The organism is Parapedobacter composti (assembly GCF_900112315.1).
GTDB classification, from domain to species: domain Bacteria; phylum Bacteroidota; class Bacteroidia; order Sphingobacteriales; family Sphingobacteriaceae; genus Parapedobacter; species Parapedobacter composti.
The window spans coordinates 57,672-115,342 of sequence record NZ_FOLL01000013.1 but is presented as its reverse complement, the minus strand read 5'-3'; the positions used below and the strand labels follow the sequence as shown (position 1 = coordinate 115,342).

The window sequence follows — 57,671 nt, the reverse complement described above, 5'->3', positions numbered from 1 at the left end:
CGTTTCCTGCGGGGGGCCGGCTATATTATCGGATCCATGAAAGGAGACAGGCGTATTGTTCCGGTTACTACCGGAAGCCTCTTCGTTGTTACCCCGCTTGCGGGGGAACATGGCTCACAGGAACGGGTATTGGAAGAGCAAGGTTTTACTAAGCTGGATCATCCGTCGTTTACGCTTTTCAAGGGGCAGCGGGTTAAGGTTGGTATATTCGAAAAGGACATAACCTATAAAAGTTTTCGCTTGGGAGATGTCAGCCATGAAGGCTGGGCAGTGGCGTTCTTTGATGCGCGACCGTTGCCGTCCATTACCCAGCCCGCCAAAATCAGTTGGCTGCCCGGCACGGAATATGCCAAACACACACGGAAATGGCAGGGATGTCCATCTATCACAAAAACAGGAAAGCGGTTGTGGGCTGCATGGTTTTCGGGCGGCGCCAGGGAACCCGACGCTGGCAATTACGGCATCATATCGTATAGTGATGACGGAAAGGAGTGGATCGACCCAGCCTTGGTTATTACTCATCCCAACAGTGAGGTGCGGGTGATGGATCCGCAGCTTTGGAAAGACCCGCAAGGGCGGTTATGGATTTTCTGGGTACAGAATACCGGGCCAAAGGGTTTTGACGGTTTATGGGGAACATGGGGTGTCCGTATCGACAATCCTGAAGCAGACAAACCGGTCTGGACGGCTCCAAGGCGTTTATGTAATGGCCTGACCCGGAACAAGCCCATTGTGCTGGCTTCGGGAGAGTGGCTGCTGCCGTCCTATGATTGGATTAACCATCAAAGCGCTGTCTATATCTCCGAAGACGAAGGAGAGCATTGGACATTGCAGGGCGGGCCGCTGAACAAGCCTGTCAGCAATTTTTATGAACACATGTGCGTTCAATTAACCAATGGACACATCTGGATGCTGCAACGCAATGTACAGGAAAGCTTTTCAGAAGACCGCGGGGCCAACTGGACTTCCCTGCAGGAGGTTGAAGAACTGACCTCAGCTAATTCCCGCCTATATATCGGCCGGTTGCAGTCAGGTAACCTCCTTCTGGTTTATAACAACGATCCTGAGCGCAAGGCAAGGAAAAATATGACGGCGCGCCTTTCCCTGGATGACGGTAAAACATGGCCTTATGAATTATTGCTGGACGATCGTAACAGCGTTTCGTATCCGGATGTGGTTCAGGACGAAGACGGATTGATTTACGTGTGCTACGATCGGTCGCGTGGGGGTGAAAAAGAAATCCTGATGGCCACGTTCACGGAAGAAGATCTGCTGCAGGGGCGGTTTGTAACCAAGCAGGCCAAGCAGCGGCAGATCATCAGTAAAGTGAATGATTGACTTTCTCTCCCGTTGCTGTGGTTGGGTAACGAATTATTCCCACGTGAAGTCCTATAGTCTAAGTGCCCGCTTTCCGGCGGGCACTTTCCATTAACCAGGTAGCTTGCGGGCAATTCGCCGATATGGTAAATGAGTATACAGACTGGCTAAGTAGTTGAACGGCATTCAGCGGCCTTTGAGGGATATTTGTCATGTTAATAAAGGGAAACGCGTTAACCAAATTTTCAAACCTAATCATTTGTAATGATGACGATAAGCAAATTTTTATGGCTATTGAGAAGCCAACGGGTATTTTGCCTTTGTTTGGCCTTGGTCTTGCCAATGGCCACCGCTTTTGCCCAGGGACAGCTAACGGTGTCAGGCGTGGTGAGTGACAATAACGGACCTTTGGAGGGAGTGTCCGTTGAGGTGAAACGTGGTGCTGTGCGTACAGTCACCGACGCAACCGGCCAATACCGCATCCAAGCCAACAGCGGCGACACTTTGGTATTCAGGAATGTGGGTTACACCACACAAGAAGTGGCTGTAGGGCAGAATGAAACAATTAATGTGCTGCTTATGGCCAGCACTTCATCCTTAGACGAAGTGGTGGTCGTGGGCTATGGCACCCAATCGCGCCGCAACGTTACCGGGTCGGTGAGCAAGGTGGATATGGCGGAAACTGAGAACCTGCCTAATACCAACGTGACGCAGGCACTGCGGGGCCGGGTAGCCGGCGTGCAGTTTACAGACAATGGCCGACCGGGGCAGAACGGAACCATCCTAGTACGTGGTCCCAGGTCCTTGAGTGCCGGGAACAATCCATTGATCATCCTTGACGGTATTTTTTTTAATGGAAGTATGATCGATATCAATCCCAATGATATTGAGTCCATGGAAATCCTGAAGGACGCCAGTGCGGCGGCTATCTACGGCTCACGTGCCGCGAACGGCGTTATCCTGATCACATCGAAACGGGGCAAGACGGAAAAGCCCCAGATCAACCTGAATACGTTCTATGGCTTGTCAGACTGGGCCGCAAGGATGCAGTTGCTGACCCCCGAGCGCTATTTGGAAAAGTCCATGGAAATCCGACGACTTAGGGGGATACCGTTCGATCCGGACAACGTTTCCACCTACTTGACGCTTACCGAAGCCGAAAACTATCAGAACGGCCACATCATCGATCCGTTTGATATGATTGCGCAACAGGGCAGAATTTTTTCTACCGACGTGAGTCTTTCCGGAAACACCGCGCGTACCAATTATTATATCTCGGCATCCATGGCACGTGAGCATGGATTGATAAAAGACGATAACCTGCGCAGGATGGCCTTCAGAGTAAACCTTGAAAACAAGATAACGGATTGGTTGACCATCGGTACCAATACAATGTTCTCTGAGAACGACCAGTCCGGTGTACCTGCCTCCATTTCTTTGGCTTCGAGACAAAGCCCGTATGGAACGTGGTTCCGCGAAGACGGTTCACCAACCCAGTTTACGGTGCCAGAAGACCAAGGCGCTTCGGCTAATCCCTTAAGGAACAATTTTCTTTCTGAGAACGCGAATTTCCGGAATAATTTGTTTGCTAACTTTTATACGTTGATTAACGTGCCACAAATTGAGGGCCTTAAATTCCGAGTTAATTACTCTACAAATTATCGTTGGATCCGTGACTACCAGGCTACCCGGAACGATGTACATCTACCACAGGCCAATACCTCATCGGCTTCCAAGCGGAACTGGATGGCACAAGACTGGGTATTGGAAAATATCCTAGACTACCAATTCAAACTGGATAATGACCATGCGTTTGACATTACGTTGATGTACGGCGCTAACCGTGATGGCCATGAAACGACAACGGCAAGTGCGGACCAATTGGAATTCGATGCTTTCGGGTGGGACCGGTTAAATGTTGGCGAATTGCAAACCGTTTCTTCTTATGCTCAGGAAGTGACGGGCATTTCGTCAATGGCCAGATTGAACTACCGCTTTAAAGAGCGGTACCTGTTTACGTTGACGGCAAGAAGAGACGGTAGTTCGGTGTTTGCCGCCAATAATAAGTATGCTACATTTCCTTCTGCCGCGTTTGCTTGGATTGTTTCGGATGAAGGGTTTATGCAGCGGGCAGATTTCGTGAACTTCTTTAAGGTCAGGACATCATACGGGGCTGTCGGTAACCAAGCGATCTCTCCTTACCAGTCGCTAAGCTTATCGAGCATTACCCGTTATGTCTATGGGCCTGAGTCGGCTTTGGGGATCTACCCTTCTAATATTTCCAATGCGGATCTTAAATGGGAAACAACGTATACCGCCAATGTGGCTGCTGATTTCGAGCTCTTCAACAACCGGATAGGCGGTACAGTCGAATGGTATAACATGGATACCCGGGATCTCTTGGTTGAACGGTCGATTCCGATAATGACTGGTTATCCATTTATCTGGACCAATTTGGGGCGTGTAAATAACCGTGGCGTTGAACTGACGTTGAATACTGTCAATATCAAGAAAGAAAAGTTCGAATGGAATACCAATTTTGTGTTTTCGCACAATAAAAATAAAATTGTAAGCTTGTATGGGTCGGACGCCGATGGGGATGGCCGTGAAGACGATGACATCGGTAACCGATGGTTTATCGGCCAGCCCATCAACGTATATTACGACTTTGTGTTCGATGGGATATACCAAGAGGGAGACGAGCTTCCAGCTGGCTCCCAACCAGGATTTGCTAGGTTCCGAGATCTCAATGGCGACGGCAGTATTGACGCTGATAATGACCGGACCATCATCGGGCAAGGTGGTCAACCTAGATACCGTTGGGGGATTACCAACAATTTCCGTTATAACAATTTCGATTTGTCCATCTTTATCAATGCCATGCAAGGTTGGTTGGGAACCTTCAATGATTTAGATTTTTATAGTAACAGCATTGATCCAATCCGGCCCGGCAATATGTTTGACGGCGGATGGTGGACACCAGAAAACCGCTCCAATACTCGGCCGTCACTGGAATACCGACGGAGTACGCTCGGCCATAATTGGTATTTGAGCCGGAACTTCATCCGTGTGCAGGATGTGTCGTTATCTTATCGTTTTCCTTCGGCATTTCTGGCGAAGAACCGTTTGGCTAACTTGAATGTATATGTGAGTGGCAAGAACTTACTAACGTTTACAGACTGGTTGGGTACCAATCCGGAATCGATATCCACGGATCGGTATCCGATAGCGAGGTCTTATACGCTGGGATTCCGGTTAGGGTTTTAAGGGATAATTATTGAGCATAACATTAAAGCGTAAAAAATGAAAGTGCTAAAGAAAATACTTAATACATATAGTGCCGTTGCTTTACTGGTGGCAAGTCAGTCATGTAGCGCGGACTTTCTTAATGAGATACCCATGTCAGATTATAGTACGGTAGGTATATTGACCTCAGAAACCGGGTTCGAAGCTCACATGACCGCATTGCATCAAGCTGCGCGGGACGAGATGGCTGCCCGTGACGGTGCAAGGTACTTCTATATCATGTCTGCGGGAACCGATATCGCGGATTTCGGAAACAGTGCTACCCACAGCACGGACTATAATAACCTGTTGACGCCTTTTGTTGGCCAAGTAGAGTGGGTTTGGGAATGGGCATATCGAGATATGTTTCCTCGTGCCAATACAATTATTGCATACGCCGATAATCCAGAACTTGCCGATATATGGAGCAGCGAGCAACGTAAAAACGCTATGATTGCAGAAGCCAAGTTCTTTAGGGCATATACGCATAACTTGCTTGCTAATCTGTACGGAGACGTACCGATTGTCGATACCATTTATACCAGTCCGAAGACGGATTTTGTGCGCAATCGGCGTGAAGATGTGTTGCAATTTGCGCGTGAAGATTTGGAGTTTGCTTCCGAATGGCTGCCGACAACCGTGGAAAAGCAAGGAAGGATTGTTAAAGCAGCTGCCGATCATTTGTTAACCGAGGTGTACATCAGCCTCGGGGAGTACGAACTTGCTGTGGAAAGTGCTAACAAGGTTATCAACTCGGGTTTGTATCAATTGACAAGGCAACGGTTTGGAACTAAATTGAGTGAACCGGGGGATCCATTTTCAGATATGTTTAGGGATGGCAACCAGAACCGGAGTTCTGGCAATATGGAGTCTATTTACGTATGGCAGTTTGAGGACATGACCTTGGGTGGACAGGGAGGAAGCAATGGAAATAACCGGTTGAGAAACTGGGGCCCTTGGTATGAACGGCTTACCGACCCTGATGGGCGTTCGGGTATGGTCGTGGTAGACAGTTTGGGTAGGGGTACCGGGCAAGTCCGTCCCACGCCATATTTCTTGTATCAGGTGTGGGAGGGCGATTGGGATAATGATATGCGCAATTCGGTGCATAACATGCGAAGAGAGCTTCGTTATACCAATCCGGCGTCAGCCTATTTTGGACAGGTAGTGGAACGCAAAACATCGGAAATAGACACCATGCAGAACATTTACCCGTATCCTCGGAAGATTGAAGGTGATGTAGGTACGCTCACCCACACCGGAACTTCTTGGTCGGGGCGAACTTATCAGGATTTTATCGTGTACCGGTTGGCCGAAACGTATTTGTTGCGTGCCGAGGCCTATTTCAGAATGGGGGAGTTGGATCTAGCCGCGGATGATATTAATGAAGTGAGGGATCGTGCAAATGCGACATTGATTGGGGCATCCGATGTGACGGAGGACTTTATCCTTGACGAACGTGCCAGGGAATTGATTACAGAGGAACCCCGTAGAAGGACGCTTGTACGGATGGGAAGATTGGTTGATCGGGTAAGAAAGTACAATATCCGGGCAATCACAAGAAATTCGATACAGGATCACCATCAATGGTGGCCAATTCCACAGTCGGCCATCGATGCAAATATCGGTGCGAGGCTGGAGCAAACTCTGGGATATCAGGTAGTGCGATAATTGGGGAATAGATAGAATACAAGTTTAGGATATGGATATGAAACGGATAGGAAAACAAGGAAAACGCTCTTTCGGTGTGGGTTTATTGATGATAATGTTACAGTTTTTCGCTTGTAACGAAAAAGGAAAGGAATCACCCCGCCATGACGATGAAGAAGATAAGACCATCGAAATCCAGGTGGGTACACGTACGGTACAAACCAACAGAGTCACTAGTAGCGGTACACCGGTGGTTCCGATGTGGAAAGCACCTATGGCTACGGTTGATCTTCGGAATGGGGCTGGGTTTCCAATACTTTCGGAGGCCGAGCATGCTGTTGTCTGGCAACCTGCGGCGCGCGAAGACGGAGCCTACAATCATTACGCTTGTTTGATTCACCACAAGGGTAGGTTTTACGCAATGTGGGGCAACCATGAGTTGGGCGAAGATGCGCCCGGGCAGCGTGTCCTGTATGCTTGGTCCGACACTTGGGGTAGTTGGACGGTACCCGAAGAACTGTTCCCGGCCCCTGGCCCCGTACAGCCCCGTACCGAAAGTGGCATTCACTTAAAGCCCGATCGGTGGGCGGTCATTGATGATGAGCTATATGCCATAACATATGTGCATGGTGCGGGCGTATATCCGATTGCTCGATCCGTCGGTGAAAACGGCAAACTAGGGGAACCCTTCTTAGTTGAAAACCTACCCAGTAACGGGGCATTGCCTATTTATATGCAAGGATCGGATGCACCCACTACTGCGCCACCTATCGGTGTCCGGTTATATAATTGGTACCGAGAAAATAATCATATTAGTTGGTGGGCAGGTGCTGCATGGGGAGTGCAACGTAGGGCGGTCGATGGACAGAGCCTGATAGAAAGTTTTATTTATCGAGCCAAAGATGGCGGTTTGGTGCTCATGTTGCGTGATTGGGGTACTCCCAGTAATCCCGTGCATAACAACCGGATGTACGTAAGCTTTAATGACGGCACAGGAGGTTGGGCAACGCCACATCCTACAGATATCCCCGATTCACCAAGCAGGGCACAGGGCATTACGCTTGATGATGGAACTGTTTTGCTGATAGGTAACCAAAACACTAACCGTTTTGACCAAGCATTGTATTTGGACCGCGATCCGATGACTATATCGGTAAGTAAAGATGGTTATACCTTTGATAAGGTGTATACCTTGCGTACAAATTCACCTACGGGTTATCGTTTCTCAGGAGTGGGGGGAAGGAATCTTGGGTATGCATACTCTAGCTCAATCGTGTTGGATGGTTGGCTTTATACATTGTATTCGATCGGCAAGGAAGAAATGGGGATTACTCGTGTCCCGTTGTCAGCATTGGAATTATAGCAAGCAAATGGTTAAATATTAAAAAATAACGTATTATGAAACGTAATAGCGCATTGTTTGTATTCAGCTTTTTGGCGTCCATTTTATTTTGTTTCACCAGTTGTTCTAAGGATGGGCCCGACAATATCCCGGATGATGAGCCTGATGGCGACCCGGTTGGTACGGTCTATTTTGAAGCGAATTTTGATAAAATGGTATGGGGTGGGGATTATGTTGCTAATGAACGCGGGTCAAGGCCATTTTTTATACCGGATCCGGACCAAAACAATCTTCGCGTTGTTGATGAAAGCAGAGAACCAGAGGACAGCACGCCCGGCACAGACGGGAGCATGGATTTTTTTGAGTATATGGCGCCCTCTTATTTTGCTTTAACTGAATTTGAAGGGTGGGATGGTAATAAGGTTTATGAAAGGCCCGGATACATCAAGATTGGGACCTCTGCGAGCAGGGACGCATTCGTCGCCACACCGGTTTTTTCCGAGATAGCCGAGGATCGGGTAAATTTGAAAGTGACTTTCAAGATGGCTATTTGGGCAAATGCCTCGCAGACGGTTTATGTTGAGGTATCAGGGGGAGGTGCGGCATCTGTTCAATCGGTGCCTGTTACCAGCTCTACATCATGGGAAAGCAAAGAGTTTTCAATCATAAATGCTACTTCGAATACACGTATTAGATTCGTGTCAGATCCAACTATGGATGGACGCTTTTTTTTGGATGATTTGGTTGTTTCAAAAACTGAATAAAACATCTATGTTGTTTTCTGATTGACATTATCGCCAGATCAGGAGCAAGGGGATGCAGGTAGTTTTTTGGTTGACTTAGGGGGCGATACAATACGAATGTGTTATATAGTGGTATCCGTCTGCCTGTTGTACGGTCAAACTCTTGGGTGGATAACAAAGGGATAAACACTTATTGATTTTTATGAAAAACATTTTAAACACGTTCGTTAACCTTTATCCGGTATGGATTATTGGCAGCTCTTTTTTGGGATACATCTATCCACCGGCTTTTCAGTGGTTTTCGGGCAATTGGATGGTAGGTGCCTTGGCCTTGGTCATGCTGGGCATGGGGCTGACGTTGCATGTGGATGACTTCAAAGCCATCACGAAAATGCCCGGAGCGGTATTGTTGGGCGCGATAATGCAATATACCGCGCTGCCCCTGTCTGCCTATGGTATCAGCAAGTTGCTGCAACTGGATCCGGCGCTTGCCGTGGGGCTGATTATTGTTGGGTGTTGTCCGGGCGGTACAGCCTCCAACGTAATCACCTATCTGTCACGCGGGCATCTAGCGCTATCTATCATCATGACGACGGTATCTACCTTGGTGGCCATTTTGGCCACCCCGTTGCTTACCGAAGCATTGGCCGGTACATACGTCCCGGTAGATGCTTGGGGGCTTTTCTACACCACTGTGCAAGTAGTGCTTATTCCCGTGGCATTGGGTGTATTCATTAACTACAAATTCCCTCATATTGGAAAGAAAATGTCATTAGCGGGGCCGGTCGTATCGGTGTGGGCTATCGTGTTCATTGCGGGAAGCATCGTGGCGCAGAGCGCAGAAACGGTGGCAGCCAACCTGCTGGTGTTGTTTGCGGCCGCTGGCCTGCTGCACATCATCGGCTTTGTGTTAGGTTATGTTGTTGCGCGTATTTTCCGGTATGACCATGCCGTTGCCCGTACGGTATCCATTGAAGTCGGCATGCAGAACGGCGGCCTTGCCGCGGTATTGGCCAAACAGAATTTTCCCATGCAGCCGATGGCTGCTGTGCCTGCGGTATTCAGCAGTGTGATGCAAACGCTGATTGGCGGGCTGCTGACGGCTTACTGGCGATGGAAAACCGATCCGAGTAGGTCAGGTGGTGAAACAACTGCGGAAAGCAATACATTCCATCCTTTAGAAGACAAATCAACTAGCGTTAACGAATAATTTATATGGCAATTAGAAAAGCGATTTATTATTGGAAATCCGATCGTCCGCATACCATCGCAAATACACAGCCTCCGTCGTCCGACGAAGAAAACCTGGGGATAGCGAATCAATTGAATGATTATCTGACACAATATTTTAATGATGGCTCTGTTAAATTAACGCCTGCTGGCGGACAGGGCAACCACATCACCTATTTTGCTTACCAGGGTCCGACGAAATATTTCGTGCGGCTGGAGAACGGTCCGGAAAAGGACGACTATATGGCTGTGGAATCTCACGTGCTGGAGAGTGTGAAGCAGCTGGGCGTGCCGGCACCTACGGTATACTTGACGGATACATCACGCTCAAAGGTGCCGTTTGCCATCCAGGTGATGGAATGCATTGATAATAACGACTTGAATGTGATAGAAAAAAGGGGGGAACTGGATGTACTGGCCACAGCAGAAGAAATCGGGCAGTATATCGCAATGTGGCAGTCCATCACGCCCGGTAAATATGGGCTTTTCAATCCGGAAGTGCTGCACAACCACGGTCGGCTGGAGGGATACCATGATACGTATGAAAAGTATTTTTTCTTGAATTGGGATGTGCATTTGGACTTCCTGGGCTCGGCAGGGTTCATCGGCGAACGCAAGATTGCAGAGTTGAAGGATTTGGCCAATGGAGCCCGTCCGTTGCTGCAATTAGAGGCAGGTTGTCTCGTACACAAAGATCTTGCGCTATGGAATATTCTGGGCGATGGTAACCGCATCACGGCGATTGTGGATTGGGATGATGCGGTATCTGGCGATCCAACGGACGATCTGTCGCTGCTGGGCTGTTTTCACTCAGGCGATGTGTTAGCGTCAGCCATCGCCGGTTACCAGCAGTTGAGGTCGTTGCCCAGTGATTTTGAACAGCGGTTTTGGTTGCACCTGCTGCGCAACATTGTCTTCAAATCGGTAATCCGGGTGAAAGGAAATTATTTTGAAAAGTCAGATAAGTTTTTCTTGAATAATCCAAAGCATAAAAGTTTGCGACAATTTACATTGGAACGAATAGAAAGCGCTTGCGAAGGGCTGCGGGGGAATAAATCAATTGCGACATTATGAACAAACATGACGTTAGAAAATACGACCAATTTTTGGATGGGTCGGTTAAGTTGGGGACATGGCTGAGTGTCGGTTCCCCGGTGGTGGCGGAGCTTGCAGCTCAATTTTCTTTTAGCTGGTTATTATTGGACCTTGAGCATGGCAGTTCGCCGGAGGCAGCGCTTCCCGGACTTCTTCGGGCTACGGCCGGGGGGGAAGCCGCAGCAATCGTACGCGTGCCGGAATTGCACGCCGCGACGATAGCCCGCGTATTGGATTGGGGTGCCGATGGCATCATGCTGCCTCATGTTTCGTCTGCGCAACAGGCGGCCGACTGTGTGGCGGCGATGCGGTATCCGCCTGCCGGCCACCGTGGCTATTCGACCACAGTGCGTGCCTACCGGTATGGGATGGAACCGTCGGCAGATCCCACGGCGGTTCGTCCGCTTTTCCTAGCGCAAATAGAAGACGCGGAAGGCGTGCGGCACGCGTATGATATAGCCGCTGTGGAAGGTGTGGACGTCTTATTTGTAGGGCCAGGTGACCTGAAGTTGGCCTTGGCCCATCAGCCCGATGCAGATGCTATCAGCTTTGAGGATGCGTTACGGCAGGTGGCCGGCGCGGCCGAGGCACATGGCAAGCAGGCGGGAATCCTGTTGCGTAACCGGGATGATTTTACTAACTTGGCTTCGTTGGGATACCGCTGTATGGCCATCGATTCAGATCTGGGTATCCTGCGGAAGGGATATCAAGATATCCTGGCTTGGTATGAACAGTTAAATCTGAAGGCATGAAAACATTTTATTCACTTATTACATTGGTGGGGCTGGTTGCTTGTAATCCTCAAGGTCAAGAGGGTGCATCTACCATCGAACGTACGGTAGAAGCCTTTCGGCAGGCGTTGGTGGATGCCGATACCGCTGCGTTGGAACGATTGACCGCGGCTTCGCTCAGTTATGGCCACTCCAGCGGTATTGTAGAGAGTAAGGAAGAATTTATACGCACCTTGGCTACCGGGGCGTCCAATTTTTTGAGTATCCGGCTGTCCGATCAGCAGATCACCACGTCAGGGGATGTCGCCATCGTCCGCCATCAATTGGAAGCCGAAACAGCCGACGCAGGGAAAGATCCAGCGACTATCCGGCTGCAGGTGATGACGGTATGGCAGCGTGCCGATGGGCAATGGAAGTTGCTGGCAAGGCAAGCAGTGAGATGAGCTTATCGGTAGCTGATGTTATGCGGTGAGTTCTCCCCGGATATTCTGTTCAGCCCAGTAGGCTACGTCGCTTTGGCTTTCAAACTCGCCCTGTAGGTACATGAGTTTGGTTACGGCGGCTTCAAACGTCATATCGTAACCGCTGAGCACGCCCATTTCCTTAAGATATTTGCTGGTTTCGTAGCGCCCTAATTCTACGCTTCCGACCTTGCATTGGGAGATATTGAGGATGTTTTTGCCGTTGCGGATGGCGTCGCGCAGCAAATCCAGGAACCACCTATCAGTAGTTGTATTGCCGGATCCGAATGTTTCCATAATGACCGATCGTGCTTCGGACTCAAGGACAGCCCTGACCACTTGCGGGCTGATGCCGGGATACAGTTTAAGCACCGATACGGCATTATCCAGTTTGGTATGTAAAATGAATTCCTTGTCACTATTGTCGAGCAGCGCCTCCTGATTATATTTAAGGTGTACGCCTGCTTCGACCAATACAGGGTAATTTGGCGACCTGAACGCTTCGAATTTGGCTGAATTATATTTGAATGAACGATTGCCCCGGAAGAGTTTGTTGTCAAAAAATATGCATACTTCATGGATGAGCGATTTTCCCTTCTTTTTTGCGGATGCAAGTTCCAGGGCGGTGATGAGATTTTCGCGGGCATCGGTCCGTATTTCGCCGATGGGCAGCTGTGAGCCAGAAAGGATAACGGGTTTTTGAAGTCCTTCCAGCATGAAACTCAATGCAGAAGCGGAAAATGCCATGGTATCCGAACCGTGGAGAATGACAAAACCATCGTAATCATCGTAATTGTCCTTGATGATAGTGGCCATTTCCAGCCAGATTGCCGGCTGCATATTGGATGAATCAATAATCGGGGTAAAGGAATATACGCTCAGCTTATAATTAAGCCGGGCCAATTCAGGGATGTTTTTGGCAATGAGCTCAAAGTCAAAGGGTACAAATGTACCGTTGTGTTCGTCTTTGACCATCCCGATGGTTCCCCCGGTATAGATTACGAAAATATTATTCATTTAGTCAGCGTTTGGTTTTTCCGGCTATCAAATGCCAAAAATTCGCTTGGCATTTTCGGTGGTGGCAGATGCCACGGTATCTAAATCAACCCCATGCAAATCTGCAATTTTTTGTGCAATATACCATAAGTAACTGCTTTCATTGCGTTTTCCGCGAAAAGGCACAGGCGCCAGGTACGGGGCATCAGTTTCCAGGACGAGGTGGCGAAGATCAAGATTAGCTACTACGGTGTCCAGTCCTGCATTTTTATAAGTCACCACACCCCCTATGCCGAGGTGGAGGCCAAAATCGATAGCCTGCTGCGCTTGTTCACGGTTTCCGGTAAAGCAGTGAAGCACGCCGTGCAGGCGGCCATCCTGCACCTCCTTCAGCAGTGCAAACAGTTCGTCAAAGGCATTCCGGCAATGGATGGAGACCGGCAGGCCGCTGCTTTTAGCCCATCCAGCCTGGATGCGGAAAGCTTCTTGTTGCAAGGGCAGGGTGGTTTTATCCCAATAGAGGTCTATGCCGATTTCGCCGATGCCATATACGTTGTTGTTTTGAATGGCAAGTTCAATTGCGGCCAGTGCATCGAGGTAGTCCTCCTTCACTTCACAAGGGTGGAGCCCCATCATGGCGAAGCAACGCTCAGGATAAGCCGCTACGGTGCCCAACACACTGGAAATGGATTCATTGTCTACGTTTGGCAATAACAGGTATTCAATACCGTTATCGGTACACCGTTGCATTTGCGTTTCGAGTTCGGGTGTACCGTAGAGGTAATAGATGTGTGTGTGGGTATCGGTGAGCGGGACATTTGCCATGATGCAAATATAGCATATAAAACAAAAACGCCTTCCGCGAAAGGGAAGGCGTTTTTGTTTGCATGTTACTGCGCTGTGGTGCCTTGGGCGGTGCTATCAGCCGCTGCTGTTGGCTTCAGGATATCGATAAGCTCAATATCGAAGACCAGGGGTGCAAACGGCGGGATGGTGCCGCGCATATCCCCGCGTTCGCCATAACCCAATTGGGAAGGAATGATGAGTTTAGCCTTGCTTCCTTTAGGGAGCAGTAGCAAGCCTTCGTCCCACCCCGGAATAACCTGGCGTACGCCAATGGCAAATTTGGCGGGCTCATATGGACGCATGGCATTGTAGATTTTGTTTTTTTCAGCTACTTCCTTGATGGAGGTGTCAAATACGTCGCCTGAGCCAATCAGCGTGCCGGTATAGTTTACTTCGACGGTATCGCCTGCTACAGGCTTTTCACCCGTTCCCTCTTCGGTAATCACATATTGCAGTCCGGATGCCGTTTTCATTGGCTGCAGGTTGTTCTTTTTGATGTAATTGTCGATTTTGCTTTCTTCCGAAGCCTTCAACTTTTCGATTTCACCATCAAAGTAAGTGTTTACCTCCGCGTAAAGGGCGCTGTCTGTAAGATCGCCTTTCTTGAAGTGTTTGTTTACCTTGACAGTGAAGGTTACGTACTTATCGGCAAACTCGGGCTTCGGCTGCATGGTTTTTGCAGCCATCGTGTCTAAATTGAGCTTGAATATCGCGCTGTCACCTTCGCCCAGCATGCGGAACATTGAACTGTAATCACCGGAATATGCTCCAGGCAATGTGTCGGGCGTAATGTTGACGATTTGGGGAAGACCTATCTTATAGGTGCTGGTGAGCAGTGAATCATTCCTATCGGTCGTTACGGTCATGTTCACGGAAAGCAGGTCGCCCGTTTGCGCTTTCGGCTGTCCGTTGTCTTTCACGATTTTGTATTGTAAGCCTCCATCGCCTGTTTTGAACTGCTGGCAGGCTCCGGCCAATACTGCCGCTGCAAGACCTAAACTGAAAATTGATTTCTTCATTTTTGAGTGTAGTTAATTATTGTGTTAAAAGTACTTTATATGCTGGTAATATGGATTTAAACGCCGCAACCACCTTGGGCAGTGGCTCGTTTGAATTGCCTCCGGCTGCATTGCGGTGACCTCCTCCATTGAAGTGTTTTTTGCAGACTTCGTTGCAGGGAAAATTCCCGACAGAACGCAGCGACAGTTTCACCTGTTCGGTACGGTCTACGATTAACGCGGCAAGCCTCATGCCACTGATAGATAATGCATAGTTGACCAGTCCTTCGGTATCTCCGGTAGTGATTTGAAACCGGCTGAGATCGTGTCGTGAAATACTGAACAACGCGGTGCGGTATTCATGGAGTACCTCCAGTCTGTTTAACAGGCAGAAGCCAAGAAACTTCAGCCGGTTTTCTGAAAAACTGTTGTAAACCTGTTCGTGTATTTCCCAATTTTTTGCACCTAAGGTAATCAGGTCGGCTGCGATCCGGTGCACCAGCGGTGTGGTGGTCTGGAACCTGAAGGAACCGGTATCGGTCATGATGCCGGTATAGAGGCACGTGGCGATTTCAGGGGTAATGGCCTGATGATCATCCATTATGTTGGCAATGAAATCGTAAACCAACTGAGCGGTAGCTGCTGCTTCGCTATCCCAGTGCCGGTAGCTGTCAAACCCCTCCGGATCCAGGTGATGGTCTATCATCACCTTGGTCCCTTCAGCATTCCTGAGTGCTTCTTCCATGGCGTGGATGCGTCCCAAGCCGTTGAAATCCAAACAGAAAATAAACTGTGCTTTTGCAATCAGTGCGTCGTTGGCCGCTTTATCCTCGGTGTATATCCGGATATCCGATCGTCCGGGCAACCAGTTAAGGAATGCCGGGAAGTCCGATGGCACGATAACATGTACAGTATGCCCTTTGGCTTTCAGCCAGTGGTACACCGCCAATGAGGATCCCAAGGCGTCCCCATCAGGTTTATGGTGCGTGGTGACTACAATCTGCTTCGGTTCGGTCAGTTCCCCCTTAAGCGCTTCCGGTGTAAACATTCAACTGTTAAAAGTCTGCAAACCTACTATAAAAAATCCGATTAAGGAATTTTTGAACAATTAAATCGAAAATTTTACGAGACTTCTGAAGCGCAGCCCGCCTGCTTACGATGTTTCGTTTAATGCAGCGGTAACGGTATCGCGCCATGACGTTGTGGGGCGGCCAATCAAGCTGGAAAGCTGGCCGCTGTCGTCAAAGAGATCTCCTTTTGCCGCGGCGGCATCCCAACCGGCAATTGCCCGTGCAAGACCTGAATGAAGGCCGAAGCGTTGGAGCGTGGCGGCGTATTCCGCCTCCGGTAGGTTTTTATAGGGGATGTTGCCACCTGTTTGGTGGGAAATTTCTGCAGCCAGCTCGCTGAGCGTGAAGGCTTCGTCACCGGCCAGTTCATAGGTTTTCCCAATATGGCCGTCGCCAGTAAGCACCGCCGCAGCCGCCTCGGCGAAGTCTGCCCTTGTTGCAGCGGCAATTTTTCCGTCACCCGCGCTGCCTAACAGGACACCGCTTTTTAACGCGCCGGGGATAGAACCGGTATAATTTTCCGTATACCAGCCATTGCGCAGCAAGGTGAACGGAAGGCCCGACTGCTTTAGCAGGGTTTCTGTGGCAAGGTGTTCGGGCGCGAGGCTCAGCGAAGAAGTGTCGGCATGAAGAAGGCTGGTATACACTATCCACTCAATTCCGGCTTTTTGGGCCGACTCGATGACCCGGCGGTGCTGCTCGGCCCGTTTACCCACCTCGTTCCCGGAAATCAGCAGCAGCCTGTTTACGCCTTGCAACGCACCGGCCAGCGTTTCCGGTTTATCGTAGTCTGCATGGCGAACCTCAACCTCCAGGTTGGCCGCCTTCTGCGGTGATCGGGCCAGCGCGATGATGCGGTACGGCGTTGATTGCTGGATTAGCATGTTTAGTACAAGGCGGCCGAGCTGCCCGGTAGCGCCGGTTATTGCGATATTCATGTCCGTTGCTCCTTATTATAAGTTATTACGCAAAGTTACCGGATTTGATGAAGATAGGAATATCCCAATGCCATGGAAATGTTAAAAAGACCCGGGGGCTGAGAACCGTTTAAGTAGTCGGGAAAGCACAGATACATCAGGACGGGCAATTACCGATTAAATGTTATTTTTGAAGCGCCTGAGTTATGGAATATAATAATCACTTACTATCGAACGCATTCAACGGAAAAACAGCTGTCGTAACCGGGGCTGGACAAGGAATAGGATTCGAAATATGCCGACGATTAGCCCGTGAGGGAGCGACCGTGCTACTTAATGATATCGATGCCGACTTGGCAGAACACGCGGCCGGAAAGATAAGCCGGTTGGGCCGCTGTGTGGCTTGTCCGGGAGATTCCAGTGATTTAGGGTTTATTAAACGGTTGGTTGAAAGGGCCGTTGTTGAAACAGGCTCACTGGACATTGCTATTGCCAATGCTGGCATCACACTGTTCGGTAATTTTCTGGATTATAAGCCCGAGTCATTTTTTAAAGTGATGGAAGTAAACCTTGGAGGGACGTTTTTTCTGGCTCAGGAGGCTGCGAAGCAATTTATTAAACAGCGTACAGGTGGTTCATTATTGTTCATGTCGTCGGCGACCGGACATCAAGCGCATAAGCAACTGGCGGCTTACGGCATGTCAAAGGCGGCACTGGAAATGTTGGCTAAGCACTTGGTCGTAGAACTGTCGCCCTTCGGTATCAATGTAAATACCGTGGCTCCGGGCGCCACATTGACGGAACGGACGGCTGCCGATAATGAATATGAAGCTACTTGGGCGCGGCTTACGCCCTTGGGGCGGCCGGGTACGCCGGAAGACGTCGCTGCAGCGGCATGCTTCTTGGTAAGCGACGGTGCTAAGCATATCACCGGCCAGACACTGATAGTTGACGGCGGCTGGACGGTGGTTAGTCCATCGCCATAGGAAATGCCGGACGGGCGGTAAGCAGGTGGCTACTGCCAATCGAACAGCTTCAGTTGGTTTGAGGGTGGGGGAGCGTCGCCGAAGACCGTTTTTCCTCCGTGCTTCCAGGCATTGTCACGTTCTCTTTTTAGGAGGATATCAATATCGTTATGGGGCGTAAAATGCCGTTCTGCCCGGTATGCCAGGTCGCTCAGTGCTTTAATCGCCTGCTTTTTGTCGCTGTCTCCGAGTTTTGCCTGCCCGACAGCGCGGTTGAGCACGTCGATGGTCTCGTCATACACTTTCGTGAGCACTGGGAACGGGTGTCCGTCTTTTCCCCCATGCGCAAAGGAAAACCGTGCGGGGTCTTCGAACCGGGCAGGTGTGCCGTAAATAATCTCACTAACCAGTGCTAAAGACTGCAAGGTGCGTGGCCCCATGCCTTTCAGGAGCAAAAGTTCTTCGAAATCGGCCGGGCATTTTTCATGGGTAAGCCAAAGCATGGCGCCCAGCCGTTTAAGGTCGATATCACTGGCGGTTATCTCGTGACGGTTGGGCATGACTAATTTGGAGGCTTCCGTGAGAACTGCGGACGGCCGTTCGGCGCATAGATTTAGGATCGTTGCTTTTGCCGCTGCTGCCCCGTCAGCTGTCATATTAATGATTTTTCCCTGGTTTTTGCCGCAGATAGCGCTATGCGGCTGTTCGGTAAACGAGGTTAGCCCGTTGGAATGCCAGTGGTATCTGCGAGCAGTCGCATCGGTTTCGTTCATTCCCTGTTGCACAACTGTCCAATCGCCTTCATCACTCACGATGAAAGTATGCAGGTAAAGCTGATACCCATCCTGAACAGCGGTATTATCCACTTTGGCTACCAGCTTTGAAGCCCGTGCGAACTGGTTACCATTCAATCCAACACGCATACAATACTGTTCCAATTCCTGTGGGGTATTTCTGGAGTGCTTGCCTTTTCCTCCACAGATTTGAATACCCAATTCCTTGGCAAGCGGAGAAACGGAGCGTTTTAAAGCACCGAGCACGGATGTTGTGATGCCTGAAGAATGCCAATCCATGCCCATGACACAACCCAGACTCTGGAACCAGAAAGGGTCAGCCATCCTTCTCAGATAATCCCGCTTTCCGAAATCCTGCAGAATACATTCCGTAATGGCCAATCCAAGCCGGGCCATCCTCTCGGATAGCCAGCGGGGCACATGTCCGTGATGCAGCGGAAGGTTGGCAGTACCTGATTTTTTCATATAACTTCTTGAAAAACGGAGCACACGGACTGCGCCGGGACCGGCAACAAATATACTAAAAATAATAGTATTTTTATTTTGTCCTACATAATGATGAAAAAATAACGCACTTTTGTCTTTTCGCACGTTTATCTTGAAATGGCAAGTAAAAATTTAAGTAAGGATATAGAAAAGATAGCACCCTCCACCATGGCGGATGTAGTGGAAACACGACTCCGTGAATACCTAAAGAGAAAAGCCTTTAAACCTGGCGATGCCCTGCCTAAGGAATTGGAATTGGCCGAAGCATTAGACGTAAGCCGGAACGTAGTTCGTGAGGCATTAAGTAGGCTGCGCATGCTGGGGATGATTGAATCTCGGAAAAAACGGGGTATGGTATTGGCGGAGCCGGATATCCTGGGCGGTTTTGAACGCGTAATGGATCCATTGATACTTGATCAAAACACATTGCAAGACCTGTTTGAACTGCGATTGGTACTGGAAATGGGGTTGGCCGATGTGTTGTATACACGGATGACCGATAAAGATTTGAAAGAACTGGAACAGATAGTCGGTAAGGAAATCAATAAAGTACAGAAGCCCTTCAAGGTAAAATATGAGATTGCGTTTCATGGCAAACTCTACCAGATGACCGGCAATGAAACGTTTATGCGATTCCAGAATATGCTGCTACCCGTATTTGAATATGTAGTGAGCGAAGAAGCCAAAATCAACGGGGAAGCCAAGGTCGGGAAAGTAACCCATCGCGATTTGCTGGAGTTGCTTAAAACCGGTGGCCCGGAAGACTTCCGGCAAGGAATGAAAGAACACCTGAGTCCGCATTTCGAACGGATGAAGCGGTAATATTGTTACACCGCGAGCCCCTGTGTCATATACAGCAACATTTTTATTTGCATATCTATGAGAAAACTCTCATATTTGTCGATATGTTCTACATAATAAAGAATATATCGGACCGATTGTAACCGAATTACTGTGGTTAACCGTTCAGTATTACGAGGGTAAGGGGGCATACCACGTACTATGGCGGGTCGCTCATAGCCTATCGGACCAATAATTAATATAAACGTATGATGAAACTCCGAGGGAAACTGTGCCTGTTGCTGGGCATTATGCTGGTGAATGCTGTTCAGATGTCTACTAAAGGGCAGCAACGTAAAAATATCCTTTTTCTGGTCGTCGATGATTTGCGTCCGGATATCGGCTGTTATGGCGATCAGCGAGCTTATACCCCTAATATAGATAAGCTTGCAGAACGGGGTGTGGTATTTCGTAACGCCTATTGCCAGCAGGCGGTATGCAGCCCATCGAGGACGTCCATGTTGACAGGGCTGCGGCCGGATGAGACCGGTGTGCATGACCTGCAGGTTCATTTCAGGGAAAACTTGCCCGGGGCGGTGACACTTCCGCAGCATTTTAAAGGCAACGGCTATTTCACGGCCAGCGTTGGGAAAATATTTCATAACTCGAAGCGGACGCTGGATTCAGTGTCGTGGACGGAGGAAATATCTCCGTTTGACGGAAACACCTATGTGCTTCCGGAGAACCGGAGCGGCAAAGGTAAACAGCGGGCCACGGAAATGGCCGATGTGCCGGATACGGCGTATAGCGATGGGAAGATCGCGGAAGATGCCATCCGCCTACTGGCAGAGGCTGGCCGGACGGATAATCCTTTTTTCATAGCAGTAGGCTTCAAAAAACCGCATGCGCCGTTCTGTGCGCCGAAGAGATACTGGGATTTATATGAACGGTCGGCATTCGGCGTAGTCCACCGGGAGCGGCCCGTCGGCAGTCCGGAGCTTTCGTTTCATCAATGGCAGGAGCTTAGGGGGTACAGTGATGTGCCCGACGCAGGGCCGATACCGCCCGAACAGGAGCAGGAATTGATACATGGATACTATGCCTGCATCAGCTATGTAGATGCGCAGATTGGGCGGTTGATGGATGAGCTGGAGACCCTCGGACTGAGCGACAGTACCATCATCGTGCTATGGGGCGATCACGGATACCACTTGGGTGAGCAGGATCTGTGGTGCAAATCGACCAACTTCGAGCTGGACGTAAGGGTGCCACTGATCATCGCAGCGCCCGGAATGGCGGGGAACGGTAGCGCGACCGATGCGATGGTGGAGTCCGTGGATATCTATCCCACGTTGAATGAGTTGTGCGGCATCCCGATGGCCGGCTTGTCGGGCATCAGCCTGCGGCCCCTGCTGGCTCAACCATCGATGTCCTGGGATTACCCAGCGTTTAGCCAATTTGTGCGGCCTTACCCAGCAATCCATAACAGTAAGCGCGCCTCACATATGGGATATTCGGTACGCATACCAGGCTGGCGCTGTACATATTGGTATGATTTGGAAAAAAACACCGTGGCTGCAAAGGAATTGTACCGTTTGGATAACGGTGGCGACATGGAAACGGAAAATATAGTGGGGAAATCGGCCCGTTCCAGAAAAGCTGAAAAACGGCTATCTTATCTCCTTAACCAATATCGTAACGGGCAATACCGCAAAGTGCAAAATTAATTTGTATCGTATGTAATAAGTATATATATTTGTAAATATGTTCTACATAAGAACTAAAACCAATTATAATGAAACAATCAATACGGTTATAGCGATGGTATAAACGTTTGTTGGAGCGAACCGACTGAATTTCCTGAATATGATAAACAAATACACAATTATTACCTGTTGTTGCTTCTTGGTGGCTGTTTCATGTTCCATAGAGGATGAACTCCGTTTCGATCCGCCTTTGGAGGCGGCATTCGAGGCGGATCGCCGCCAAATCAAAGTGGGCGATACCGTAACTTTCCGCGACGTTTCTGAAGGTCTTCCTTCGCAGTGGAGTTGGATTTTCGAGGGTGGCAGTCCGGAAACCTCCTTTGCGCACAGTCCGATAGCTATTTATGAGACGGTGGGCAGCTATGCGGTTACGTTAGAGGTGCGCAGGGAGAACAAGGTGGCTACCGTTACTATCCCTGATTTCATAACGGTTGGATATCAGGACCTGGTTGCGGATTTCACCACGGAATCGGTCACCGTGCCGGCTGGCGATCCCGTGCGGTTTACCGATGCCTCTGCCGGGATGCCGGAATTCTGGCAATGGGAGTTTTATAATGCAGCAGGGACGGTGGCTACCTCTGACGAACAGCATCCTGAAGTTGTGTTTGCGCGGCCTGGAATCTACGGGGTGAGGTTGACGGTATCCCATCCGGGGGGGAGCCACACCGTTGTGCGGGAAGAATACCTGACTGTGATAAGTGCCAACCCGCCGCAGGCTGATTTTACCGTTGGCATAGCAGGAATAGTGGCGGGCGGGACCGTGACTTTTCAAAATAGGAGCCAGGGAGATGTCAGTGGGTGGCGATGGACTTTCGAGGGGGGCAGCCCGGCCACATCAACCGAGGAGAATCCCACTGTGGTATACCCCGCACCGGGACGGTATGCCGTCACGCTGGAAGCTTACGATGAAATCACCACAGACACAAAAACCAAGGAAGGTTATATACTGGTTGTGCCTTCTGATGGCTTGGTGGCCTATTACCCATTGGATGGCGGGGGCACCGACCTTGGGCCTTCGGCACTGCATCCATCTATAATCGGCAACGTGGCCTTTAACGGCCAAGGCCGGGTTGGCGGCGGAACCGCGGCACAGTTTAACGGTTCGGGCCTGTTGCTGGTAGCGGACCATCCGGCGTTCAATTTCGGCACTGGCGATTTTACGATTTCGTGTTGGTTGAATACCTCCAATACAGGCCGAATGACCATTTGGAACGAAAGCGGAGCGAACGCTGGCGGGGATAATCAGGCATGGCTCCGGCTTGGGGACAATGTGACGGACCGGAAAATCAGATTCTGTGTGGAAGATGGGAGTGGCAGTACCATCCTGAATATCGCAGACGGCGTGGCTGATGGCCAGTGGCACCAGGTGGTGTGTGTGCGAGAGGGACGGGTGTCACGGGTATATGTTGATGGAGTGTTGGTGCGTGAGGGTACCGCGCCTGCATCAAGAAATGTATCGAGTGAACAGCCCTTCAAGATTGGCGCGCAAGAAACGGGAGGCGGAGGGTCGTATACGAACCATTACAACGGTTTGCTCGATGATTTCCTGGTATATGGTCGCGCGTTGAGCGGGCAAGAAGTTAAGGCGTTGTTTGATTTACGGTAGTGCCGCTCTTAATGCATAGATATTTAACGAAAAAGTGATATGAATCGAATCTGCAGTTTTTTTGTTTTGCTTTCATTGACAATCGGCCAGGTTATGGCCGGTACGGGTGATCCGCTATCGGCGTTTCAGCGCCGGTATCAGTTGCCGGTGTTAATCAACAAACCGGATAATCCCGTATTGCAAATCAAGGTGACGGTTGCCGACCGTACGCACCTCAATGCTTTTGCGTTATCTACGAGGGGAACCACGGCCACGGGTGATATCAAAGCGGTACGGATTTATTATACCGGAAAGGACTCATCGATAACAGCGATGAAGAAGGCTGATAAACAGCTTTTCGGGCAGTCGGCTGGTGGGCAAGAGGAAGTCCGTATCACCGGAGCACAGCCATTGGAGGGGGGCGAACATTATTTCTGGGTAGCTTATGGATTGAACGGAGATACGAATCTGGACCATGTCGTTTCGGCGACCTGCGTATCGATAACCGCCGATGGGCGTACGATAACGGCTAATGCAGCGGAAGGTGTTGAAACACAGCGTGTTGGTGTGGCGGTGCGGCAGCACCGACAGGACGGCGTGCATACATCGCGCATTCCTGGTCTGGCACGGACCAATAAGGGCACCTTACTGGCCATATTTGATGCCCGTTACGATAGTGGGCGTGACCTGCAAGGACACATGGATATCGGGCTGCACCGGAGTACAGATAACGGACAGAGTTGGGAGCCTTTACAGATCACCATGGATATGGGTGAATGGGGCGGCTTGCCCCAGAAATTCAACGGGGTGTCTGATGCCTGTGTACTGGTAGACAAAAATTCGGACGCGATCTACATAGCCGGATTATGGATGCACGGTGTCATCAATGAACAGGGCCGGTGGCTGGAAGGGCTCAACGAGCAAAGCGATGACTGGAACCACCAATGGCGAAATAAAGGATCCCAGCCCGGATATGGAGTGCGTGAAACGTCGCAGTTTCTGATAGTGAAAAGCACCGATGACGGAAAAACATGGAGCGAACCGATAAACCTGACCCGGATGTGCAAAAAGGAAGACTGGTGGTTATGGGCACCTGCCCCGGGTAATGGTATCACACTGGCCGACGGTACGTTGGTATTGCCGACGCAGGGGAGGGATGCAAGGGGAAGGTCGTTTTCAAACATTACCTACAGCACCGATGGAGGCAATACATGGAAGACCAGCCAGGCCGCCTACCAAGGGGTGACGGAATGTGCTGTAGTACAACTCAGCGACGGACAGCTGATGCTCAATATGCGCTGCAGCGCAAATAAGGGTAAATTAGGCGATGACAACGGGCGCGCCGTTGCCGTAACACGTGATTTGGGCAAGTCGTGGAGCGAACATCCGTCATCTTTCAATGCACTCCCGGAACCGGTGTGCATGGCGAGTCTATTCAGGCATGATTATAAAAAAAGGAGTAAGCCTCGGTCCATGTTATTGTTTTCCAACCCCAATTCCAAAGAGTTCAGGGAGCACATAACCGTCAAAATCAGCCATGACGACGGCAATAGCTGGCCGCAGGCGGATTGGATATTGCTGGACGAAGGGCGAGGCCGGGGATATTCCTGTCTGACTACGGTGGATGAGCGGCATATCGGCATCTTATATGAGAGCAGCCAGGCAGACCTGGTTTTCCAACGGATAGACATCAGCGAATACCAGCGTTGAGCAACGGCCAAGTTATTATACCATAAGCATACGAATTATGATGACATATCAACGTTTGTTCGGTCTTCTGATTAGCGTGGCTATCTCCCTTTTTCTGGGAGGATGCGCTAAGAATATTACGGAGTATTATAATCCGAAGAGTACCTTGGACAAGAACATTATCCAGGTTCTTGAGGAAGACGGGCGGTTTACGGCCTTTGTGGATGCTATCGACCGGCTGAAGCTGAGGAGCACGCTGGGGGAGGCGGCTATATATACCTGTTTGGCACCGTTGGATGAACATGTGCAGGCCTATTTTTCGCAGCTGGGCTACTCTTCTTTGGATGCGGTGCCTGAAGAAGAGTTACGTAAATTCATCAACTACCACTTCATCAGCGGCATGTACTACCAGTATAATATTGAGCAGCGCTACCTTGCGGCCACAACCAATGTGGGCAGGAGCCGGGCTACCTGGTACCGGTCGAGGGCAGAAGGCAAGACACCCGGCAAACCGGTGCGGTTCTTTACGCCTTACTTCTTTCAAATGCAACCTCAAGACTACGCCGGCTTGTTCGGAGAAAGTGTTGAACCGGGAGGGTTCATGGTAGAAGGGGCCCGCATTTCGGATACCGATCGGGACATCGGGGCGAGCAACGGGGTTATCCACGTGCTGGAAACGCCGCTCATGGTATTGCCGCGAACCGACGAGGCGCTAGCACGTGACCCGGAAACTTCCCTGTTCAGTAGCTGGCAGGAGAAACATGCATCTTTTGTGCTCGGCGAAAAAGATGAGTTTGGCTGGGTGGATACCACGCTGTACAAAACCTATTCCGTGGGGCGCAACCTGGCGGATGAGCAAGTGCAAAGCACGCTGCTGGTGCCGACGGATGACGCCATTATGGCCTATTTCGAGCCCTATCTACCGGATCTGGACAATACCATTGATTCTGTGCCTCAACGGGTGATGGCATCTTTGATACGGGCATCGCAAATTCCAAACCTGTATTTTAAAAGCGATTTGGTGAGCAAGGAGGATGGCGGGCTTCGGGAGAGCAGGGCGTATGTATATTTAGTGGACGACATTTCCAGCGTTATCACCGGGTCGGTGCCCGCCAGCAACAGTGTCATCTTCAAGACCAACCGGCTCATCGAGTCGGCAGAGATGAACAGCCTGGAGGGGGGCATTTATATGAAGCATAAGGTGTATAGTCAGTGGTACTGGATGTTTGAACGGACGAACCTGAATACGGGTTTGACGGACGGGCTGTCTTTCCAGCATCCGAAGAAAACTCTACTTGTTCAGCCAGATGATGTATGGGGATTCCCCTTGGCCGCGGATATGCTACCTGAGGAACGAGAGTATCGGCTTCAGCAATGCCGGACAGGGGTACTGAACCTCGATATTCGGGAAGATGGCGGTTTCCGGAAGCGCTTTTATGCAACGGACTATGGCCATGTATTGTATGATGACGGTCACTTTTATGATTATACCGGCCATTCCGTGCAATTGCTCACCAGTACGCCTGTTTGGGAGCGTATCAACGGCGCGATTTTCGAGATCGATGGTTTCCTGACGCCAATCGATAAGCAGGATATGCAATGGAGTGTCTATTCCTTGATTAAGGCGGTTCCACAATTTTCACTTTTTGCCGATGCGTTGGATCGGACGGGGATGGCCGCCCAGTTGCAGCTGACCGGCTTTTTTACGTTTACCGTTTTCGCGCCCAGCAATGCAGCAATCCAACAGGCCGGGATTGACCTGAACGCTATGACGGAAAGTGAGCTGACGCGGTTTGTCAATAGGTATATCATCCAGAACCGTTACATATTTTCCGATGGGGTATTTAATGGTCGTATTGCCAACAAGAACGGTGAGTCCATGGGAATCAACGGGGCATGGGAAACGTTCCGCATCAGCGATGCCAGCGGTAAAGAGATTCCCGTGGTGCTCGCAAATGCGCAAGGGAACAACGGAGTGGTTCATCAGATTAACCAATTATTCTAAACCTTTCGATCACGATATGAAGCGTAAATGTATTAAACTGAATGTATCGGTCATGCTGCTTTTAGGCTTGCTCAACGGTGCCTTCGCGCAGGAGGTGCTCAGGGGCAGGGTTTATGGGGAAGCAGTGGGGGTGCCGCTTTCGGATGTGTCGGTGACGTTGGTGAATGCCAACAATCTGATATTAAGCGGGGGGCGGACGAATAAAGAAGGGATTTTCGAGCTTTCCCGGCATCCGGACGCCGTCAAAATCCGGTTTTCGAATGTAGGTTACCAAAGTCAGGAATTCCGGCTGCAATCCGGGCAGCACCCGGTTTTTGAAGTGGTTCTGGTATCGGATCAGCAGCAATTGGAGGTGGTGGAAATTACCGGACAGCGGCAGCAACAGAAGGCCGATTTGGGCTTTCTCACCATTGACAGGCGAGAGCTGTCGAGTTCCATCGCGTCGGTCGACCTCACGGGGGTGGAGAATATGCCGGTGGCATCGGTCGACCAGCTATTGCAGGGAATGGCGCCTGGACTGCAGGTGGTGGCTGCCAGCGGCGACCCGGGCGCTTCGGCATCCATCAGGATACGTGGTATTTCCAGCATCTCGGGCATCAACGATCCGTTGTGGATTGTAGACGGTTCGGAAGTCATTGGCAGCAATTACCAAGTGGAAAGTATTTCGGATTTCGGATTCAGCCCGATAGGTGATCTCGATCCGTCGGATATCGAATCTATTGACATCCTGAAGGATGCGTCCGCTACGGCGCTGTACGGCTCCCGTGGCGCTAATGGGGTTATTGTCATCAAGACAAAACGCGGTAAGCGGGGGAGGCCGCAACTGACGTTCAACTCCCGGTTTACGCTGACGGAAGTGCCCCGTACCATCCCCATGCTCTCGGGCGACGAGCAACGCATCTATTATATTGAGCGGTGGACCGGTGGGGCTGACGACGGGACCGCACACCCCCAGCTACGGGGCGATCTGACACGGGATGACGCGTGGATGTTCAATAACAATACGGACTGGGTGGATGCCATCACACGGACGGGTGTTTACCAGCAATACAATACGGCGTTGAGCGGTGGCGGCGAACGGATTAACTACTACTGGGGGCTGGGATATACCAATCAATACGGTACCACTAAGGGAACGGGGTATGACCGGTTCAATACCCGGTTTAATTTGAACTATACGGTTTCCGACAAGCTGAGGGTTTCGGCCGATCTGACGTATACGAACTCGCTGACGGATAAGCGGGGGCAGCGGCATCCGGTTACGAACGGCAACCAGGAAATCAATCCGGTATTGTTTTCGCGGGAAACGCCGGCCTATTTTCCGATTTATTCCAAAAACGGGTTGAATTATTTTGTGAATCGCAATGCCGGTGTGTCGAGCCATTCCCGCTATAATCCCTTGGCACTCATCGATTATTCTACTTACTTGAGTAGGGCCAACCGGTTTATGGCATCGACGTCGGTCGACTACACCATACTGGAGAACCTGGAGTTCCGTTCGCAGTTTTCGGCTGACTTCCGTGAATCGGCCGATGAGTATTTCCTTCCGGGGTATGCCACAGATGCCTTGCCGGGCGAAGATCTTTACAATGCGGGGCACCAAACCGAAGGATACCAACTGATGATTAACAACAACAACCGCCTGATATGGTCGGCTTTACGGCAGGATAATCACCGGCTTACCTTCACCGGCGTGTTCAACCTGAATATTGACCGGGACAATTCCATGGAGGTAACGTATTTCAATGGCAGTTCGCCGCAGCTGAGGGCAGCTGATGCTTCGGCGATTATAGCCGGTGCCAGAGGCAAGTTCGGTACACGGAAGTACCTGGGAATGTTTTTGCAGGGGCATTATGCCATGCACGATCGGTATTTCCTGACCGTAACCGGGAAAACCGAGGGCGACTCACGCTACGGCAGTGATAACCCCTATTCCATTTTTCCCGCCATCGGCGCTGCGTGGGACATGGCGAGGGAATCTTTCCTAACCGACGTGAAATGGGTCAACGCGATTAAGCCGCGTTTCGCATTCGGCATCACCGGCAATTTACCGAATGTGTTGAACCTTTATGATATTGCTTATAGCACCGGTATCGGTTACATGGGCGAAACGTACATCTATCCTTCAAAGTTTGCCAATGACAATATCCGGGAGGAGCGGACCACTGAGTATAACGTCGGTATAGACTGGAGTTTGTTTGACAACCGCCTGTCCGGCCAGTTCGATTACTATACCCGTACAACGAATGACCTGCTGTTGCAGGAACGTTTGTCTTCCACGTTGGGATACGAAAACCAATATACGAATTTTGGCCGGGTGCGCAATTCGGGACTGGAATTGGGGATAACCGCGGTCATTCTAAAAGGCAGCGAAACACGGGTTCGCTGGAAGTCATTTTTCAACATCGCGACCAACAAGAACCGGTTGCTGAGCTTGCCCGACCAGTTTAACGAAGATGCGTTTTCGGCCACCGTGGGCGGCTTTTCTTCGAGATTGTATCCAGGCGATGTCATCGGCGGTTTTTACGCTTACCGAGCGCTGGGGGTATACGCCACCGATGCCGATGCGATACTCCGTGCGCCGGACGGCAGCATTATTTACGAAGCCGATGGCGTGACGCCAAAGTATATGCGGTTTGGTTCCAATACGGGCCATCAGTTCAAAGGGGGGGATATGATTTATGCGGATATTAATGGCGACGGCATCATCAACGAGCTGGACCGTGTGCAGATTGGCGATGCCAACCCCTTATTTTTCGGCGGATGGAACAACACACTGAACTACCGGAACTGGGTGCTTACCGCTAATTTCCAATACCAATACGGGAATGATGTCATCAACGGTACCCGGATACAGATGGAACAAATGTCCTTTTCCCATAACCAGTCGCGGTCGATACTGGCCCGCTGGCGGCGGCAGGGCGACATCACCGATATTCCGAGGGCGCAGCCAGACAATGCCTGGAACCGTGCGGCTTCGTCGCGCTGGGTGGAAGACGCTTCGTACCTGCGGCTGAAGACGGTGTCGTTGACTTACAATGCCGACCGGACATTTACAGATCGCCTGGGGCTCGGAATACGTCAGCTGAGCGTGTTCGTGACGGGATATAACCTGTATACATGGACGAATTACCTCGGTGTGGATCCGGAGGTGCCGATTACTGGGAGCGTGCTGTTATTTGGTGTTGACCGGGCCACCACAGCGCCGGCGAGGCAGTATACATTGGGATTGAGGGCTACATTCTAACAAGACAATACGAAGATGATGACAGCGAAAATAAAATACGGTATCCTCGGGCTGTGCATGGTGCTAATCACCTCATGCGACAGTATCCTGGACGTTGATGTGCCTGACAACCTGGTGCACGATGAATTCTGGCAGAACCGGGATCAGGTGTATTCTTCCCTCATCGGATTATACACGTCCCTGCACAGTAACCTGAACAGCTATCATGTTTGGGGTGACGTCCGTTCGAGCGCGTATGCGCCGGGAACCGGCGACGCATTCAACAATTCATACGGACAGTTCATGTCGCATGATATCTATCCAACCAACGGATTGCTTTCCTGGGCTTCGGTATACCGCTCGATTACCTGGATCAATTCGTTCATCAAGAACGCGCCTTCGGCTTTGGATCGCGATAATACATTCAGCCCGGCCGAGCTCCGGTCGATGATGGGGGAGGCCCATGCATTGCGGGCGTTGAACTACTTTTACCTCGTGCGGGCATTCAAAGAGGTGCCTATCATTAATGAGCCTTATGAATCTGATAATCAGAAATTCGATACTTCGCCGTCTTCGGAAGAAGCTGTGCTCGATTTCATTGAAAGCGATCTTCAGCGGGCACTGGATGACGCTCCGGAGGGCTTTGATAATGTGAGTAACAGGTTTGGCCGGATAACCAAGAATGCGGTACGGGCATTATGGGCCGACGTGAAGCTCTGGCGTAATGATTATGCGGGCTGCATAACCCTGTGTGAGCAGTTGGAGGCGCAATATGCCGGTTCGCTGGTGGGGCCCCTGGCGTGGTATACGATCTTCAATCCGGGTAATTCCAACGAAAGTATTTTTGAATATCAGTATAGCCAGCTGGGGCCGGTATCGCCATTGTACAACTGGTTTGCATATGCTTCCAGGGGCGATACCAACGGGGAGCGTTACCTTGCCAATTCGGCCAATCTTTCTGTCAATGCCCAGGAGATATTGTACCCTCCGGTATTGCCGGGATATGTGACCTCCGATACCATCCGGCTTAGGTCGTTTGCCATGCTGGGTGCCAGCGGTATCAGCAACGGTTACGGAGCCGCAGCAGAAATTTATAAGTTTATCGGGACAGCTCCTTACCAGGTGTCCTACCGGCCGGGTAATGCCCGTACGGCGAATTACATCTTCTACCGGTATAGGGAAGTGCTATTTATGAAAGCTGAAGCCTATGCCATGCTTAACCGGTATCCCGAGGCCGAGCAACTCATTAACATCGTTCGCGAACGTTGCAACATTCCTCCGTTATTGCCGGGTGAGAGCGGCGAAGGAACCGAGTTTATGGCAAGGTTGCTGATGGAGCGGGAGTTTGAACTCGGTTTTGAGGGTAAAGAATGGTTCGCTGCGGTGCGCATCGGCCGCCGACCGGGGTACGAAGGGGTGCTGCTGGAAAAGTCAGCCACGAATAACTCGATGGGAAGGTCATACCAGGTTATTCGCGCCAGGCTGCTGGACAAGGAAAGCTGGTTCCTCCCGTATCACCTCACGGAGGTAGAGAACAATCCACAATTGGACCAGAAGCCGTTTTATAGAAACAAATAAAAGCATTTAACCATGATACGCTTATATATATTATCGGCATTATGCCTTTTGGTAGGCATGCAGGGTTGCGAAAAGGAACTGTCCGGCGCGCGATACGACAGCACGGATCAGTTGCAGATTATGGACTACATAGATAGTCGCGAAGACTTGAGTGTTTTCCGGCAACTGGTTGACGCCGTGGGGCAGCGTAATCTGTTGAAAACGGCGGGAGCTTACACGGTGTTCGTCCCCAGCAATGAGGCCTTCCAGCGGCTGTTTACGGAGTTGAGCGAAGAGGGGCAGGCTATTCGATCCATCGCTGATGCAACTCCTGAATTCTGGCTCGACTATTTCCGGTATCATCTATTGGACCGTAAGGTTAACACGAACGAGTTTGCCCATGGGCCGTTACCTTATCCCACGGTTTACCGTGAAAAGTATATCTTGGCTGATATCAGCGAATCTTACGCGGCTATCCGGCTGAACAACAGGGCAACGATCAAGGAGTATAACATCGAACTGACGAACGGCTATGTGAATATCGTGGACGATGTGCTGTTGCCGCCGACGAAGAGTATTTATGATGCCCTGAAAGCGTCGGGGAAATACAGCATCATGCTGGGGCTGATGGAGGCGCACGGATATGACGATTACCTCAAAGATAGTACGGTGACGTTATTGATTGAAAGTGACGATGCGTTGCAGCGCAGCGGTTTTTCGATAGACGCGATTGAAAACACTGAGGATTGGCTCAAGTATCACATCATTCCCGATTCGGGCTATTTTCTGAACCTGTTGACGGCGCAGCGGTTTTACTCGCTGTATCCGGACGAGGCGCTGAGTTTCCAGGTCGATGAGTTTGGACAATACTACGTGAATTTCGACTATCGCTTCAACCAGTCGCGGGATTTCGGTATTGATAAAGTTTGCAGCAACGGCATTTATCATACACTGGACACGCTGCTGGAAATCGTGGAGGCCCGGCCTACCACCATCCGCCTTAATCTGTATCCCCCGGGAAGTCCTTACGGTGCGCAGAATGTATTTACCCAGCCTCCTGCACGTATCCTCCTCAATACCGGCACCCGCAGTTATCACCAGAACCAGGAATTCCGGATCACCCAGTTCGACGCCACCCAGGTGGGCGACTACTTCTGGATGACGGTGCCCGATGTACCTACAGGGAACTACCGGATTCGCATCATGCACCGCGCCGGTGCAGCGCGGGGAAGGTATCTCACTATCTACAACGACGAGATTGTGAAGGAAGATATTGTCATGAGCAGGCAGGATGGGACTTTTGAGGAGTGGGATTACCTCGTGTATAATTACTGCGGCGATATTAACGTAGAGGAGCGGGGTGATGTGACCTTGTATTTTGCCTTTACCGGGTTTGGCTCCAATCCGAACCCCAGCTACTGCTGTGATTTACTGATGGACATCTTGGAGCTGATTCCGATAAACTAAAATGAATGCATGAAATGGATATCTCAATGAAATATTTATATAGCGGTTTGGTTGCATTGGCGGTGTTGGGCCATGCCGCGCATCCGGCTTCAGGACAGATTGTGGATACCGGGGATGCGGCTGTGCTCCGGGATAGCGCAATGGCTGCTGCCACGCAGGTGCGTATGCCCGTTCAGAGCGATGCGGTTTCTTTTGCGGAATTGCTTCCGGGCAACGCAAGGGTTCATGTCACGGAGTCGGGGGTGGTCGGTTCGGCGCCTCAGCTGATGATTAGGGGTATACACAGCATCAATCTGAATGCTACACCGCAGATATTCGTAGATGGCGTGCCTGTACGGTATAACCGGGCGTTGCCTTCGTTCCTTTCCACGTTTGAACCCACCCGCTTTGGTTTTGTCAACCCGCATGACATCGCTGCCATCCACGTGGCCGCTGGAGGGGAAGAGCTGGCTGCAATTGGGGGAAGAGGAGCCAACGGCGCAGTTTACGTGGTTACCGAACGCGGGGAGTTCGGCGGCACACAGATCGATTTCATCGCCAATTACGGGGTGTCCCGTGCGGGATATCGCATAGACCGCATGGGCGCAGACGGCTTCAAACGCTACCTTTGGGACTATATGCGCGAGAATGGTGTCCCTGAGACCGAGTTGGCTGCCAACCCCTTATTCGATGCAGCATTGCCGCAATACGCCTATCATACAGACTGGGTAGACATGATTACCAGAACGGCTTCGTTCAATGATTATCACCTGAAACTGAAAGGCGGCGACGCCGACGCAAACTATCTGTTCAGCCTTGGGTATACGGATAAGCAAGGGACATTGGTGGGTACTGATATGCAGCGCATCAGCATGCGCTTCAACCTGGATTACCAGCTCTCGCAGAAGTTCAAAATTACCAATAACCTTTCGTATGCGAACAGTATGGCGGGTTATCTCGAACAGGGAAGTAACTGGGATGTGCATCCCATTTACGTTGCTGCCACGAAAGCCCCGTTTATGGGGCGCTACGCTTACAATGATGAGCAACAGTTGACCAACCTGCTCGCTGATGTGGATGTACTTGGAAAAAGTAACCCCTGGGCGCTTGCAAACAACATGGCTAATGATAATGAGGAGAACCGGGTAGACGGTTCCATCAGTGCAACATGGGAGGCAGGTGAGCGCACGTCATTAACGTCGGTCATGGCGGTGAACTATTTTAACCTGAAAGAAAAGCAATACCGGCCATCGCTGGGTATCGTAAACGATAGGCACCGCATCCGCCAGAATGTGCAACGGTCGTCCAGCGAGTTTACGTTGCTGTGGAATACGCATCTGGATCGGAACGGTACGCTGGGCGATTGGGCGCGCTATACCGGCCGTGCAGGTGCTTGGGTGGAGCTATTTGAGGAAAAAGCTGTTTATGCCCGGAAGGTCAATGCCGGTACGGATGACTACGAAACGCTGGAGCAGGGCGTGGTGGACAGTGCCTCCAACACAAAGTTCCAGTCGAACCTGATGCGGTTTTACCTAAACGGTGACGTCCGGATTTTGGAAAGAGCCACCCTTTCCGCCAGTGTGAGCTTGGAAGGTTCATCCAACTTTGGGCCGCGCGGACGGTGGAACGTATATCCGGGAGTAAGTGCTGCTGTGGATCTGTTGCAACGGAACACTCCCCATCAAGCGCGGTTGCGTGCATCTTGGGGGCTTAGCGGCAATCATGATGTCCGGGGGTTCTATCATTATAACCTCTATTACCCCGTTGGTTACTTCGGCTATGGCGGTACTTACCTTGGCAATGTCGCCAATCCCGGTATCGGGCCTGAAATCACCAATACTGTAGATGGGGGGCTCGTTGTAGACTTGTTCCGCAGCCGGGCCACCTTGGATGCGGGATACTATTTCAAGCGTACGCATGACCTCATCACGTCCAAAGCCGTTCCGATAGAGATTGGGTTGGGGCCTCAGTTCGAGAACCGCGGTGTCCTGTATTCCCATGGTCTTGAACTGGCGCTGAATGTGAATATCCTGTCCGATGCCGATCGGCTTACTTGGTCGGTGTTCGGCAACCTGTCAACGTTGAATACCCGGGTGGAATCACTGGGCAACGGCAATATTATCAAAACACTGGGAAGTGTAGGCGGGGTTGCTTTACCCGGACAGCCCATGGCGAGTTTCTATGGATACCGTGTATTGGGGGTGTTCGGCACTGCGGAAGATGTTTACCTGCAAAAAGCTGATGGCACCAACTATAGACCCGGTGATTACATCATGGACGACCTGAACGGCGACTCCAAAATCAATGAACTGGATAAACAGGTCATCGGTTCGGCCCTTCCCAAGGTGTTCGGCGGGTTCGGCACCACTGTGGGATGGCAGCGGCTCTCCGTAAGCGCGCAGTTTTCTTATGCATACGGGCAGGACATCTATAACAGTTTCAGGCAGCGTATGCATATGATGAGCGATTATTCAAACCAATCTCCAAACGTGGCCGGTAGGTGGAAATCGGCTACCGAGCAAGGCAATGGGCTAAGCCGGGCTGCGTACGGTGATCCTTCGGCAAACGGCGCTGCGTCTGACCTATGGGTAGAAGATGGCGGATATATGCGATTGAAGTACGTAACGGTAAGCTATGATATCAATACGCGTTCGCACCTGCGTTTCTTGAGAGGAATGAAACTGTTTGTTACCGGTGAAAATCTGCTGACGGTTTCCAACTACAGCGGAATGGATCCGGAAGTGGTCTCCTTCAGCGATCCGTTGATGCGGGGAATAGATTTTGGCGCTTCGCCGCTGCCCAAAACGTTTGTGATGGGGATTAAATTGTCGCTTTAACCTTAGTTATGTTAGCATGAAATCAGCTATGAAACGATTATTGTGGATTGCCTTTGCCCTGTCAGGGTGTTCAGATTTCTTTGACGTTGATCCGTATAATGCGGTAAAGGAAGATGAATTCTATAAAAACCGGGAAGACCTGAATGCGGCCGCCATTGGAATGTACGAGTCGCTGACAAAAGAGGTGCACAAATTTTTGCTTTGGGGCGACGCCCGGGCCGATATGGTAACGACGGGACAAGCCGAGCCGGATCCGTATATTAACGAGTTCGTGTTGAATAATGTGACCGTGAACAACCCGTATACCGACTATTCAGGGATATACCAGACCATTGCCCGGTGTAACCGTCAGTTGGAGCGCGTATACGATGTTATGGAGGTAGACGATAAAATACTTGACCGAGATGCGGGAGCTTATTACGGTGAAGCGTTGCTGCTACGGGCTTATTGTTATTACCTGTTGGTAAGAACGTTTGATCGTTTCCCGATTATCCGGTCGGACTATGCCGAGGAAATCCGTTTCGTGAACGAACAAGGTGATACTGTATCCCGATCCACCATGGCCCTGTCTGTCCACGAGATTCGCGGTTTATACCGTTTTCCGGAAAATAAGCAGGAGGTGTGGTTAATGATTTACAATGATGTACTTACGGTGCTGGGCATCCTGCCGCTTAACTACCAATGGAACCGGAATAGTTTGCCTGCACAAGAGCGGTACGGGCGGGTGTCGCAACCGATGGCAGCCACGTTTGCAACGGAGCTTGCACTATGGCTCGGTGAATACCAATCGGCTTCGGCCTTTGCCAATTCGCCTGTTTTGAACAATAACCACGGTTTGGGAACGTCAGGTAACTGGATAAACCAGTTTACCGGTTCATATGCCGGCCAACATTCATTGTTTCTCCTGGGATACCAATACGATAGGAGTTTTGAGACCAACCGCCTTCAGGAGTTTACGTCGCCGTTTGCGGCTGATGGGGGACGCTATCATTTGAAACCGGTGTCACACGTGATCAATACGGTCTTTTCCCATGAAGGGGGCGATATCCGCACGAGTTTCAGCTATAAGGTTTTTGGACAGGATACCGTCATCTGGAAATATATCGGCACGGATAACGTGCAATCCATGCGCCGACCCTACCAGAGCGATGCCAGCTGGCATCTGTACCGGAGTGCCGATGCGTACTTGTACAAAGCACTGGCAGATTTGATGCTGAATGACTACTCTTCGGCCTTTAATTTCCTGAACCGGATTCGGGAGGCGAGAGGATTGCTTCCGCTGTTGCCACAGGAGACCGACTACACCAACCGCGAATTTATGATGGAACAGCTGTTTCGGGAACGGGCAAGGGAATTTGCTTTTGAAGGCAAACGGTGGTATGATCTGATGCTGTGGTCTAAACTCACGGGTGAGAATAAACTGGCGGCGAAGGTAGCATCCAAGTATCCTGCGGGAATGCGCGAACAGGTAGAAGAGAAGCTAAGGTTTGAACAAAACTGGTATATTCCTGTAGATCCGCTCCTCTGGAAGTAATAGGGTAGTCAGAAAGGTGAATTGCTATGAACAAACAAATGAACATGGAAATATTAAGCGGCCGGAAAGATAAATATACGGCCCATGGGCGTACGCTCCTCGGTGTATGGTCTTTTTTCTTGGCGCTGGTTACGCTGTTTTCGGGGTGCTACAAAGAGCAGCACTTCGGTTTTCCCGGACCGTTTGAGGAAGAACAGCGGATGCCGGACAGCCTGCCTTTTCCCTTCGACGAGAACCGCGAGGCGGGGGTTTGGCTGATGCGAAACGGGGAGCCGAACTACGATAAGATACTATTCAAGGGGTATACTGACTTTTTTGCGGCGGGCGACACGCTGTCTTGGGTGAAAGAACCGAACGGTATGCGGCTGATTCCCCACCGTAACTATTATCCCATTACGAATGCCGACCATTTCGGCGGCAATCCCAATAGCTTTCAGTTCAATTGGGTGCATAGTAAATATTTTGTGCCGGTAGGTCCGGGTAAGAGTTTCTACATGTATACTCGGCTGACGGTAGGTACCTTCGCGGGTACAGCCTTTGGGCTCTTTTTGGGAGTGAACTGGGAGACCGGGCAGAACTTTGTGCTGGGAATGGATGGTGCGTCGGCTATCGCGCCCATGTTTTTCGTCGACCTGTATGGCACCACGGCATCGGTTGATCCTAATCAGGGATGGCCAACAGTCAATGAGGTCATTGTGCCGGGTATTCCGGCGGATATTGAGGTAGTCATCCACGATGCGCTGTTCTATGTGAAGGTGAACGGGACGCTTTGTTTTCAGTTCAAGCTTCCGGGCGACCTCTTTTACTTCACGCCACAGATCAGACCGTGGCGTAACTTTATTACAGTACATGATTATTACATCGAGAGCTCCGATGCGTTTACGGTTGACTATGCCATGCACGAATATGAACAGGGGTATAACCGGATACAGGCGCCGGCGCTGGCCCTGGCGGCGAATGGTGATTTGCTTCTTTTTGCTGAAGGGCGCTCCAATCCCCGTTCCGCTGCCGAACGTATTGCACAGCAAACCATGCCTGCCGGCGATACCGATATCATCATGCGCCGGTCGTCATCGCAGGGAACATCTTGGGATGAGTCCATCGCTGTGATTGCGGGGCAGGGGTCCGACCAGACGTATGCTTTTCCGCAGGTGGTGACCACGAGCGAAGGGCGCATTGTACTGCACTACAGTGCGTTGCCGGGACATGTTCAGAACAACAGCTACGTATTTGATGCAAGCCAGCAACGGGTTTACCAGGTAGTGTCGGCCGATAACGGGCAAACCTGGTCGGCTCCGGTAGAGATTACCGATCAATTGGTGACGAATACTGGATACGTAAGAAGCGGACCGGGACATGGTATCGAACTGCGTTCAGCGGCTTACAGGAATCGGCTGGTAATGCCGCTTGTTTATGGTGGTACACAGGTCAGGGCCGCGCTTTCCGACGACGGAGGGCAGTCATGGCGTCTGTCTCAGCCGATTGCCGGGAATAACCGGCTGTCCGGCGCCGTCATTGAGCTTGACGATTCCCGATTGATGATGGTGCTGGGCCACACCAATACGACCCCAAGGAACCGGTTGGTCGCTTATAGCAGCGACGGCGGGGAAACGTGGACTGCTCCGGTCAACATCAGCGCCGTTGTGGGGACGGGCGATTTCGGGCACATGTTTCACGCTGCTGCGGTGAAATCCGGAGATGGATCGGTACACCTGATTACCCCGACGAACCGCGAATCGGACAGTCAGACCTATAACGGTCCGGCTTATGGCGTAACACCAATGATATTTTCAAGCACCGACGGAGGGCAGTCATTTGGACAGGGAGCGCCGCTCTTCAACCGGATGGCTTATCGCACTTATGCCGCTCCGATTGGCGCGATGGATGCGGTCGCCTTGGCCGATGGAACCGTGATTATCGTAGGTGAAGGGGGCATTGAAAGTCCCAGGGAAGGTATTGTGGTTTATAGGAAATAAATTGATTTGATTAGTAAGCAGCGATGAAACAAATGATGATAAATAGTTGGATAACATGTGTATGGATAAGTATCGGGTGTGCCGGCAGCTTGTCTGGATGCAGTGAATTGGACACCGGTATGGTTGGCGGACCACCGTTTGAACGCCCGCAAGTCGACGTGTCGGATGGAGAGGGGGAGGATGCCCCCGAGCTGGAAATAATACGGTTATTTACCCAAGGACAGGAAGGCTACCATTCTTACCGCATACCTTGTCTGGCACGGGCCGTCAACGGTAATCTTATTGCATTTGCGGAGGGGCGGAAGCATACCAGTCTGGACTATGGTGATATTGACCTCGTTTATAAAATATCCCACGACAACGGAGAACATTGGTCAGCGCTGCGTATAGTGGTGGATGAGGGAGAAGGCACATGGGGTAATCCTACGGCAGTGACTGATGAGGATACCGGTAGGATATGGCTTTTTCTTTCATGGAACAGCGATAGCCACAGTCAACATGGTGGCAGTTTCGGGGGCAGGGATTACGCGGCGATAGACAGCTGGGGGCAGCGGCGGGTGTTTACCAGTCACAGCGATGACCACGGTGAGACCTGGAGCACGCCGGTTGATCGTACGGAGGTACTACTGCCGCCGGGTTATACCTGGGACGCCATGGGTCCAGGCATCGGTATACAGGTTAAGCATGGTCCTGACGCCGGGCGCCTTATCATTCCGGCAGGTGGACGGAATATCTACAGTGATGATAACGGGCTGACCTGGAAATACCAGGTTATCCCCGAGGGTACGTTTGAAGGTACCGTAGTCGAGTTAGCCAGTGGTTTACTGATGCGTAACGACCGTCCGGTGTTATCAAGGTGGACAAGCAACCGTGCCCGTTACGTATCCAGAGGAACCATTTCAGGCGGCTTCTCTGCCTTTACGGCCGATGCGAATTTACCTGATCCACGCTGCCAGGCGTCAATTCTTCGGTATTCCTGGTCGCCTAACCGTATTGTTTTCCTGAACGCGGCCAATGATGAAGGAGACGGGATGCCTTTCCGGTGCCGGATGACCGTCAGGATCAGCGATGACGACGGCGAAACGTGGTCTACATCACGGCAGTTGTATCCCGATTTGGCTCCTTCTGAAACCTGTGAACAAGGGTTCGGTGGATATTCAAGCCTGATTACCACAGCGGATGGCCACATTGGGGCATTGGTGGAACATAATAGTGGCCCCACTGCCGGAACGGCTATGAACAGACGGCATTCAATTGATTTTCATAAATTTAACTTAGCATGGATAAAAGAAGATGGGGGGCAGGAATGATGAGGTTTTTCTTGACGTATTTACTGTTTTCAACGATTAGCACATTAGTAATAGGGCAGGAGGCTGTCCGGGTTTTTGATCCGGTGCCGGGCGAATATTCGTCTACCCGTATACCGGCTTTGGTGATAACCCAGAAAGGGACGCTCCTTGCTTTTGCCGCCGGCAGGATAGAGAGCGCAAGCGATTGGGCAGACATGGATTTGTTACTCCGCAGGAGCGAGGACGGCGGCAATACATGGGCTGCTGTTCAGGTGGTAGCACCGCGGGCCGGCGGTAAACCGACGGATAATCCGGTGCCAATCGTTGGGAAAGATGGCACCATTCACCTCTTATACCAGCGCGATTATGCTTATGCCTACTACACGCGGTCGACTGACGATGGCCTTACATGGGCGCCTCCGGTGGACATAACCCCAGCTTTCGAGGCGTTCAGAAAAGAATACGATTGGAAGGTGCTTGCCCCCGGACCGGGACATAGCATACAGTTGAAGAACGGCCGGCTTCTGGTGCCGGTATGGCTGGCTGACTCGGACAAGCTCAAACCGCACCGCAGTCATCGGCCTTCCCGTATCGCCACCATTTACAGTGATGATAACGGTAAGACCTGGCGGCGTGGGGCGATGGTTCCCGATGCTGAGGGCTTTAAAAACCCCAGTGAAACCATGGCCGTGCAACTGCCCGACGGCCGGGTAATGTTGAGCATCCGAAATGAATCGGACAAAAGGCGCAAGGGGGTAAGTTACAGCAAAAATGGGATTTCAGGGTGGACTGTACCCGCCTATGATGAAGAACTGTTCGAGCCGATTTGTATGTCGAGCATTATTTCGGCCAAATACGGGGGTAAAGATTACTTGCTCTTCCTGAATCCAGATAGCGAACATATTACCAAGCATCCCCGGCAGAATCTGACGTTGAAATTGAGCGACGACGGCGGTAGGACTTGGGGAGTGAAGCAGGTGATTCACGAGGGCATTTCAGGTTATTCCGATATTGCCGTTGCGCCAGACGGCACAGTTTACTGTTTGTTCGAAACTAAGACCGATCTCAAAGACGGGTGGTCGCTCGCCTTGAAGCGGGTAATCTTGGAAGATCTATTATAACACATGGCACATCATACTCGAATGGCGAAAATACAACGCTGCCTTTTTGGGGCAGTCTTTATAGTCTTGACCGTGATGGGTTGCAGTGACCGCCAGTCTGGCAAACCGAATGTGCTGTTCATTGCGGTAGACGACCTGAACGACTGGATAACGCTTTTCAATGCCGATAACCCCATACGTACCCCGCATCTGGAACGATTGGCGGCTAAGGGAGCCTTTTTTACACACGCTTATTGCTCGTCGCCCGCTTGTAATCCCTCACGGGTATCGCTGCTAACCGGAACGCGTCCACACAGCACGGGAATCTACGGAAATAAATCGGACTGGCGTAGGGCACTGCCCGATGCCGAGGCTACAGATTTTCCGCTGGCACTGATGACGTATATGGCTGGAAACCACGCGGTACGTACGGATCGCTGGCGTTATATCCAATATGTGGATGGCACGGAAGAGCTTTATGATCATACCGTAGATGAAAATGAATGGGAAAACCTGGCCGAGGATGAACGTTACGCTGGTGTCAAAGCCGAACTGAAAACGCATATTCCTGCAACGAATGCTGCCGATGTTGCAGATATGGAACAACCCCCACAGGTAAAATCTACAGAATATAAGGCAGCAGCTACCGAAAGATAAAACATTTTTTGAAATAATTTATAAACAATAACATGGCAAAAATTAATGGGCTTATAGCAGCCACGTTTTCAACTTTTCACGCAGATGGTTCGGTTGACTTCAATGGAATACCAACATTGGTCGACAAACTTGTAGATGATGGATTAAAGGGGGTATTTATCTGTGGTACCAATGGTGAGGGGCCGAACCTGACGGTTGAGGAACGGATGGCTGTGGCCGAGGCTTACATAAAGGCTGCCCAAGGACGGCTGTTGGTGCTGGTGCATGTGGGCCACACATCGGTTGCCGATGCCCGTAGGCTGGCATTCCATGCGGAACAGATTGGAGCTGACGCAATTTCTGCCGTTGCGGGGTTTTATTTCAAACCAGGATCGGTGGGCAACCTGGTAGCGTGTATGGCGGCCATCGCTTCTGCGGCCCCTAATACACCGTTTTACTACTATCACATACCTGCATTGACAGGGGTTGGCATGGATATGGTGGAGTTTCTGCGGCTTGGCGAAAGTCAAATCCCGAACTTGGCAGGTATTAAGTACACGGCATCCACCCTTCACGAATACCAAGCGTGCTTGAACTACGGCGATGGTAAATTCGACGTGTTGTTCGGCTATGATGAATTACTGCTCAGCGCACTGGCCGTGGGTGCAAAAGGTGCCATTGGGAGTACATATACGTTTGCTGCTCCCCTGTATAAGGAGGTGATTAAGGCTTACAATGCTTGTGATATGGCCACGGCGCAGCGGTTGCAGCTGAGACTGGTAGACATGATCAGGGCCTTTGTAAAGTATCCGCCGATACCGGCGCAGCGGGCCATCATGGGTATGCTGGGTTACGAGCTGGGCCGGTGCCGCCTGCCGTTGGAGCCATTGAGCGTGGAGCAGACCGACAAACTGAAAAATGAATTGGACGCTATTTCTTTTTTTGAATTATTGGAAGACAGCCGCGGTTCCGTTGAAAAGAGAGTATGATGAGCAGAAATCCTTTTTTATTAATGACATTAACCATCATGACGCAGGCCTGCCACCAGGAAGGTGAGTTGGACTTTGCTTGGCGGCAACTGCCGCAATTGCCCGATCCCGTGGGATTTGCTGGTGCTTTTTCCGGAATCAGCGGCGGCCACTTGCTGGTAGCGGGCGGATCAAATTTCCCTGAAAATACACGGCCCTGGTCTGGCGGAACAAAGTACTGGAGCGACCGGATTTTCGCATTGGAAAAGGGCGCTGCACAATGGAAGGAAATCGGAAGGTTGCCTAAGCCGATGGGATATGGTGTATCGCTCACTTGGCGGGACCAATTGGTTATGCTGGGCGGGGCCGATCAGCAGGAGCATTACCGTGATGCTTATCTACTGCGTTACGCGGATGACCAGCTGGTTACGGATACACTACCCGACCTACCCGAGCCGAATGCATATGCTTCGGGTGCCCTTATTGGCGATGTAGTGTATATTGCCGGCGGGTTGGATGCTCCGCAGGCCCAGTCGTGTAAGCACTCCTTTTGGTCGTTGGATTTGTCAAAACCGGCTGCAGAAAGGCAATGGAAGAAGCTGGATCCCTGGCCTGGCGATCCCCGTATGCTGAGTGTGGCAGGGGCCATGGATGGTGCTTTCTACCTCTTGAGCGGTGTATTATTGGAAGTACCTACGGGCGATTCACTGGCCCGCCGCAAGTACCTGACTGATGCCTTCCGTTACCTTCCGGATAGCGGATGGGAAAAAATCAGCGATCTGCCACATGCGGTGGCAGCCGCACCATCACCTGCCCATGCAGAAGGCGGACAGTTGCTTGTTTTTGGCGGCGACGACGGAAGTCTCGCCGATCAGAACAGCATACTGAAGGATGAGCATCCCGGGTTCAATACCGCGATAGTGGTTTACGACCAAGAAACTGCCGGATGGCGCAAAGCCGGATCGGTGTTGACTGATAAGCAGCCTGATGCTGAAAACAATCCGAATGCCAGCACTTGGGCACCGGTCACCACGCCGCTGGTAGTTTGGGACGGTGAGGTGATCTTGCCGACGGGTGAGGCACGCCCAGGCGTGCGGACAAACAGGGTGTTGGCTGTAAAACCATCTACGAAATGAATACGTTAGCTAGCAAAGGAATTACTGCAAAAACATGGTACCCATGGCTGTTGGTGGGTGCGCTTTGGCTTATCGCATTTTTAAATTACCTGGATCGGATTCTTATCACCTCGATGCGCGATCCGATTGTCGCCGAGTTTACGCTGGACGACGCCCAGTTTGGTTTGCTGACATCGGTGTTCCTTTGGTCATACGGGATTTTCAGTCCGTTCGGCGGGTTTCTGGCCGACAAGTACAGCCGGCGGAATGTGATCATTCTCAGTGTAATGGTGTGGTCGGCCGCTACCGTCTGGACCGGCTGGGTTTCATCTTTCGAAGAAATGATAGCCGCCCGTATTGTCATGGGGATAAGCGAGGCGTTCTATATTCCCGCGGGACTTGCTTTGATCACCGACTATCACCGCGGCAAGACTCGTTCATTAGCCACGGGTATACACTTCAGCGGATTATATACCGGATTGGCGCTGGGTGGTGTAGGCGGTTACATCGCTGAACTCTGGGGGTGGCGTTATGGTTTCCATGTATTCGGTTTCTTTGGCTGTTTATACGCGGTGGCACTGCTCTTTATCCTCCGCGATAGAAAGGCCGAACCCGACTCGGAGACAGTCAGGGAGGAAAAGCCGTCTCAACAGGTCAGTTTTTCGGCGTCTGTCCGGTCGCTGGTCAACGAACGCTCTTACTTGATAGTGTTATTCTACTTCGTGGTATTAGGGGTAGCCAACTGGCTGGTTTACGCTTGGCTGCCAACGTTCTTGAAAGACCGTTTTGCCCTGGGACTGGGGGAGGCCGGAATCTCGGCCACGTTGTATCCGCAGATAGGTTCGTTTATCGGCGTATTGCTGGGCGGCATCTGGGCCGACCGTTGGTCTAAGGTCAATCCGCGGAGCCGTATTTTGGTTATCCTCATCGGGTTTACCGTGGGAGCGCCGTTTTTGATGCTGATGTCGTGGACGTCACTTTTCCTGATAGCCGTGGTTGCACTGTTCTTCTTCGGTATGGCACGGGGATTCAGCGACGCCAACCTCATGCCGGTGGTCAGGCAGGTGGCTGACAGCCGTTATGCCGCTACGGCATACGGGGTGTTAAATTTCTTGAGTACCATTGTGGGCGGACTGATGGTTTATGTAGGGGGTGCCCTTAAGGATGCCCAGATCGATTTGGCTATTATTTACATGATAGCGGCAGGCCTGTTGCTGTTGGCTACGTGGTCCTTGATCTTTGTTAAAGTTAAGCGGGAATCCTGATATGGAGCGTGAAAGGTTAACGGCCCCGCGTTGCCGGGGAAACTGGGGGACATTGTTGTTGCCTATCAATGAAAATGAATCCATTGATTTTGACAGGTTATCGGATGAACTTGATGCCTTGGCCGCAGCGGGGGTTGATGGGATCTATTCCAACGGCACAGCGGGAGAGTTCCATGTACAGACCGAGGATGAGTTTGACCGGGTGAGCCAGCTATTGGCGGAGAAGTGCAGGCGAAGCGGTGTGTTGTTCCAGATTGGGGCGTCGCATCCCGTTCCTGCAACTACCATTGAACGTATCGGGCGGACCAAACACCTCGATCCTGATGCGTATCAGGTTATTCTTCCGGATTGGGTAAAGGTAAACAGCGATGAAGCGTTGGTTTTTCTGAAACGGGTGGCGGCAATAGCCGATCCTGTTCCCCTGGTGCTCTATAATCCGCCTCACGCGAAAAAAGTATTGCAGCCCGAAGAATACGCTGCGTTAGCGGCGGAGATACCCAGCCTGATCAGTATCAAGCTGCTAGACGGCGATGACGATTGGTACCGGCGGATGAGGCCTGTATCGGATAAGGTGGCTATTTTTGTGCCGGGGCACCATCTGGCTACCGGCGTGCATCAAGGAGTTGCGAGCGGGGCTTATTCCAATGTCGCGTGTATCAATCCACGGGCGGCGCAGCATTGGTGGCAGTTGATGCAGACAGATATAAACGAAGCGTTGTCTATCGAACAACGCATACAAACATTTTTTTCCCAGTATATCGTTCCGTTTGCAGAACAGGGCTATAGTAATCCGGCATTGGATAAACTATTGGCTGCCGCGGGAAATTGGGCAGCTATCGGAACTCGCCTGCGCTGGCCTTACCGCTGGATACCTATAGAAGAGGCAGGGCGTGTAAGAAAGGGCGCAGAGAAGCTGTTACCCGGATGGTTTTTTAGGTAAGCGTTTTCATAAGTGGATATGCCCGGATACCGCCCAACTGCCGGAAAAAAATCCCGATTTCGAGGCGGTTGTTTTTTAATAATCATACCGATCCACTTTATCAATCTGATTGTCGCCCTTGGTAAACACCAGTACGGGGCGGTACCGATCAGCTTCTTCCTCACTGACCGTGCAGAAACTGAGGATATGCACCGTATCGCCCACCTTGGCATGCAGTGCCGCACCGCCGTTCATGCATACTTCGCCGCTGCCACGTTTTCCGGGAAGCACATAGGTCATGATGCGGCTGCCATTAACCGCGTTGTTGATATATACCTGTTCGTATTTCTTTATTTGCGCAGCATCTAACAAATCGGCATCTACCGTGATAGACCCATTATACTCGACATTCGCTTCTGTCACTTTTACGGTATGGATCTTTGATTTTAGAATGGTTAATTCCATAATGAATTCATCTTATTTTTTCACCGCTTACGCGGTCTGGGTATGTTTACAAGTGTGATCGAATAGGGTTGTCAGGACAATATGTTTGTTGTTCTGGACAATTGTATGCTGCTGATGATGGCAATGATAAGTGAACCGGTAAGGCTTGTCTACGTTTACCGGACAACTGGCAACGCAGCTGATACGGTAATCTTCGCTGCCACTTACAGCATATTTTACCACCATCAGCCCCCCCGCAGCGCGTTCCAGTGCGTACCACGCGCCCTCGCCGATACCGCCAAGCCATTGAGCCGACTCCGGTACGGTTAAAGGCCTATCTGGTTCGCCGACATTTCCCGGGTTGTCATCGCATGGCAACGCCCTTGCCTTAGTAGCTGATAAATTCTGTTGGAGAAGGTTCCATTGGAAGCGCAGCGACTGCAAGCGGCCCATCTTGCGTGGAGATAATGTTCCCTTTTGGAAACAATAAACCGTTTTGTCGGACGATGCATTCACAACGTTGCTCATAGGACTCGGTTTAATGGTTTCCGGGAGGCTTATCCGCCTCCGTGCCGGAGTACCTGCCGGTAAACCGGCAGACAATATTTGTGCCACGAAACGCGAACAGCTGTTGTTGCCCGGTGCGATAGCCCCGTACTTGATGGGGCCGCGTTCTACCACCTGTTGGGCGAACCGGTTAGCGGATCGGTAGCAAATCCGCTCAGCAACAGAAAAAAAGAGCCGGCCCTTTCCATGGGTTGCGTATTCTTTCTGGTGAAGTTCATCCAGAATGACATGTAGGTTGCTGATATGTCCCTGCGTGTTAAAAGTCGCCAGCGTGGTAAGCTCAAGCCGCGGGTCGGATGCCGCAGATCGCGCCCGCCCGTAACCGCGGGGAGTGATGTACCGTCCGAAGTCATAATACTGCAATGCACCGGTTGAACGGTGCACCAAAACAATGGCTGCATGACCAACCTTGAAATTGAGGTTTTTTACGATACCTGCCTGTTTAAGCATGGCCATCCACCGTTCATCACCGCGGGCAGTCTGGTCGGGCCAGGCCAGCACCAACGCCAAGTCATGATATGCTGCTTCCACACGTTCTTCCATGCACAATGTTTCGTTGGCAGTGAAATAACCCCCGGATTCTGTAAACAATTGGGAATCGGCTATCCTATAGCGAGTATTTTACATTTCGTCCTCCAGTTCTGGTAAATTTTTTCATTTTTGTATTTTAGATAAAATGGACAAACCGTATCATGAAGAATAGTTATAATATAGTCGTTACTAAATCGTTTTTTTTGTTTTTGGCAGCGGCTATTGTTATGGGGGTAAGTAGTTGCAATAAACGCAGCGGTAAGCCAAGGCTTTTGGTATTCAGCAAAACAGCGGCCTTTTACCATGAGTCCATCCCCGCGGGCAATGCCGCTCTGATTAAACTCGCTGCCGAACATGGTTTTGATGTCGATACTACGACCAACGCAGACTGGTTCAACGAAGACAGTCTGGCGAACTACTCGGCGGTGATTTTCCTGAATACGACCGGTGATGTACTTAACCACTATCAGGAAGTGGCATTTGAACGGTATATTCAGGCCGGCGGCGGTTTTGTGGGGATTCATGCAGCGTCCGATACGGAGTATGATTGGGGGTGGTATGGCCGACTGGTGGGGGGCTATTTCAAGAACCATCCCCGTCCGCAGGAAGCTACGTTCCATGTGGTGGATTCCATGCACCCCGCTACGCAAGGAATGCCCCCGGTGTTTTCATACCATGACGAATGGTATAACTTCAAGAAGCTCAACCCGGATATCAACGTTCTTGTCACGGTCGATGAAAACAGTTACGAGGGAGGCGAAAACGGCAATGAGCACCCGATGGTGTGGTATCATGACTATGACGGGGGGCGGGCTTTCTTTACGGCATTTGGTCATTCGGATGAGTCATTTACCGATTCGCTGCAGTTGAAGATGTTGCTCGGGGGAATCAAGTATGCCATCGGGGAGAACCGAAAACTCAATTATGCGAAAGCGAAAAGCCCCTTGGTGCCGGAGCGGCAGCGCTTTGTGAAAACCCAGTTGCTTCAGGGCGAACTTTTTGAACCCACGGAGATGGCCATATTGCCCAATTTTGATATTCTCGTTGCTCAACGACGTGGTGAACTGATGCTGTACAGCGGGCAAAGCCGATCGGTGAAACAGGTCGGTTTTCTGGAGGTTTACCACCAATCGGGCGTGCCGAACGTGAACGCCGAGGAAGGTTTCATGGGGCTGGCACTGGATCCGGATTTTGAGAAAAATAACTACCTGTACGCCTTTTATAGTCCAATTGATACGTCAGTGAACCGTTTGTCGCGCTTTGTGTTTAAAAATGATACACTGGATACCAGTACGGAACAGATCATTCTCCAGTTTTATTCGCAGCGCCAGATCTGTTGCCATACCGGGGGGTCCATTGCGTTCGGTGGCGATGGATTGCTGTATTTATCGACTGGCGACAATGCGACTCCTTTCGATCAGCCGGATCCATCCAGGTTTAAAAACCATGGATTTGCCCCCTTGGATGGCCGGCGCGGTTATGCCCAGTATGATGCCCGCCGGTCTGCGGCCAACACCAATGACTTACGGGGTAAAGTGTTGCGCATCAAAGTACTACCGGATGGACGTTATGAAATCCCTGAGGGAAACCTGTTTGCCGAAGGGCAGGAGCGCACCCGTCCGGAGATTTACGTGATGGGAAACCGCAATCCTTACCGGATTTCCGTAGATCCCAAAACCGGGTTCCTTTACTGGGGTGAAGTGGGCCCCGATGCTGCCAATGACAGTTTAGCTACACGCGGCCCCCGGGGATATGATGAAATCAACCAGGCGCGGGAAGCTGGATTTTTCGGTTGGCCCTTGTTTGTGGGCGACAATTATGCGTATCGCGAATTTGACTATGCTACAGGCCGGTCCGGCGAGCCGTTTAATCCTGAACGGCCGGTAAACCATTCGCCGAACAATACCGGGTTGCAGGAACTGCCTCCCGCCCTTCCCGCGTTTATCTGGTATCCGTATGCCGCTTCGCCGGATTTCCCCCAGGTAGGCACCGGAGGCCGGAATGCAATGGCAGGCCCGGTATATTATACCGATATGTTTCCGAAACAGACCCGCTATCCGGATTATTATGGAGGAAAGCTGTTTATCTATGATTGGATTAGGGGATGGATCAAGGCAGTGACCATGCTGCCCAACGGTGATTTCGATAAGATGGAGCCGTTTATGGAAGGAGAGCCGTTTGCTAACCCGATTGACATGGAAGTGGGGCGGGATGGTAGGCTTTATGTGCTGGAATACGGCAAAGGATGGTTTGCGAAGAACCCCGATGCGGGAATTGCACGTATTGATTATCTCGCTGGCAACCTGCCGCCGCAGGTGGGCACGATTGCTGTTGAAAAAAGCAATGGCCGGGTGCCCTTTACGGTGAAGGCCACGGTGGAAGCCAGCGATTACGAAAATGATAAGCTTACCTATAGATGGAAAATCGGTGATGTAACGCAGCAAACCACTGAACCGCAGCTTACGTATACATTGAACACCATGGGCGAATATCCCATCAGCGTAACCGTGGAAGATTCCAAGGGCAACAGGGTTACAAGCAATCCGGTGACGGTTTACGCAGGAAATGATAACCCGACAGTGGATATTGTATTGACCAATACCACCGGTTTTTATACGCCGGGTGAAACGATCGGATACGAAGTCAAAGTAGATGACCACGGCCGTCCCGTGGATACGTCCAACTTGGTAGTGGCCATCAACTATGTCAAGGGCACGGACTTAGCTGGTGCATCGTTGGGTCATCAGCAGGTATCGGAAATCGTGCTTGGGAGAAGTCTTATGATGGCCTCCGACTGCCAGTCATGCCACAAAGTGGATGACCTGAGCGTAGGCCCATCGTATATGCAGGTCGCCAAAAAATATAAAACGCAGCCAAGTGCACCGGGTTACCTTGCGGAAAAAATCATTAAAGGCAGTGCCGGCGTGTGGGGAGAGGTAGCGATGCCCGCCCACCCGGATATGAAGCCTGCTGAAGCGCGGCAAATCGCGCTGTGGATTATGTCGCTTGCCGATGACGAGTCGGACAAGCGCAAATCGGCTCCCGCCAAGGGAAGTATTGTAGCCCGGCCACCTGCGAAGGGGAATGAAGGGGAAACCGTGCTCCGCATTACGGCGCAATACACCAATAGTCCAGGTATGGGCGTGCGTCCATTGTCCGGATCAAAAACGGTGGACCTACGGTTGAAGAATTAATGTGTCAAAAACGGTAACAATACAGGTTTCGGTCGTTTTTACTGCATAGCAATACGTGCTGTCCGCCGTTAAGCAACCCGTAATAAAAGTAAGGGCTTCCGCTTACAGGGAATCCCTTAACCACGGTTCCATCGGTGTTGAACACATAGATCAACTGGTTTCCTCCGGTGGCGATGCCGATGCGGTGGGTGCCATCGGCCAACCTGAAAAATTGCGGGCGGGATGCAAGTTGCCGCTTGAAATCATAGTGATATACAGGACTGCCATCTTCATAACGGTATACAGATAGCTGCCCTTCGTCGGTAAAGACCAGTTCTGGCGTTGACGCGCCCTCAATGTTCACGGCATCGAACGTGTGCTGCGTGGTCCACTGCCCTACAGATTTGTCAGACTGAACAAAGTCAAACGCCGTAACGAAGAGCCTGCCGGAAGTGTCGGTAGTGGCTGTCCAAGCATGTTCAGGCTGGCCTCCGGCCGTATAGACACTTACCGGATTGCGCCATGCCTCCGGCGCGCCATTTTCCTGCACCGATACCTGCCGGCCGTTGTCTTGGAAGAAGTATCGTCTCCCCGCATCTGTTGCGGCGATGATGTAGCTGACGTTTCCTACGTCGGCGGTTTTCAGATCGAACAAGATGGCACCCGTTAGGGTCTTGTTTTCCCAGCCCTGCAGGGGCTTGCCTCTGGCATCGTAGGCCATGATGCGGTTTTTGGCTGGAATAAAGAAACGGACGTCGTTCGCATTTTCAGAAACCGTTGCGCCGTGGCTCGCTTGGTACGGCAACGGCAGCGAAAACCCCGGCAATGGGTCGCCGTGGACGTCAAAGCGGTACAGACGCGTCGCCGTAGTGACCACGATACTGCTATCTGCCAACTGGTGTATCTCACCCAATAGGGGGCCGGGCAATTGGGCGTTCCAAAGTTTCTGTCCGTCTGCCGCAATGGCATGCAGGATATGGCTGGCATCTTGGGCAAGGATGAACCTGCTGGTGTCGTCATAAGCCAATACCGCCGGAACGCTGCTTAACCGGCCGTTCAGGGTAAAGGTCCACGCCGGCGTGGCTCCCGGCGTTGTTTCGGCAATGTATTGCCCATAGACGTGGGTAAAAAAACCGTTGCCTGTTCCCGACATTTGTACGGACCAGCCATAGAAGTTATGATAACCATAGTGTGCCTCGTCCGTATAGGCTGCCTCGAAGTTCGGCCTCAGGCCTCTCGCAATGGTGCGGGCAGCATTTTCATTGCTCACGAATAAGGTAAAGTTGCTTTTATTGGCCTGCATGGCTTCAAAGTTACGGTAGCCAGGTGTGGTGGCTAACGTTTTTCCAGCCGTATACTCCGCTTCAAACTGCTGCAGCGTTCGTGTATGGTTAGCGCAAATCATATAATTGCCCAATACGGTAAAATAAGGACGGGTGAATGATTTCAAAGGGTCGCCAAAACTATAATAGAGCAGGTTGGAGTGGTTGAGGCGGTGCATATTCTGCGGATAAGGTGTGCTGATCCGCTGGATGGTACGGGCAAACGACAGCGAGTCTCTCACTTCAATGATTGCCAGTTCCTCGCCGTTGGACAGTTCGGCTACGGCAAACTCGTTGCCCCATTCAGGAAGCAGCTCTCCCTGAATGGACATGCCGGGCGACTGCCGGATCAGCCGGTGCTGTTCGCGTATTTGGCTGATCTCATCCCGGCGGGCAAGCAGGTCGGCAATTCCTCCATGCAGTGCAGCAAAATCGGAGATGCCAAACGAAATGTATATGGCTGTGTTGGCCGGGAGCAGGTTTTTAAGGGACTGTTCGACGGGGCGTTGCTGCGCATACAGCGACAGATAAGCAGATGTGTCTGCCGTAAGGTCGCTGTTGCCACTGAACATGAACGCATCGCTTCTGAAGTTCATGTGCAGCGCCGAAAAACCGGTCATCCCCTCCAGCAGACGAAGGAAGTTGCCCGGTTTGCCGCGTGTCAGCGTATGGGTCAGTTTCCCCAGCCGGTTGTGGTTGATGTACCAGGTCAGTGGGGCGTTTTCGTTGCTCCCACGGCGGAAATGCTGAATAGTTTCGGCTGTCAGCTTAGGTGTTTTTTTGTCGACGGCTCTGTCGAGCAGTTCTTCGGAAAAACTGGCCAATAAAACACCGTCAACTTCGGTCACATAGAGCGGCGGTATGTTTTCCGGCAGGTGCAGGCGCATTACTTTGCGGTTCACTGAATCCACCCATTGCGGCTCGATACCCGCGCCGGCAGCGCTGATGGCCTCAAATAGCGCCCGTGGCGAAAGCCGTTCGGTAACAGGCAGCGCTATCAGGTAGTCAATCCCTGATCCTCCTGCATGGAAAGCGACCACTATTTCCTGTCCGGCGGTGAGGGAAGCCAGTTGTTCTTGCCGCAGCATGGTTTGCCGGATATAGGTCAAGCGCCGGTAATGATCGTCGCCGAGAACTGCTTGGAAAAGTTCAAATCCTGTAAAGATTTCTGCAACCACCGGGTCGTTATCAAAAGCGGTTAAGAAAACCGCATCGTCAGGAATGAGGGCCAACGCCTTCTGTTTGGACTGGCCGCCTCCGCCAAGGTCCGAAAAATAGAAAACCGCAGCTGCAATAACCGCGGCGAAAAGTACTGACGTGATGATGATAGTGCTGCGCATCCCTTTTGCAAACCTACATAAAAAGTGCCATTTTCCGATCCGGCCTTATCTTTTCAAACTGCCTTGCATATCACTCCAATATTGCCTATGTTTGGCAAAATATTGCTGTCAGAATTGGCCATAACATAACTTGTTAATTAACCGATGAATAAGCGAATCATACTGGTGGCTTCGTTTTTCGGGCTTTCAGCCGTAGCGCTGGGCGCTTTCGGAGCTCATGGTCTTGAGGGCAGGATCACGGCGGAACGGCTGGAAACGTGGGAAACAGCGGTCGACTATCAGTTTTACCATACCGTGGCGTTGCTGTTTTTAGCTACCTTTTCAAGAGCTAAAAATACGTACATTAGATTTTCTTTTATCACATTTACCCTTGGAATACTCTTGTTTTCGGGTTCGTTATACCTCCTGAGTACACGCGCCGTTACAGGGGTCGGTAACCCCGCGATACTGGGCCCGGTAACTCCTATCGGCGGCCTTTGCTTTATATTAGGTTGGTTGGGATTATTCGTAGCCACCATAAAAAATAAGGGGTAAGGTGCTTGAGTTTACACCGGGCGGCGCGGATACGCGCACGACACTGTTTGTAGAAGTTATACTGCCTTTGGCGATTTCGGGGACGTATACGTATCGGATACCGAATGGATGGAACCATCAGGTAGCCATCGGCAAACGGGTCATTGTGCAGTTCGGAAAAAACAAGGTGTATTCAGCCATTATTCACCGCATCACCACCCAAGCGCCTGAGCGATATGAGGCTAAGTATATTATTGATATTCTGGATGATATGCCGATTGTCGGTGATCCGCAACTTCAGTTGTGGGAATGGATTTCGTCATACTACCTCTGTACATTGGGAGAGGTGATGCAGGCCGCATTGCCAGCCGCATTGAAATTGGCCAGTGAGACGAAGATTGTAGCTGCCGATAAAGCAAGTGCCGACCGTTCGGACCTGAACGACAAGGAGTACCTTATCCTGGATGCTCTTGACATCTCGCCTGAATTAAAAGTAAGCGATGTGGTTAAACTCTTGGGGCAGAAAACAGTGTTTCCGTTATTGAAGCGGCTTTTTGAGAAAGGGCTCATTTTGATTTCCGAAGAGCTGTCGGCCAAATATAAGCCGAAGATGAAGACGTTTGTCCGGCTTCACCCCGACTATACAGATGAAGTAGGGCGGAAGCTGCTGCTGGAGTCGCTTAACAATGCACCTAAGCAGCAGGATGCGGTATTGGCCTACCTGCAGTTAAGCCGCCAGCAGGAGGAGATTACCAGGCAAGCCGTTATGGAAGCCAGCGGATGTTCGCCGGCCATTATCACGGCATTGATGGAAAAAGAAATATTTGTCTCGGAAGTGCGCGCCGTAAGCCGTTTGGCGGGGGAAGATGTGGAAATCACCGGCGAATTTGTGCTCAATGCCGCCCAGGAGACCGCCTTTATGGCCATTAAAGATAGAATGGACGAAAAGGATGTGGTATTGTTGCACGGTGTAACCGCATCGGGCAAAACGCAGTTGTACATCCGCCTAATGGAAGAAGTCGTAGCGAAGGGCGGCCATGTGCTGTATTTGCTGCCGGAAATAGCATTGACAGCTCAGATTACCGAACGGCTGCGGGTACATTTCGGTAACAAGCTGGGGGTTTATCATTCGCGCTTCAACGATAATGAACGGGCAGAAGTATGGCATAAAGTGCTGAAGGGCGAATACCGGGTGGTTGTGGGGGCGCGTTCGGCTGTTTTTCTTCCATTCCAGTCGTTGGGTCTGGTTATCGTTGATGAAGAACATGAGACCTCCTATAAGCAGTTTGATCCCGCACCACGTTACCATGCGAGAGATTCTGCCATCTACCTGGCTCATCTCCACAGCGCCAAGGTGTTGCTGGGATCGGCCACGCCTTCCGTTGAGAGTTACTACAATGCGCGTTCGGGTAAATATGGGTTGGTCACGATCAGCCAACGTTATGGCGATGCCCAGTTGCCTGAAATTATAACGGTAAATATCACGGAAGAGAGCCGTAAGGATAACATGTTTTCCTATTTCAGCGGGACCTTGCTGCGGGAGATTGAGCAGGCGCTGGCCAGCCAGCAACAGGTTATTCTCTTCCAGAACCGGAGAGGGCATACGCCCTTGCTTCAGTGCAAGACCTGTGGATATATCGCCAAATGCATCCACTGCGACGTGAGTCTGACCTACCACAAGAGCAGTGGCAAGCTGCATTGCCATTACTGCGGTTTTTCCGAAGATCCCGTGCAGGTATGCCCGGCTTGTGGGTCCACCCACATTGAAAGCAAGGGGTTCGGCACGGAGCGGGTGGAGGAAGAACTGGAAATCTTGTTGCCTGATGCGCGGATAGGCCGTCTTGATTTAGACTCGACGCGGGGCAAACACGGTTTCGATCGGGTCCTCACCGCTTTTGATGAGCATCGCTATGATATTTTGGTGGGCACACAAATGGTGGCCAAGGGCTTGGATTTCGGGAAGGTGAGTGTAATCGGAATCATCAATGCGGATGGATTGATTAATTACCCCGATTTCCGGGCATACGAGCGAGCGTTCTCGCTGCTTGCGCAGGTCAGCGGGCGCGCAGGAAGGCGGAACCGTAAGGGTAAGGTCATTATCCAGTCGTATGCACCCCATCACCGGATTATCCAGCAAGTGATGGAGCACGATTACGAGGGGATGTTCATGACCGAAGTGGGAGAACGTAAAAGCTACCATTATCCACCCTTTTACCGGCTGTTTAGATTTGAGGTTAAGCACAAAGAGCAGCAGCCGGCCCACGACGCCGCCCATCGGTTGGCCGCTTTGTTGAGAGAAGGGTTGGCTCACCGCGTATTCGGCCCCGAGGTGCCGCTTGTGGGGCGCGTACGCAACCACTACATTTACGGTATTCTGGTCAAGGTGGAGCGTGCCGGTATTAGCGTAGCCAAGGTGAAGGAGCTGATGAAGGCCACCTTGCTCCGTTTTGAAACCAATAAGGCCAACAAGGGTGTACGAGTGCAGGTTGATGTGGATCCTTATTGATTATTGACTGAGCAGGCCGAAATTATACTGGACCGTAATAGCCGCTATGGGCGCAAAGAAATATTCCCAGCGGTACTTTTTCGTTTGGTCAGCCGTCCGTGCAGCCAGCGCCTCGCTGTAGTAGTTGCTTGTTTTCTGGTGAGTGAAAGCGATATTGACGTTTGCCTCCGCCCCGATGGCTACCCGAGGCACGATGTATACTTTTGCTCCGATGAATGGAGAAAACAACAGGGCATTTCTGTTGTCTTCCGCAATCACGGGGCCGTGCCCCTCGGTATTAAACCGCTGTACCATAAAGCCGAGATCGGCTCCGAAATAGGGCTGGAAACGTGAGTAATTGACATTCTTTTCCATGCCCACTTTAATGGCCGTGTTTTTTAACTGTCCGGTCATACTTGGCGGACACCCCTCACATGCGTTGTCAAGGCTGACGACATCGTCAAAATAAGCTGCTTGTAAGCGGTAGCTGATTTGATTGTCATTCAGTTTGAATAGCAGGCCGTTGAAGGATGACGAACGGTTTGGCTGCTCGGCAGACTGGTTGAACAGCTGAGGGAATTGTTCGTATGCATATGCCCTGATAGCAACGGTATATCCGAAATCGGTGTTGAAATTGCTTTTGTGTTGTTTAGGAATGGCCGGTGTAGGATAGGTTA

41 protein-coding genes (2 of these 41 cut by a window edge) are annotated in these 57,671 nt (G+C 51.1%); 31 read left to right on the top strand and 10 right to left on the bottom strand.

Annotated elements, in window-relative coordinates:
• The 9 genes from BM030_RS13765 to BM030_RS13720 form a co-directional block, all read left to right on the top strand.
• Positions 1 to 1,338, top strand: the 3' portion of a protein-coding gene (locus tag BM030_RS13765; protein WP_139215899.1) for a sialidase family protein. Its footprint begins 186 nt before the window's first position; 1,338 of the gene's 1,524 nt are visible here — the last part of the coding sequence; the start codon falls outside the window, past its left edge; its stop codon occupies positions 1,336 to 1,338.
• A 243-nt stretch (positions 1,339 to 1,581) separates the two neighbouring features.
• Positions 1,582 to 4,584, top strand: coding sequence for a SusC/RagA family TonB-linked outer membrane protein (locus BM030_RS13755; protein ID WP_090974180.1), 3,003 nt, complete (start codon positions 1,582 to 1,584; stop codon positions 4,582 to 4,584).
• A 36-nt stretch (positions 4,585 to 4,620) separates the two neighbouring features.
• Positions 4,621 to 6,273 carry a RagB/SusD family nutrient uptake outer membrane protein gene (locus BM030_RS13750; RefSeq protein WP_090974179.1) on the top strand — a complete coding sequence of 551 codons (1,653 nt, stop codon included), beginning with the start codon at positions 4,621 to 4,623 and terminating at the stop codon, positions 6,271 to 6,273.
• A 37-nt stretch (positions 6,274 to 6,310) separates the two neighbouring features.
• Complete coding sequence (locus tag BM030_RS13745) at positions 6,311 to 7,615, top strand: exo-alpha-sialidase (protein WP_170845741.1); 1,305 nt, start codon at positions 6,311 to 6,313, stop codon at positions 7,613 to 7,615.
• 35 nt (positions 7,616 to 7,650) lie between these two features.
• Positions 7,651 to 8,358 (top strand): hypothetical protein, encoded by a 708-nt coding sequence (locus tag BM030_RS13740; RefSeq protein ID WP_090974177.1) that lies wholly within the window; start codon positions 7,651 to 7,653, stop codon positions 8,356 to 8,358.
• A gap of 181 nt (positions 8,359 to 8,539) precedes the next feature.
• On the top strand, positions 8,540 to 9,547 hold the full coding sequence (locus BM030_RS13735; RefSeq protein WP_090974176.1) for a bile acid:sodium symporter family protein: 1,008 nt from the start codon (positions 8,540 to 8,542) through the stop codon (positions 9,545 to 9,547).
• A gap of 5 nt (positions 9,548 to 9,552) precedes the next feature.
• On the top strand, positions 9,553 to 10,641 hold the full coding sequence (locus BM030_RS13730; RefSeq protein WP_090974175.1) for a phosphotransferase family protein: 1,089 nt from the start codon (positions 9,553 to 9,555) through the stop codon (positions 10,639 to 10,641).
• Entirely contained in the window at positions 10,638 to 11,414 is a 777-nt protein-coding gene (locus BM030_RS13725; protein WP_090974174.1) for an HpcH/HpaI aldolase family protein, read from the top strand. Before BM030_RS13730 ends, BM030_RS13725 begins: the two co-directional genes overlap by 4 nt.
• Positions 11,411 to 11,836 (top strand): nuclear transport factor 2 family protein, encoded by a 426-nt coding sequence (locus BM030_RS13720; protein WP_090974173.1) that lies wholly within the window; start codon positions 11,411 to 11,413, stop codon positions 11,834 to 11,836. Before BM030_RS13725 ends, BM030_RS13720 begins: the two co-directional genes overlap by 4 nt.
• An 18-nt stretch (positions 11,837 to 11,854) precedes the next feature.
• Here BM030_RS13720 and BM030_RS13715 read toward each other — a convergent pair whose 3' ends face one another.
• From BM030_RS13715 to BM030_RS13695, 5 genes are all read right to left on the bottom strand, one after another.
• Entirely contained in the window at positions 11,855 to 12,871 is a 1,017-nt protein-coding gene (locus tag BM030_RS13715; protein ID WP_090974172.1) for an asparaginase, read from the bottom strand.
• Between the two features lie 27 nt (positions 12,872 to 12,898).
• Positions 12,899 to 13,675, bottom strand: a complete 777-nt coding sequence (locus BM030_RS13710) for a TatD family hydrolase (protein ID WP_090974171.1) — start codon at positions 13,673 to 13,675, stop codon at positions 12,899 to 12,901.
• 65 nt (positions 13,676 to 13,740) lie between these two features.
• Positions 13,741 to 14,715 carry an FKBP-type peptidyl-prolyl cis-trans isomerase gene (locus tag BM030_RS13705; RefSeq protein ID WP_090974170.1) on the bottom strand — a complete coding sequence of 325 codons (975 nt, stop codon included), beginning with the start codon at positions 14,713 to 14,715 and terminating at the stop codon, positions 13,741 to 13,743.
• A gap of 16 nt (positions 14,716 to 14,731) precedes the next feature.
• Positions 14,732 to 15,742 carry a DHH family phosphoesterase gene (locus BM030_RS13700; RefSeq protein ID WP_090974169.1) on the bottom strand — a complete coding sequence of 337 codons (1,011 nt, stop codon included), beginning with the start codon at positions 15,740 to 15,742 and terminating at the stop codon, positions 14,732 to 14,734.
• A 105-nt stretch (positions 15,743 to 15,847) separates the two neighbouring features.
• On the bottom strand, positions 15,848 to 16,702 hold the full coding sequence (locus BM030_RS13695; RefSeq protein WP_090974168.1) for an SDR family oxidoreductase: 855 nt from the start codon (positions 16,700 to 16,702) through the stop codon (positions 15,848 to 15,850).
• Positions 16,703 to 16,887: 185 nt separating this feature from the next.
• Between BM030_RS13695 and BM030_RS13690 the strand changes: the two genes are divergently transcribed.
• Entirely contained in the window at positions 16,888 to 17,667 is a 780-nt protein-coding gene (locus BM030_RS13690; protein ID WP_090974167.1) for an SDR family NAD(P)-dependent oxidoreductase, read from the top strand.
• Positions 17,668 to 17,696: 29 nt separating this feature from the next.
• Here the strand turns inward: BM030_RS13690 and BM030_RS13685 are convergent, their stop codons facing one another.
• Entirely contained in the window at positions 17,697 to 18,905 is a 1,209-nt protein-coding gene (locus BM030_RS13685; protein WP_090974216.1) for a DUF763 domain-containing protein, read from the bottom strand.
• 138 nt (positions 18,906 to 19,043) lie between these two features.
• Between BM030_RS13685 and BM030_RS13680 the strand changes: the two genes are divergently transcribed.
• The 18 genes from BM030_RS13680 (at position 19,044) to BM030_RS13595 (ending at position 46,640) form a co-directional block, all read left to right on the top strand.
• Positions 19,044 to 19,748: a FadR/GntR family transcriptional regulator gene (locus BM030_RS13680; RefSeq protein WP_090974166.1), complete on the top strand. Its 705-nt coding sequence runs from the start codon at positions 19,044 to 19,046 to the stop codon at positions 19,746 to 19,748.
• 227 nt (positions 19,749 to 19,975) lie between these two features.
• Positions 19,976 to 21,433: a sulfatase gene (locus BM030_RS13675; protein ID WP_090974165.1), complete on the top strand. Its 1,458-nt coding sequence runs from the start codon at positions 19,976 to 19,978 to the stop codon at positions 21,431 to 21,433.
• A 181-nt stretch (positions 21,434 to 21,614) separates the two neighbouring features.
• Complete coding sequence (locus BM030_RS13670) at positions 21,615 to 23,078, top strand: PKD domain-containing protein (RefSeq protein ID WP_170845740.1); 1,464 nt, start codon at positions 21,615 to 21,617, stop codon at positions 23,076 to 23,078.
• A 39-nt stretch (positions 23,079 to 23,117) separates the two neighbouring features.
• On the top strand, positions 23,118 to 24,767 hold the full coding sequence (locus BM030_RS13665; RefSeq protein ID WP_211657608.1) for a sialidase family protein: 1,650 nt from the start codon (positions 23,118 to 23,120) through the stop codon (positions 24,765 to 24,767).
• Between the two features lie 37 nt (positions 24,768 to 24,804).
• Positions 24,805 to 26,751 carry a fasciclin domain-containing protein gene (locus tag BM030_RS13660; RefSeq protein ID WP_244518946.1) on the top strand — a complete coding sequence of 649 codons (1,947 nt, stop codon included), beginning with the start codon at positions 24,805 to 24,807 and terminating at the stop codon, positions 26,749 to 26,751.
• A gap of 16 nt (positions 26,752 to 26,767) precedes the next feature.
• A complete protein-coding gene (locus tag BM030_RS13655; RefSeq protein WP_090974162.1) occupies positions 26,768 to 29,998 on the top strand; it encodes a SusC/RagA family TonB-linked outer membrane protein in 3,231 nt (1,076 codons plus the stop codon).
• 15 nt (positions 29,999 to 30,013) lie between these two features.
• On the top strand, positions 30,014 to 31,555 hold the full coding sequence (locus tag BM030_RS13650) for a RagB/SusD family nutrient uptake outer membrane protein (protein WP_244518944.1): 1,542 nt from the start codon (positions 30,014 to 30,016) through the stop codon (positions 31,553 to 31,555).
• Between the two features lie 12 nt (positions 31,556 to 31,567).
• Positions 31,568 to 33,001: a fasciclin domain-containing protein gene (locus BM030_RS13645; protein WP_090974161.1), complete on the top strand. Its 1,434-nt coding sequence runs from the start codon at positions 31,568 to 31,570 to the stop codon at positions 32,999 to 33,001.
• 26 nt (positions 33,002 to 33,027) lie between these two features.
• Entirely contained in the window at positions 33,028 to 35,817 is a 2,790-nt protein-coding gene (locus BM030_RS13640) for a SusC/RagA family TonB-linked outer membrane protein (protein WP_170845739.1), read from the top strand.
• A gap of 28 nt (positions 35,818 to 35,845) precedes the next feature.
• Positions 35,846 to 37,351: a RagB/SusD family nutrient uptake outer membrane protein gene (locus BM030_RS13635; protein ID WP_244518942.1), complete on the top strand. Its 1,506-nt coding sequence runs from the start codon at positions 35,846 to 35,848 to the stop codon at positions 37,349 to 37,351.
• Positions 37,352 to 37,395: 44 nt separating this feature from the next.
• On the top strand, positions 37,396 to 39,327 hold the full coding sequence (locus tag BM030_RS13630; protein ID WP_211657607.1) for a sialidase family protein: 1,932 nt from the start codon (positions 37,396 to 37,398) through the stop codon (positions 39,325 to 39,327).
• Positions 39,328 to 39,359: 32 nt separating this feature from the next.
• Positions 39,360 to 40,637, top strand: a complete 1,278-nt coding sequence (locus BM030_RS13625; RefSeq protein ID WP_170845738.1) for a sialidase family protein — start codon at positions 39,360 to 39,362, stop codon at positions 40,635 to 40,637.
• Positions 40,607 to 41,737: a sialidase family protein gene (locus tag BM030_RS13620; RefSeq protein ID WP_090974156.1), complete on the top strand. Its 1,131-nt coding sequence runs from the start codon at positions 40,607 to 40,609 to the stop codon at positions 41,735 to 41,737. Before BM030_RS13625 ends, BM030_RS13620 begins: the two co-directional genes overlap by 31 nt.
• Positions 41,738 to 41,812: 75 nt before the next feature.
• Positions 41,813 to 42,373 carry a sulfatase-like hydrolase/transferase gene (locus BM030_RS13615; RefSeq protein WP_170845737.1) on the top strand — a complete coding sequence of 187 codons (561 nt, stop codon included), beginning with the start codon at positions 41,813 to 41,815 and terminating at the stop codon, positions 42,371 to 42,373.
• 32 nt (positions 42,374 to 42,405) lie between these two features.
• Positions 42,406 to 43,341, top strand: coding sequence for a dihydrodipicolinate synthase family protein (locus BM030_RS13610; protein WP_090974154.1), 936 nt, complete (start codon positions 42,406 to 42,408; stop codon positions 43,339 to 43,341).
• Between the two features lie 23 nt (positions 43,342 to 43,364).
• Positions 43,365 to 44,456, top strand: a complete 1,092-nt coding sequence (locus tag BM030_RS13605; RefSeq protein ID WP_170845736.1) for an FBX42 beta-propeller domain-containing protein — start codon at positions 43,365 to 43,367, stop codon at positions 44,454 to 44,456.
• The gene (locus BM030_RS13600; RefSeq protein WP_090974152.1) at positions 44,453 to 45,700 is read left to right on the top strand and encodes an MFS transporter; all 1,248 of its coding nucleotides are present in this window, start codon (positions 44,453 to 44,455) and stop codon (positions 45,698 to 45,700) included. Before BM030_RS13605 ends, BM030_RS13600 begins: the two co-directional genes overlap by 4 nt.
• Before the next feature lies 1 nt (position 45,701).
• On the top strand, positions 45,702 to 46,640 hold the full coding sequence (locus BM030_RS13595; RefSeq protein ID WP_090974151.1) for a dihydrodipicolinate synthase family protein: 939 nt from the start codon (positions 45,702 to 45,704) through the stop codon (positions 46,638 to 46,640).
• Between the two features lie 75 nt (positions 46,641 to 46,715).
• Here BM030_RS13595 and panD read toward each other — a convergent pair whose 3' ends face one another.
• Positions 46,716 to 47,084, bottom strand: coding sequence for an aspartate 1-decarboxylase (panD, locus tag BM030_RS13590; protein ID WP_090974150.1), 369 nt, complete (start codon positions 47,082 to 47,084; stop codon positions 46,716 to 46,718).
• Between the two features lie 27 nt (positions 47,085 to 47,111).
• Entirely contained in the window at positions 47,112 to 48,173 is a 1,062-nt protein-coding gene (locus tag BM030_RS13585) for a DUF6695 family protein (protein WP_090974149.1), read from the bottom strand.
• Positions 48,174 to 48,322: 149 nt separating this feature from the next.
• Between BM030_RS13585 and BM030_RS13580 the strand changes: the two genes are divergently transcribed.
• Positions 48,323 to 51,355 carry a ThuA domain-containing protein gene (locus BM030_RS13580; protein ID WP_090974148.1) on the top strand — a complete coding sequence of 1,011 codons (3,033 nt, stop codon included), beginning with the start codon at positions 48,323 to 48,325 and terminating at the stop codon, positions 51,353 to 51,355.
• Between the two features lie 4 nt (positions 51,356 to 51,359).
• Here the strand turns inward: BM030_RS13580 and BM030_RS13575 are convergent, their stop codons facing one another.
• Positions 51,360 to 53,996: a PQQ-binding-like beta-propeller repeat protein gene (locus tag BM030_RS13575; protein ID WP_090974147.1), complete on the bottom strand. Its 2,637-nt coding sequence runs from the start codon at positions 53,994 to 53,996 to the stop codon at positions 51,360 to 51,362.
• 144 nt (positions 53,997 to 54,140) lie between these two features.
• Between BM030_RS13575 and BM030_RS13570 the strand changes: the two genes are divergently transcribed.
• Both BM030_RS13570 and priA read left to right on the top strand, forming a co-directional pair.
• Positions 54,141 to 54,530: a DUF423 domain-containing protein gene (locus BM030_RS13570; RefSeq protein ID WP_090974146.1), complete on the top strand. Its 390-nt coding sequence runs from the start codon at positions 54,141 to 54,143 to the stop codon at positions 54,528 to 54,530.
• Position 54,531: 1 nt separating this feature from the next.
• Positions 54,532 to 57,015, top strand: a complete 2,484-nt coding sequence (gene priA, locus BM030_RS13565) for a replication restart helicase PriA (RefSeq protein WP_244518940.1) — start codon at positions 54,532 to 54,534, stop codon at positions 57,013 to 57,015.
• On the opposite strand, the gene BM030_RS13560 is transcribed toward priA, so the two are convergent.
• Positions 57,016 to 57,671 carry the 3' portion of a hypothetical protein gene (locus tag BM030_RS13560; protein WP_090974144.1) on the bottom strand. Its footprint extends 79 nt past the window's final position, so the window shows 656 of its 735 coding nt (coding positions 80-735); its start codon lies beyond the right edge, outside the window; it ends in the stop codon at positions 57,016 to 57,018. It lies immediately after the preceding gene.

Bases quoted from the DNA above. Each gene is read 5' to 3' on its own strand.
- BM030_RS13730 (WP_090974175.1), top strand. From the start codon at position 9,553: ATGGCAATTAGAAAAGCGATTTATTATTGGAAATCCGATCGTCCGCAT.
- BM030_RS13660 (WP_244518946.1), top strand. From the start codon at position 24,805: ATGATGACATATCAACGTTTGTTCGGTCTTCTGATTAGCGTGGCTATC.
- BM030_RS13615 (WP_170845737.1), top strand. From the start codon at position 41,813: ATGGGTTGCAGTGACCGCCAGTCTGGCAAACCGAATGTGCTGTTCATT.
- BM030_RS13750 (WP_090974179.1), top strand. From the start codon at position 4,621: ATGAAAGTGCTAAAGAAAATACTTAATACATATAGTGCCGTTGCTTTA.
- BM030_RS13675 (WP_090974165.1), top strand. From the start codon at position 19,976: ATGATGAAACTCCGAGGGAAACTGTGCCTGTTGCTGGGCATTATGCTG.
- BM030_RS13695 (WP_090974168.1), bottom strand. From the start codon at position 16,702: ATGAATATCGCAATAACCGGCGCTACCGGGCAGCTCGGCCGCCTTGTA.
- BM030_RS13685 (WP_090974216.1), bottom strand. From the start codon at position 18,905: ATGAAAAAATCAGGTACTGCCAACCTTCCGCTGCATCACGGACATGTG.
- BM030_RS13725 (WP_090974174.1), top strand. From the start codon at position 10,638: ATGAACAAACATGACGTTAGAAAATACGACCAATTTTTGGATGGGTCG.
- BM030_RS13720 (WP_090974173.1), top strand. From the start codon at position 11,411: ATGAAAACATTTTATTCACTTATTACATTGGTGGGGCTGGTTGCTTGT.
- BM030_RS13645 (WP_090974161.1), top strand. From the start codon at position 31,568: ATGATACGCTTATATATATTATCGGCATTATGCCTTTTGGTAGGCATG.
- BM030_RS13630 (WP_211657607.1), top strand. From the start codon at position 37,396: ATGGAAATATTAAGCGGCCGGAAAGATAAATATACGGCCCATGGGCGT.
- BM030_RS13605 (WP_170845736.1), top strand. From the start codon at position 43,365: ATGACATTAACCATCATGACGCAGGCCTGCCACCAGGAAGGTGAGTTG.
- BM030_RS13705 (WP_090974170.1), bottom strand. From the start codon at position 14,715: ATGAAGAAATCAATTTTCAGTTTAGGTCTTGCAGCGGCAGTATTGGCC.
- BM030_RS13610 (WP_090974154.1), top strand. From the start codon at position 42,406: ATGGCAAAAATTAATGGGCTTATAGCAGCCACGTTTTCAACTTTTCAC.
- panD (WP_090974150.1), bottom strand. From the start codon at position 47,084: ATGGAATTAACCATTCTAAAATCAAAGATCCATACCGTAAAAGTGACA.
- BM030_RS13620 (WP_090974156.1), top strand. From the start codon at position 40,607: ATGGATAAAAGAAGATGGGGGGCAGGAATGATGAGGTTTTTCTTGACG.
- BM030_RS13665 (WP_211657608.1), top strand. From the start codon at position 23,118: ATGAATCGAATCTGCAGTTTTTTTGTTTTGCTTTCATTGACAATCGGC.
- BM030_RS13625 (WP_170845738.1), top strand. From the start codon at position 39,360: ATGATGATAAATAGTTGGATAACATGTGTATGGATAAGTATCGGGTGT.
- BM030_RS13755 (WP_090974180.1), top strand. From the start codon at position 1,582: ATGATGACGATAAGCAAATTTTTATGGCTATTGAGAAGCCAACGGGTA.
- BM030_RS13680 (WP_090974166.1), top strand. From the start codon at position 19,044: ATGGCAAGTAAAAATTTAAGTAAGGATATAGAAAAGATAGCACCCTCC.
- BM030_RS13580 (WP_090974148.1), top strand. From the start codon at position 48,323: ATGAAGAATAGTTATAATATAGTCGTTACTAAATCGTTTTTTTTGTTT.
- BM030_RS13740 (WP_090974177.1), top strand. From the start codon at position 7,651: ATGAAACGTAATAGCGCATTGTTTGTATTCAGCTTTTTGGCGTCCATT.
- BM030_RS13700 (WP_090974169.1), bottom strand. From the start codon at position 15,742: ATGTTTACACCGGAAGCGCTTAAGGGGGAACTGACCGAACCGAAGCAG.
- BM030_RS13575 (WP_090974147.1), bottom strand. From the start codon at position 53,996: ATGCGCAGCACTATCATCATCACGTCAGTACTTTTCGCCGCGGTTATT.
- BM030_RS13710 (WP_090974171.1), bottom strand. From the start codon at position 13,675: ATGGCAAATGTCCCGCTCACCGATACCCACACACACATCTATTACCTC.
- BM030_RS13570 (WP_090974146.1), top strand. From the start codon at position 54,141: ATGAATAAGCGAATCATACTGGTGGCTTCGTTTTTCGGGCTTTCAGCC.
- BM030_RS13655 (WP_090974162.1), top strand. From the start codon at position 26,768: ATGAAGCGTAAATGTATTAAACTGAATGTATCGGTCATGCTGCTTTTA.
- BM030_RS13595 (WP_090974151.1), top strand. From the start codon at position 45,702: ATGGAGCGTGAAAGGTTAACGGCCCCGCGTTGCCGGGGAAACTGGGGG.
- BM030_RS13650 (WP_244518944.1), top strand. From the start codon at position 30,014: ATGATGACAGCGAAAATAAAATACGGTATCCTCGGGCTGTGCATGGTG.
- BM030_RS13735 (WP_090974176.1), top strand. From the start codon at position 8,540: ATGAAAAACATTTTAAACACGTTCGTTAACCTTTATCCGGTATGGATT.
- BM030_RS13745 (WP_170845741.1), top strand. From the start codon at position 6,311: ATGAAACGGATAGGAAAACAAGGAAAACGCTCTTTCGGTGTGGGTTTA.
- BM030_RS13715 (WP_090974172.1), bottom strand. From the start codon at position 12,871: ATGAATAATATTTTCGTAATCTATACCGGGGGAACCATCGGGATGGTC.
- BM030_RS13640 (WP_170845739.1), top strand. From the start codon at position 33,028: ATGAAATATTTATATAGCGGTTTGGTTGCATTGGCGGTGTTGGGCCAT.
- BM030_RS13635 (WP_244518942.1), top strand. From the start codon at position 35,846: ATGAAACGATTATTGTGGATTGCCTTTGCCCTGTCAGGGTGTTCAGAT.
- BM030_RS13600 (WP_090974152.1), top strand. From the start codon at position 44,453: ATGAATACGTTAGCTAGCAAAGGAATTACTGCAAAAACATGGTACCCA.
- BM030_RS13690 (WP_090974167.1), top strand. From the start codon at position 16,888: ATGGAATATAATAATCACTTACTATCGAACGCATTCAACGGAAAAACA.
- BM030_RS13585 (WP_090974149.1), bottom strand. From the start codon at position 48,173: ATGGAAGAACGTGTGGAAGCAGCATATCATGACTTGGCGTTGGTGCTG.